This window comes from Pantoea sp. AS142 (assembly GCF_037152305.1).
Classification (GTDB): Bacteria; Pseudomonadota; Gammaproteobacteria; order Enterobacterales; family Enterobacteriaceae; genus Pantoea.
On the sequence record NZ_JBBCMO010000012.1, the window covers coordinates 1 to 57,671 of the forward strand.

The 57,671-nt window shown below is 49.4% G+C and carries 48 protein-coding genes and 1 pseudogene (1 of these 49 running past the window's edge); 26 read left to right on the forward strand and 23 right to left on the reverse strand.

Annotated elements, in window-relative coordinates:
• The 8 genes from WFO64_RS19055 to WFO64_RS19090 form a co-directional block, all read right to left on the reverse strand.
• Positions 1-430, reverse strand: a 430-nt coding sequence (locus WFO64_RS19055; RefSeq protein ID WP_337013610.1) for a TolC family protein, incomplete at its 3' end; no start/stop codon positions are given.
• A 33-nt stretch (positions 431-463) separates the two neighbouring features.
• Positions 464-1,126: a response regulator transcription factor gene (locus tag WFO64_RS19060; protein ID WP_337013611.1), complete on the reverse strand. Its 663-nt coding sequence runs from the start codon at positions 1,124-1,126 to the stop codon at positions 464-466.
• A gap of 56 nt (positions 1,127-1,182) precedes the next feature.
• Positions 1,183-2,244, reverse strand: a complete 1,062-nt coding sequence (locus tag WFO64_RS19065; RefSeq protein ID WP_337013612.1) for a fimbrial protein — start codon at positions 2,242-2,244, stop codon at positions 1,183-1,185.
• A 12-nt stretch (positions 2,245-2,256) separates the two neighbouring features.
• Positions 2,257-4,842: a fimbria/pilus outer membrane usher protein gene (locus WFO64_RS19070; RefSeq protein WP_337013613.1), complete on the reverse strand. Its 2,586-nt coding sequence runs from the start codon at positions 4,840-4,842 to the stop codon at positions 2,257-2,259.
• A 26-nt stretch (positions 4,843-4,868) separates the two neighbouring features.
• Positions 4,869-5,648 (reverse strand): fimbrial biogenesis chaperone, encoded by a 780-nt coding sequence (locus WFO64_RS19075; RefSeq protein ID WP_337013614.1) that lies wholly within the window; start codon positions 5,646-5,648, stop codon positions 4,869-4,871.
• Between the two features lie 18 nt (positions 5,649-5,666).
• Complete coding sequence (locus tag WFO64_RS19080) at positions 5,667-6,197, reverse strand: fimbrial protein (protein ID WP_337013615.1); 531 nt, start codon at positions 6,195-6,197, stop codon at positions 5,667-5,669.
• A gap of 105 nt (positions 6,198-6,302) precedes the next feature.
• Positions 6,303-6,524 (reverse strand): hypothetical protein, encoded by a 222-nt coding sequence (locus WFO64_RS19085; RefSeq protein ID WP_337013616.1) that lies wholly within the window; start codon positions 6,522-6,524, stop codon positions 6,303-6,305.
• 9 nt (positions 6,525-6,533) lie between these two features.
• The gene (locus WFO64_RS19090) at positions 6,534-6,851 is read right to left on the reverse strand and encodes a hypothetical protein (RefSeq protein WP_337013617.1); all 318 of its coding nucleotides are present in this window, start codon (positions 6,849-6,851) and stop codon (positions 6,534-6,536) included.
• 1,031 nt (positions 6,852-7,882) lie between these two features.
• Between WFO64_RS19090 and WFO64_RS19095 the strand changes: the two genes are divergently transcribed.
• Positions 7,883-8,473, forward strand: a complete 591-nt coding sequence (locus WFO64_RS19095) for a transcriptional regulator (RefSeq protein ID WP_337013618.1) — start codon at positions 7,883-7,885, stop codon at positions 8,471-8,473.
• 40 nt (positions 8,474-8,513) lie between these two features.
• Positions 8,514-9,149, forward strand: a complete 636-nt coding sequence (locus WFO64_RS19100; protein ID WP_337013619.1) for a helix-turn-helix transcriptional regulator — start codon at positions 8,514-8,516, stop codon at positions 9,147-9,149.
• Positions 9,150-9,715: 566 nt separating this feature from the next.
• Here WFO64_RS19100 and WFO64_RS19105 read toward each other — a convergent pair.
• On the reverse strand, positions 9,716-9,931 hold the full coding sequence (locus WFO64_RS19105) for a NirD/YgiW/YdeI family stress tolerance protein (RefSeq protein ID WP_337013620.1): 216 nt from the start codon (positions 9,929-9,931) through the stop codon (positions 9,716-9,718).
• A 127-nt stretch (positions 9,932-10,058) separates the two neighbouring features.
• On the reverse strand, positions 10,059-12,851 hold the full coding sequence (locus WFO64_RS19110; protein ID WP_337013621.1) for an autotransporter outer membrane beta-barrel domain-containing protein: 2,793 nt from the start codon (positions 12,849-12,851) through the stop codon (positions 10,059-10,061).
• A gap of 682 nt (positions 12,852-13,533) precedes the next feature.
• Here WFO64_RS19110 and WFO64_RS19115 point away from each other — a divergent pair.
• The gene (locus WFO64_RS19115) at positions 13,534-13,782 is read left to right on the forward strand and encodes a putative hemolysin (protein ID WP_337013622.1); all 249 of its coding nucleotides are present in this window, start codon (positions 13,534-13,536) and stop codon (positions 13,780-13,782) included.
• 693 nt (positions 13,783-14,475) lie between these two features.
• Positions 14,476-18,330 carry a S6 family peptidase gene (locus WFO64_RS19120; protein WP_442956164.1) on the forward strand — a complete coding sequence of 1,285 codons (3,855 nt, stop codon included), beginning with the start codon at positions 14,476-14,478 and terminating at the stop codon, positions 18,328-18,330.
• A gap of 168 nt (positions 18,331-18,498) precedes the next feature.
• Here the strand turns inward: WFO64_RS19120 and WFO64_RS19125 are convergent, their stop codons facing one another.
• Both WFO64_RS19125 and WFO64_RS19130 read right to left on the reverse strand, forming a co-directional pair.
• Positions 18,499-18,702, reverse strand: a complete 204-nt coding sequence (locus WFO64_RS19125; protein WP_031593862.1) for an Hha/YmoA family nucleoid-associated regulatory protein — start codon at positions 18,700-18,702, stop codon at positions 18,499-18,501.
• 430 nt (positions 18,703-19,132) lie between these two features.
• Positions 19,133-19,375: a chlorhexidine efflux transporter gene (locus WFO64_RS19130; protein WP_337013624.1), complete on the reverse strand. Its 243-nt coding sequence runs from the start codon at positions 19,373-19,375 to the stop codon at positions 19,133-19,135.
• Positions 19,376-19,978: 603 nt separating this feature from the next.
• Between WFO64_RS19130 and WFO64_RS19135 the strand changes: the two genes are divergently transcribed.
• The 9 genes from WFO64_RS19135 (at position 19,979) to WFO64_RS19175 (ending at position 30,212) form a co-directional block, all read left to right on the forward strand.
• Entirely contained in the window at positions 19,979-20,203 is a 225-nt protein-coding gene (locus WFO64_RS19135) for a hypothetical protein (protein ID WP_337013715.1), read from the forward strand.
• Between the two features lie 979 nt (positions 20,204-21,182).
• Positions 21,183-22,319 carry a UDP-4-amino-4-deoxy-L-arabinose aminotransferase gene (gene arnB / locus WFO64_RS19140; RefSeq protein WP_337013625.1) on the forward strand — a complete coding sequence of 379 codons (1,137 nt, stop codon included), beginning with the start codon at positions 21,183-21,185 and terminating at the stop codon, positions 22,317-22,319.
• Between the two features lies 1 nt (position 22,320).
• Complete coding sequence (arnC, locus tag WFO64_RS19145) at positions 22,321-23,304, forward strand: undecaprenyl-phosphate 4-deoxy-4-formamido-L-arabinose transferase (protein WP_337013626.1); 984 nt, start codon at positions 22,321-22,323, stop codon at positions 23,302-23,304.
• Positions 23,301-25,280 carry a bifunctional UDP-4-amino-4-deoxy-L-arabinose formyltransferase/UDP-glucuronic acid oxidase ArnA gene (gene arnA / locus WFO64_RS19150; protein ID WP_337013627.1) on the forward strand — a complete coding sequence of 660 codons (1,980 nt, stop codon included), beginning with the start codon at positions 23,301-23,303 and terminating at the stop codon, positions 25,278-25,280. Before arnC ends, arnA begins: the two co-directional genes overlap by 4 nt.
• Complete coding sequence (arnD, locus tag WFO64_RS19155) at positions 25,280-26,182, forward strand: 4-deoxy-4-formamido-L-arabinose-phosphoundecaprenol deformylase (RefSeq protein ID WP_337013628.1); 903 nt, start codon at positions 25,280-25,282, stop codon at positions 26,180-26,182. Before arnA ends, arnD begins: the two co-directional genes overlap by 1 nt.
• Positions 26,182-27,849: a lipid IV(A) 4-amino-4-deoxy-L-arabinosyltransferase gene (arnT, locus tag WFO64_RS19160; protein WP_337013629.1), complete on the forward strand. Its 1,668-nt coding sequence runs from the start codon at positions 26,182-26,184 to the stop codon at positions 27,847-27,849. Before arnD ends, arnT begins: the two co-directional genes overlap by 1 nt.
• Entirely contained in the window at positions 27,849-28,172 is a 324-nt protein-coding gene (gene arnE / locus WFO64_RS19165; protein WP_337013630.1) for a 4-amino-4-deoxy-L-arabinose-phosphoundecaprenol flippase subunit ArnE, read from the forward strand. The genes arnT and arnE overlap by 1 nt, the downstream gene beginning before the upstream one ends.
• Positions 28,169-28,528, forward strand: coding sequence for a 4-amino-4-deoxy-L-arabinose-phosphoundecaprenol flippase subunit ArnF (gene arnF, locus WFO64_RS19170; protein WP_337013631.1), 360 nt, complete (start codon positions 28,169-28,171; stop codon positions 28,526-28,528). Before arnE ends, arnF begins: the two co-directional genes overlap by 4 nt.
• A gap of 154 nt (positions 28,529-28,682) precedes the next feature.
• Complete coding sequence (locus WFO64_RS19175) at positions 28,683-30,212, forward strand: Fic family protein (RefSeq protein WP_337013632.1); 1,530 nt, start codon at positions 28,683-28,685, stop codon at positions 30,210-30,212.
• A 45-nt stretch (positions 30,213-30,257) separates the two neighbouring features.
• On the opposite strand, the gene WFO64_RS19180 is transcribed toward WFO64_RS19175, so the two are convergent.
• A complete protein-coding gene (locus WFO64_RS19180) occupies positions 30,258-30,953 on the reverse strand; it encodes a haloacid dehalogenase type II (protein WP_337013633.1) in 696 nt (231 codons plus the stop codon).
• 497 nt (positions 30,954-31,450) lie between these two features.
• Between WFO64_RS19180 and WFO64_RS19185 the strand changes: the two genes are divergently transcribed.
• The 3 genes from WFO64_RS19185 to WFO64_RS19195 all read left to right on the forward strand — a co-directional run bounded on the left by WFO64_RS19185 (position 31,451) and on the right by WFO64_RS19195 (position 33,437).
• Positions 31,451-32,365, forward strand: a complete 915-nt coding sequence (locus WFO64_RS19185) for a LysR family transcriptional regulator (protein WP_337013634.1) — start codon at positions 31,451-31,453, stop codon at positions 32,363-32,365.
• Positions 32,366-32,500: 135 nt separating this feature from the next.
• The gene (locus WFO64_RS19190) at positions 32,501-33,007 is read left to right on the forward strand and encodes an SRPBCC domain-containing protein (protein WP_337013635.1); all 507 of its coding nucleotides are present in this window, start codon (positions 32,501-32,503) and stop codon (positions 33,005-33,007) included.
• A gap of 142 nt (positions 33,008-33,149) precedes the next feature.
• Positions 33,150-33,437, forward strand: coding sequence for a hypothetical protein (locus tag WFO64_RS19195; RefSeq protein ID WP_442956165.1), 288 nt, complete (start codon positions 33,150-33,152; stop codon positions 33,435-33,437).
• A 338-nt stretch (positions 33,438-33,775) separates the two neighbouring features.
• Here the strand turns inward: WFO64_RS19195 and WFO64_RS19205 are convergent, their stop codons facing one another.
• Both WFO64_RS19205 and WFO64_RS19210 read right to left on the reverse strand, forming a co-directional pair.
• Positions 33,776-34,411: a DUF421 domain-containing protein gene (locus WFO64_RS19205; RefSeq protein ID WP_337013636.1), complete on the reverse strand. Its 636-nt coding sequence runs from the start codon at positions 34,409-34,411 to the stop codon at positions 33,776-33,778.
• Between the two features lies 1 nt (position 34,412).
• Positions 34,413-34,865 carry a DUF3290 domain-containing protein gene (locus tag WFO64_RS19210; RefSeq protein ID WP_337013637.1) on the reverse strand — a complete coding sequence of 151 codons (453 nt, stop codon included), beginning with the start codon at positions 34,863-34,865 and terminating at the stop codon, positions 34,413-34,415.
• A gap of 545 nt (positions 34,866-35,410) precedes the next feature.
• Between WFO64_RS19210 and WFO64_RS19215 the strand changes: the two genes are divergently transcribed.
• A complete protein-coding gene (locus WFO64_RS19215) occupies positions 35,411-37,072 on the forward strand; it encodes a methyl-accepting chemotaxis protein (protein WP_337013716.1) in 1,662 nt (553 codons plus the stop codon).
• Between the two features lie 402 nt (positions 37,073-37,474).
• Here WFO64_RS19215 and WFO64_RS19220 read toward each other — a convergent pair whose 3' ends face one another.
• Positions 37,475-38,425 (reverse strand): sulfonate ABC transporter substrate-binding protein, encoded by a 951-nt coding sequence (locus tag WFO64_RS19220; protein ID WP_337013638.1) that lies wholly within the window; start codon positions 38,423-38,425, stop codon positions 37,475-37,477.
• A 95-nt stretch (positions 38,426-38,520) separates the two neighbouring features.
• Positions 38,521-40,410 carry a sigma-54-dependent Fis family transcriptional regulator gene (locus WFO64_RS19225; RefSeq protein WP_337013639.1) on the reverse strand — a complete coding sequence of 630 codons (1,890 nt, stop codon included), beginning with the start codon at positions 40,408-40,410 and terminating at the stop codon, positions 38,521-38,523.
• A 274-nt stretch (positions 40,411-40,684) separates the two neighbouring features.
• On the opposite strand from WFO64_RS19225, the gene ssuD reads away from it, so the two are divergent.
• The 6 genes from ssuD to WFO64_RS19255 all read left to right on the forward strand — a co-directional run bounded on the left by ssuD (position 40,685) and on the right by WFO64_RS19255 (position 50,527).
• The gene (gene ssuD / locus WFO64_RS19230) at positions 40,685-41,857 is read left to right on the forward strand and encodes an FMNH2-dependent alkanesulfonate monooxygenase (RefSeq protein WP_337013640.1); all 1,173 of its coding nucleotides are present in this window, start codon (positions 40,685-40,687) and stop codon (positions 41,855-41,857) included.
• Between the two features lie 16 nt (positions 41,858-41,873).
• Positions 41,874-43,286: an FAD/NAD(P)-binding protein gene (locus tag WFO64_RS19235; protein WP_337013641.1), complete on the forward strand. Its 1,413-nt coding sequence runs from the start codon at positions 41,874-41,876 to the stop codon at positions 43,284-43,286.
• 67 nt (positions 43,287-43,353) lie between these two features.
• A complete protein-coding gene (locus WFO64_RS19240; protein ID WP_337013642.1) occupies positions 43,354-44,766 on the forward strand; it encodes an LLM class flavin-dependent oxidoreductase in 1,413 nt (470 codons plus the stop codon).
• 265 nt (positions 44,767-45,031) lie between these two features.
• On the forward strand, positions 45,032-46,492 hold the full coding sequence (locus WFO64_RS19245) for an MFS transporter (protein ID WP_337013643.1): 1,461 nt from the start codon (positions 45,032-45,034) through the stop codon (positions 46,490-46,492).
• Positions 46,485-47,696: a monooxygenase gene (locus tag WFO64_RS19250; protein WP_337013644.1), complete on the forward strand. Its 1,212-nt coding sequence runs from the start codon at positions 46,485-46,487 to the stop codon at positions 47,694-47,696. Before WFO64_RS19245 ends, WFO64_RS19250 begins: the two co-directional genes overlap by 8 nt.
• A 1,793-nt stretch (positions 47,697-49,489) precedes the next feature.
• On the forward strand, positions 49,490-50,527 hold the full coding sequence (locus tag WFO64_RS19255) for a tyrosine-type recombinase/integrase (protein ID WP_337013645.1): 1,038 nt from the start codon (positions 49,490-49,492) through the stop codon (positions 50,525-50,527).
• Between the two features lie 473 nt (positions 50,528-51,000).
• On the opposite strand, the gene feoB is transcribed toward WFO64_RS19255, so the two are convergent.
• The 3 genes from feoB to WFO64_RS19270 all read right to left on the reverse strand — a co-directional run bounded on the left by feoB (position 51,001) and on the right by WFO64_RS19270 (position 53,863).
• Positions 51,001-53,328 carry a Fe(2+) transporter permease subunit FeoB gene (gene feoB / locus WFO64_RS19260; protein ID WP_337013646.1) on the reverse strand — a complete coding sequence of 776 codons (2,328 nt, stop codon included), beginning with the start codon at positions 53,326-53,328 and terminating at the stop codon, positions 51,001-51,003.
• The gene (locus tag WFO64_RS19265) at positions 53,328-53,552 is read right to left on the reverse strand and encodes a FeoA domain-containing protein (protein WP_337013647.1); all 225 of its coding nucleotides are present in this window, start codon (positions 53,550-53,552) and stop codon (positions 53,328-53,330) included. The genes feoB and WFO64_RS19265 overlap by 1 nt, the downstream gene beginning before the upstream one ends.
• Before the next feature lie 188 nt (positions 53,553-53,740).
• Entirely contained in the window at positions 53,741-53,863 is a 123-nt protein-coding gene (locus tag WFO64_RS19270) for a hypothetical protein (RefSeq protein WP_337013648.1), read from the reverse strand.
• Positions 53,864-54,161: 298 nt separating this feature from the next.
• Here WFO64_RS19270 and WFO64_RS19275 point away from each other — a divergent pair.
• Positions 54,162-54,553 (forward strand): annotated as a pseudogene (locus WFO64_RS19275) (hypothetical protein); the annotation flags it as partial.
• Positions 54,554-54,585: 32 nt separating this feature from the next.
• Here WFO64_RS19275 and nudI read toward each other — a convergent pair.
• From nudI to WFO64_RS19290, 3 genes are read right to left on the reverse strand one after another with little or no spacing between them, the layout of a single operon-like run.
• A complete protein-coding gene (nudI, locus tag WFO64_RS19280; protein ID WP_337013649.1) occupies positions 54,586-55,011 on the reverse strand; it encodes a nucleoside triphosphatase NudI in 426 nt (141 codons plus the stop codon).
• 1 nt (position 55,012) lies between these two features.
• Positions 55,013-55,720 (reverse strand): deoxynucleoside kinase, encoded by a 708-nt coding sequence (locus tag WFO64_RS19285; RefSeq protein ID WP_337013650.1) that lies wholly within the window; start codon positions 55,718-55,720, stop codon positions 55,013-55,015.
• Positions 55,717-56,583: a radical SAM protein gene (locus WFO64_RS19290; protein WP_337013651.1), complete on the reverse strand. Its 867-nt coding sequence runs from the start codon at positions 56,581-56,583 to the stop codon at positions 55,717-55,719. Before WFO64_RS19290 ends, WFO64_RS19285 begins: the two co-directional genes overlap by 4 nt.
• A 773-nt stretch (positions 56,584-57,356) precedes the next feature.
• On the opposite strand from WFO64_RS19290, the gene WFO64_RS19295 reads away from it, so the two are divergent.
• Both WFO64_RS19295 and WFO64_RS19300 read left to right on the forward strand, forming a co-directional pair.
• Complete coding sequence (locus WFO64_RS19295) at positions 57,357-57,593, forward strand: YgdI/YgdR family lipoprotein (RefSeq protein ID WP_337013652.1); 237 nt, start codon at positions 57,357-57,359, stop codon at positions 57,591-57,593.
• Between the two features lie 63 nt (positions 57,594-57,656).
• Positions 57,657-57,671, forward strand: partial view of a YfaZ family outer membrane protein gene (locus WFO64_RS19300; protein WP_337013653.1) — the beginning only. It continues 528 nt past the right edge of the window; only the first 15 of its 543 coding nucleotides appear in the window; the start codon lies at positions 57,657-57,659; its stop codon lies beyond the right edge, outside the window.

Below are 57,671 nucleotides of genomic sequence, written 5' to 3' on the forward strand. Positions count from 1 at the left end.
CTTCCTGCTGGTAAAGCACGGTAAAATAGGCGTTGCTGAGGGCGTTTAATAATTTTTCTTCAGCCTGTTTTGCCTGCGCCTCAGCAGTATTGGCAATAGCAACACCTTTACGCCATCCGGCATATTTACTCATATCAAACAGTGGTTGCCTGACACTGAAATCATAACTATGGTTCGTTACGCCACTTTGGTATTTTTTATCAGGTTGTTCCTGGCGATCCCAGTTTCCTTCAAGTGTTAATGCTGGCAGCATTCCGGCCATGCCCTGCCAGTATTTCTGTTTATCAGCTGCACTGGTCATCAGACTGGATTGTAATGCTGAGTCATACGTTAATGCGGCTTGAGCAGCTTGCTCCAGACTGGTTGCAGATGTGAAGAATGGCACACAGAAGAGTGCAAGTAATGCAATATTTAGGTTATGGGATTTCATGATTTTCGCTGTTTAAAAATCTGTATCAGGGAATTAAACGAGTTCCTGTGCAAAAACATATTTAATTAAATCTGTATTGGATTGCAGTTGAAGCTTACGCATAGCGTTATATTTTTGTGTTGCAACGGTGCTTATACTGCGTTTGCGTGTTCTGGCTATCTCCATTAAGCTATATCCAATGGCGAATAGACGGATAACTTCTGTTTCTGAGGGTGATAAAAGTGTTTGTGCCGGATCTGCTGGTACAGAGAACGCTAAGTTTTTCATCTTTTCTGAATAGTATATGCCTGGATTGGATGAGCAAACCCAGTTGAATGCCTTGACCAAATCATGAATGTCATCGCGTTTATGCACGATAGCATTAACCGGTACCTGTAATATCCCCCTCAAAATAGCCTGGCTTTTTTGTGTGGTAAAGATAATTATTTTTAAATCTGTGTTTTGCTTATGTATCTGTTCGAGTTTCTTCACCCCATTTAAATCGTTACGTTCAAAGGTAAAATAAAAATCTGTAATCAATATATCTGGCATATCTCCCTTGAGTGTTGAAAGTAAATTTTCAGCCTCAACTGGATAATCAATGATGTTCAGATTGGAAACCTCTTTTATAAGTATGTTTCGAATGGAGTAAAGAATAAAAGGGCTTTCATCAGATAGACCAACCCTAAGCGTCCTCTTTCCCTGGGGTATATTCACAGATAATCCTTTTCTGTAGATAAAATCTTAAAATGGGCCCCGCAGAGCCCTGCTGTTTACTGGTAACTAAGCGTGTACGTTGCTACTGCATTGGCCGTGCCGGGATCAATTTTGGCCGCTGTCTGATAATAACGTGCATAGAGTGGCACCGTTATTAAGGCCGATGAGAGCGGATAAGTTGCAATGTTAAAGGGGGTGGCGAGTGCAATGGGCTGCTGATTTTCATTCAGGATTTGTACGCCGACACCCCTGGCCGTGGAGGTGGTATTAAGGGCTACCACACCCACATCGGAGAGCCCACTGGATGCATCACCATCGAGTTGCATCATCACGTCAAATTTACCTGAAAGGAGCGCCTCACAATTCAGCTGTATGTTAAACGCTGTTGTAGCACTGGTCTGACCTATTCCTGCTCCTAAACCGCTGCTCGTGTTGGTAGTGTAACTGCCTAACGGTACAGGCAGGTTGGCATCACCCGCAACAGAACAGGTTTGATCTTTAACCGTGATACCTGTTTTGATATTAGTAAAGTTAAATGTTTCATCACGCCCTGATACTAAAGAACCAACATCAAAGGGGTTTACGTAACTTTTAAGTGATGTGGACGGTGACATAGAATTGGATGTCCGAACGATCTGATAAGGCACACTCAGAGAGACATCTGTATAGGTGCCCACGGTTCCGCCGCTGGTTAACGCATAGGTACTGATCTTTATACCTGTCGCAATGCTTGCCACTTCGGTCCCCATCTCACCGCCATAGCCGGTATAGAGAGTTAGTCCATAACCTAAGAGATCTTCTGCAATTGCCTTACGTTTGAAATAGACTTCGCCGATTAATCCATCTGCGTACTGCTGCAAATTATCCATCGCACATTTAAAGTTTGCGATGGCCGTGCCGCTATAAACCACCGTACCCACTGGTACGGCTGCTGAAATATTAATGCCTAACGACTTCATATCGACCAGTGTTCGATTGGTCGTCATTTTACACGTTAACGTCACATCGGTTGATGAACTCACTGCATTAACGTTGAAAGTAGCCATCAGCGTCAGACTTAATATTAATAAAGCAGATCTAATGAAACGGATTATTTTATTTACTGAAATAAAAAGCATGATCTTACCTCGTTAACCCTGATTATCTTTATTTTCGGTGTAAGAAGCGAAACGAACTGGTTGCATTTGATCATTGCTGCATGTTGTCGTCAGTCTCGCCAGTGTCTGATTCTCACTAGAGTGAACTGCACCGGACTCAAGGTTAACCCTACAATTATCATTTACTGTTTTTCCCCATGTAACATGCAGGCGGCTGATATCTTTACTCAGCCTTACATATATCTGGCCGCCCTGTGAAACGGTAGTCACAAGATTGCCATTTTCGTCATTAACTGACGCACCAAAAGGTAAGGCATCGCCATTAGGCTGCTTGGCTCTTATTAAAAGTGGTTTCCCTTTACTGGTTTTATAATCCAGTCTGACCACGGCCCCTTCAACAGGTATAACGCGTTGTTGGGTTGATTCCAGTTCAACATCAAGTGGGATGCCTTTTGGATCGATCGCCAACTCATTTATCCTGTATGGATTAAGATTAGGTACGACTGCTCTGCCGCTTCCGTTTAACACTATATTTGGATAACCAAACACCCGGGCACCTTCGGCATCAGCGGCTGTGACCACAGCATAGGTTGTCGACTGATAGGCGCTAAAGTTAATGCTATCGGGCAGGGCAACAACCGTTCCGCTTGCGCCTCCCGAGGTAGAATAATAGTTCTCACCCTTGGTATATGACGCTGTCAGCATGCTGTAAGGCGAACGATATTGCCCACTGACTGAACCTGATTTTTTATTATCAATATCACGTGCAGCACCCACGTTATAACTATATTGGTCATTCTCACCCAGAATGCCATTAACTGCAGTTTGCGCGGTCACACCATCTTTATTATGTATAGCACTTCCGCTTACATAATTTTTACTTTCGCTGCCAAGTGGTATCGAGAAGTCGAGTGATAGTTGCGTATCATGTCCACCGGTTGAATATAATAATCGGTTTGCTGACAATGTATAGGATACGCGACCGATTCTATTATTATAACCTAACTGAAATTGGGTATTTGTACCGGTGTTGTTCCAGTAATTTTGAACGAAACCAGTAAGATATATATTCCCATTTGACTCTCCAAAATTTTGGCTGGCAGTCAGTGAAAAGCGTTGTTTGGGCCGAGAAAGATAATTTGTCCCGTTATTTTTATTCTTTTTAAAGTAGTTATTAATTTGCAATGCGTTGTCATAGCTGTAATAGCCTGATGATGAAAATCGGTAAGCTGCGAGGGTGAAATTTGTGTCAGTCTGAGCAACTTTTTTACTGTAGGTTGCGCGATAGCTCACACCCTGCTTTTTCTCATCGCCATATTTTGTCTGAGCACCGGTAATATCCAGAGAGATAGCGCCAATAGGTAATCCAAATGCACTCCCCAACAACGCTGAGATGTAGTTGTCTGAACCCAGGATACCCGTATAGCCGGTCAGGCTATTCGTAAAGCCATGCTGAATGGTGTCCTGATAAACAGAAGGCGTGTAGACCATATTGTCTTTACGCGATACACCACCCGTCATAGAGTAGTACGTCATACCGGGACGCTTCAGTCTGGTCATGGCTGCGTAAGGCACTGAAAACCGTGTTTCACTGCCGTCAGCTTCTTTTACAGTAATATCCAGATCACCACCGTAGCCTGTAGGATAGAGATCGGCAATGTTAAAGGGACCTGGCGATACCGTCGTCTCATAAATTTTACTGCCGTTTTGCGATACAGTTACCTGGGCACTGGTACGGGCAATACCACGAATTTCAGGTGCGTAACCGCGTTGTGAATCAGGCCACATTTGATCGACAGTGGATATCTGTGCACCGCGGAATGAAAGGGTATCGAAGAGTTCGCCACTGGTGTTCCCTTCACCCAACAGCAAGCGAGACTTTAGTTGTGGAATATCGCGCTGAACATAGGTGTTAATAGCATTGTAATGATGAGACTCATCACCTTGCTGGCGTCGCCAGCTCAGTGAGCCGTCATGGCGAAACATCCAGCCGCTAAGGTTAAAACCTGCCAGGGCTCGTCCATAAAAAGAGTCATATTCACGTCCGTCATTAACAGAACGGTAATAATTAGTGTCATAGTTAAGTGTGAATGCCGTTTCGCCTTTATCCCAGAATTCGGGTGGGACATAGCCACGCGCTGAACGCAGCAGATAAATTTGTGGAATTGAGATATCCATCTGCATATCAGCAGAGTTGATCGCGGCATGGCTCTCTTTAATCACATCTTCGAGAGCGATACACTGCTTGCCCAAACGTAACTCTTCAGCTTGTTCAGAACTGAAAACGGTATCTTTAATTGAGAGACTTTTTACCAGATCATAGGAAAGACAGACCTTAGTGCCGGCTGCCTCACGTACAACCTGAACATTTTCACGACTAAGTTGGCGACCATTTAAAAAGATATCCAGCGTATAAACGCCGGGATCAATGGGGTTGCCTGTTGCATAGCGGGAAACATCAACTTTTACACCTGGCAAGTTTTTTACAAAAGATTCATCAAAATCATAGGTTTTTTCAGCAATCGCGGTTTGGGTTGTTGCGGTCAGAAACAGCGACATAAAAGCGCGATAAATAATCCTGCCAGTTGGTTTATTTAAAGAGACTATCCTTGCCATCATAATTTCCCCTGGTTAATTACTAAAAACTATTCATTTAGTTTACTTTCAACCTTACGTGCTGCACCAAAATCATCCAGATACAGATAGTTAAAAGTCTTTTTTATTTTATTTGTACTCATGCCTTTCATCGGGAATTCTTTAGTTTCGCCTGGTGCGAGCATCTCTCCTTTTTCACTGGTTAATTTGCGACCCGCGTTGTCTTCTGCATTAATCTGTGAAACGTTAATGTAAAAAGGCGAATTATTAGTTGCAGACAGAGAGATAGACTTTGCACCATGGTGCCATACAAGACCTGACGCAGCGTTGTTGGCTTGCGCTTGATCGAACTGCGCCGGACGATAAAAAAGCTTGATACGATTGCGGATCGCCATTTGCAGCTGATTCTGATTGACCAGACTTTTTTCTCGAGGGGGAATATCCAGAACATTGAGCCAGAAAATAGACTCTTTTTCGGTGGGTAGATTAGCGCCAGTAAAAACTATACGTAATGTTTGCCCTTTATTCGCCTCCATACGAAAAACCGGAGGTAATATAACGAAGGGAACATTTATTTTATCTACGGCTTCATTAGGATTACCGTTATCAATCCATGCCTGAACAAGTGCGGGCTGATCGCCCCGGTTATCCAGCCGAACCGTAACCTCTTTTTCTGAAGCGGAATAGATTACCCGGGTGCCAATGATAGTTACGCTGGCAAATGCAGACGACATCATTGCACACGCAACCAGAATGGAGATGAGACAGTTTAAGCTTTTTTTTTTCATAATGTTAACAGAAATGATGAAGAGGAAGAGTGGTGAGGGCATTGCCCTCACCATAAACAATTACAGGTAATTGATTGAATAATTGACTGTTGACGCAACGGTACCCGCTTTTGCAGCGGCGGTTGCATAGTACTGAGCAGAGTAAGACAGATTACCCGCACCCTCTGTCAGAGCGACGGTTGCAGGAGCGGTAGACTGCTCGGTGCTGCCCGCATTGATAGCTTTGTTAGCGCTGTCCAGCAGCTGCAGATCAACCCCTGTAGCGGTACCAGTATTGGTCAGACGTCCGTTAGCATTTACCCCCGCGCCCTGCTCGAAGTAAGCATAGACATCACCGGTTTTTGCAGAACAATCGCTCAGCGCCAGAGTGAAGCGGGTATTGCCAGCAACAGCGCCAGCCGCATTTAGCAGACTTGCAGCAACTTTTGGCAGGGTTACAGTTGCTGTGCTGCTTCCGCCGTTAACGCTGACAGTACAGGTCTGAGATGCAATGGTGCCGGTGAAGTTAATTGTGCCATCTGAAGCTTCAGCTGCACTAACCTGAGCTGCTGCTAATAGCAAAACCATAGCAACCATAGATATCTTTTTCATATACTTTCCTTTGTATAAAATAATTAACGACAAGTAATTATGAGCGGTTGCACATTATGGCAATGGCTCATTCCTGCCTGGAAAAGTTATTCTTATCCTGGCAAATCAAAACAACAGCAGGCCGAAAACCACGGCTGCAGCGATGCCGACAATACCCATGCCAAATGCAGAACCACTTATTGGGTTTGCAGCAGGTACTGAGTCAGGGCGAACCCACTCAGTTTTTTCACTTGAGTCTTTGCCTAGCTGGTTAAAGAAGTTTAAAATTACCGAAGTTAATGAACCTCCACTAACTTCTTGAATTTCATTGTTATTCAATTCGCGCATGATATTTCCTTATGCTGTAATTACTGGTGCAGTGGCATCAAACTGGTTTTCAACAATCTGATTAAACCAACCCACAGTGGAGTCCCAGCCATTTATTGCACCATAAAGTGCACCATCAATCAGACCTACAATCGCACCAACAATAAGACCGGCAGCGCCAGAGATAATCCCTGCACCCACTACACCACCGGCGCTACCGCCGCTCATAGCCCATTTCAGACCGAAAGCAGTGAGACCGGTAACGCAACCTACAACTACAGAACCGATAAAATCAAAAAAACCTGCGCCTGAAACGTTTCGCATTTCAATAGAGGTTAACTCTCTCATTTATATCTCCAACATTAATCAATTATTAATTTGTTCAGTGTTAATTTTTTAAAATGCCGCTTCAAGCGAACGGCGCTATTAGATTCGGAGACCATAAAAATTAAAATAGTAAAATATCCATAATTAATATTCACGGCGGCCGCCACTAATGCCTGGAGATGCTGGTAATTTACAATGTGTTTACATTCATCGCAATTTAGAGTGTGGAGTGAATCTGTTAGTGTCGGGATATTTATTTCTGGCCGCTATTGATGTGTTCTTTTACATTCCAGCTTTACCACATTTTGAAAATATGAGAATGGTGCACATTCCTGAGATAAAAAAGCTTTGGGGTTAATGAGTGCAGTCTATTTAGAAGTCCCTGGAAGGAGGGGTGTTCTTCATATGCAACCTTAGGTAAAAGCGGTATGAATAGAGCAAACAGTGGTTATGGTTTTTAGTCTAATTTTTCTATAAATTATAGAATATAAAACTATATGTTGATGATTTTGCGATTTAAGTGTCTGTTATGGGAATGCTGTGGTTTAATTCATGCCATCAAATGCTTTTATGTTTTTCTGATTTTACGGAGGAATTAACAATGATTCCATTATGATTAACCGCTTATCAATCATGACATATATTGAAAGTCCCACTGCATTCATATGTGCTTAATTTAGCGAGGTGGTAACATGAATGTTCAAATGGCCATGATTCATTCCTTTGTTGGGAAAAAAGTTATAACACTATCAGTAAGACTCCACTTGTTAGTTTTATCTACTGATTAATAGGCTTTTTAGCGGTAAAATATCTGGTTTTTATGCCACTAAGTGGTTTAATAATCTTCCTTTTTGCATGTTTATGGTGTTGAATTTTAGCGTGATGGTTTTACTATAGTGAAACCAATAACGCCCTATTCTATGGCTCATATTTGGGGGGGAGGGCCAGAGATCATCAATACACCAGGCAAAAAAAGAGACTATAACAAACGGATTTTTACTAAGTTTTCTACTAATCACTAACCCTGTGTTAGTTAGATTGAGTTAATTATTATGTATAGAGTGACTGAAAATCATGAACGGATCATCAATGCGCTAGCCGGGTATACTCAGGTTGCTAATCCAGATGAGATTTCGCGCGGCAAGCGTCGTTATCATCTAACGAAAGATAATGTACGCCGGGTTATGTTCATTCTTGATGGTGATTTCTTACTCAAATTAAAGAGCGAAAATAAGGTATTGAATATCTTATCAGCTCCCTTTGTTGTTGGGGTTACTCCAGCACTCGATGAACCCCCCGTCTATCTGGAAAGAATTGATTATGGAAAGGTCAGCTTCATAGATTACGATGTGTTCTGGCGGTTGGTATTTGAGAAAGAACTTTTCAATGATGCAATGTCCATTCTATCTGGCCAGTACTCTGACCTGATGAACTACATTCAGCTGCCTAAAAGTAACTCTCATGATGAGGTGATTTCTTTAATTGGCCGTTGGGAAAAGTTGCCACCGCACCTAAAGAAGCGATTTTCAGCACTTTACCTGATTGAAAATAGTTCGCATCTTTCTAAAAGCTCCATTTGCAGAGTACTGAAAGAGTTAAAGGAAAAAGGTGAACTGACCCTGGTTAATGGAAAATTTATCTGATTAGTTTTTTATTACAACTTTTGAGATGCTTAAGGCAAAAATGGATTTTAAAGTCGTTTGTACAAATGAAAACTACTTCTTTCGGCTGGGCATCTCAAAAATTATTGAGGAAGCACTGTTATCTGATGCCTCTGTAGAGTTCTTATCAGCTTATAATACGCAAAGCTTACGCCAGGCGGACATCATTCTGATTAGTGTTGCTCAGTGGCGTCTCTATATGTGTCAACCTGCCTATCGGGATCGGAAGCCCGGTAGCATTATAATGGTGTTTGTTGAGGATGTAAGCGACATCATTACGGAGCAACTGCCTGTATGCTATCGTTCTTTAATTATTATCTCACGCAGCGATTCTGTCTCTGATATTTCCGAAAAAATCATCCGATTCTGGCTGGAGAGTCAGGATAGCATAAAAGGTTTTTTACCTTCCGATTGCTCACATTGTGATTTTGCGCGTATTACTGTAGTCCAGTTGCAGGTGCTGAGTTTTTTAAAGAAAGGGTATAGTGTGGGTCAAACAGCTAAACGTCTCAATCTTTCAGCTAAGACGATCTATGCTCATAAGTACAATGTAATGAAAAAGTTTTCGCTGAGTGGTGATATGGAATTTAATGCTTTCATCAATGATTTGTCGTTGCTTGAGCTTTACAAAGGCATTATTGACTCAGATAAGGCTTAACCATCAATTCGGCCACTTTTTATAGTAATTTTGCGGAGTAAATAGTCATTTATGACAATCGGTTGCCCTGTGACGTGATACATGATGGCCTTCATAAGTTGTCTTCTATGGCCTGGGTGCTATGAAGTTTTCATGAAAGAAACTCGTATATAAAGATAAATCTCTGTCTGTTCCCTAAAAAATGGTTACAGCAATCATGTCAGGGATGATTATGTTACTCCCTATCTATATGTACAGTAACTAAGTCCTGGCAGCACCCAACCTTCATCTTCCCGACACGTTCCACTCAGGTGTAGATAGTAATAAATGCTCTCAGCCTGTGCTGATACTCAACTATTCGTAAGAAAACGCAGGAATTATCTAGACACAATCGGGAATGATCTACCGGGTACTCTCCTTCATCTGGAATCGCCAGTATTAAGGACCACTCACTGCATCCGTCATCGCCTGGACTGCTGTGTACCATTATGTGTCATTTATACTCACCTGAGCCAGGTAGCGTGAAGCTTCTAATAGGTAGATCAAATTAAAAACCAGCGTCAATGCTGGCTTCTGTTTTTTCAGGATTATTTCAGGATAAAAACACGATCTACATTAATTTCACTGTATCCATCATCGCGATCGACCTCACCGATAATCCGTACTCCTTTCTCAATCAGATAATGGTCATCGTCATCTATATCAACACGAATACGGCCGGTCGAATCTTTTAACCAGTAGTGGCCATTATCGTCGCGGCCACTGATCGTCCCTGTGACCGTTACCTGGTTATCATCACGCATCCTTTTCGCCTCAGCAACGGGTGACTTCCTGGCGGGCATACGCCGAGCCTGAGCTGATCAAGGCCGGTATTATCCATAATATTTTCTTCATTCACTCCTCCTGTAGCACGCATCTTTTACCGTTTTTTTAGAAACTAAAACGGTAGCCAGCGTTGATCTGGCGCTGGTTGAAGCGATTTCCATCTACCCAATCGGCTTCGACGAAAAGGGTATGGTTACTGATTTGCGCACTGACACCGACAGCGTTATTCCAGCCATTACCCTTAAACGAGAGACGTTCATCTGAGCCATTCAGAGCATAAGCGGCATCACCGTCAAACTCGCGTAAAACGCCTGTTTTGACATAAGCATTCAGTTTGTAATTGTTCTGATTGACTTCATAACCTGCCAGCATGCTGGTTCTTCCCATCAATGATGTATAACCTGAGAGATTGATGTTGAGACCATTTGAGGCCTGTAAAGAGGATCCATCCTGATGACCCACCGTCAATTGCAACTGGGGCTCCAGGTAAAACCCGGCGAGTTTTTCAGAGAAGCTGAATTTTTTCCCTGCTTCGAGTGACCCACTCAGGCCTGATGATACGCCATTGCCGGATATGCGATTATTCTGTGTATCGCTGACATCAAACTGATTCCTCAGGCGGTTAAATTTCATCACGCCGTCCAGATAGAAACCGGTGTCATTCAGCCATGTGGCGTAGAAACCAACGTGTTCAGATTTGGTGGTGCCATCACCAGCGCGATAATGAGGTGAACCCTGAGTTACTCCCATGAACAAGCCCAGATACACCGGCAACTCATCTGACAGACGTTTATCTACCCCAAACTGATAGCCTGTGTAGGTCATGCTGAAGTGACTCAGCTTACCATTGGCAAAACCGCTGAAGCGGCCATCCATGCCGCGCAGCCACACATTACCGGCGGTTTTACCCTGGCGCACATCCCCCATACGCTGCATCAGGGTCTGCATTTCGGCATAATTCATCAGATAGCCGATGTTGAGAAAGTTAGCGCTGGCATTCGCCGTGCTGGTGATGGTTGAACTATTATTTTGCCCTGCTGGCGTCGTGGGTATCCCGGCATCCTCAGCGAAAGCGGGCGGGACAGTGGCATTATCTTCCGATGTTACGGTCTGTTCATCTGACGAAGGTATTTCGGGTGCTTTTGGCGAAGAGAGCACCCAGTTAGTACCCTGTTTGTTGACCGAATAGATATAGCCGCCCAATTCAACGTTGGCATTGCCCCTGAAAGACGCGACGCCATCGATAGTTTCAACAACGGTCAGTATTTCATTGCCTGTGGTGACGGCACTGCCTCGGTTGAGAATGTTGAGGCCGTATACACCTGCACTGCTACCCGTCACCACAATTTTGTCGCCACTGTTGTTTACACCTTCATCATCCCCTGCCAGATGGGTTCGTAAGGAAAAGTTACCGCTACCGCTGAGGTTGGCGATGGTCAGAGTGGAGTAGGTTGCATCGTCCGTTGCAGCTGAAAGGTCGACCAGCGAGTTGCTTAATATCAGGTTATCGAGATTAGAGCTTTGACTAACGTTCCAGGTGCTATTGGTTAGATTGACGTTTAAATGGCCGCCATTCATCTTATCGCTGGCGGCGCTACCTGACCAGAGTGAACCCGACTCTAAGTCAAGATCGATCAGTCCGGCCAGCGACACAATACTGCCGGTGATCTCCGCTTTGCCTTGGGAAGCGATAACACCTGGCTCAAACCCTTCGCTGTATAGTGTGGCTATCGCTACTCCTTCCGGGGAGGCCATATTGATAGAGAGATCTCCTGTCAGGTTGGTCTGTCCACCATTCCAGGCAACCACACCTATTGCTGTCTCTGGGCCGGTTACGGTGATGTTTTCTCCATTAATTACCCCCCCCTGCAGAGACCAGAGACCTCTGCCAACCCTATCTGAGTTTTTAAGGACAACATCCGTGTTTGCCAGGTTAATGACAGCACCTGTCGACTGGGCTGATACACCATAGCCACCGGACTGAATGGTGTTGCGTTCCTTTTCAGAGCCTGAAAAGTTGACCGTGACGTTATTATCCATCGCAACAAGACCACCCGTCTGCGTTGAAGATATCACGCTACCTGCGCCGATATTTATCAGGCTATTTTCTCTGGCTGAAATGCCGGGTGAGGTTGTGCCAGAGGTACTGATTGTCAAATGATCGGCAGTCAGTTCGCCAAGGCTCCAGATGCCTGTAGAGATGTTACCGGTGGTGATAATGGTTGAGTTGCTGCCCAGATCAACCGAGCCATTATCCTGAATGTTGACACCCTGAGAGGCATTGCCGAGGGTATTGATGGTCAGTGCTTCTGCTTTCAGCGTTGCTGCGCCGTTAAGTGCATCACCACTCAGCGTATCTACCTGCACAGCATGACTGTTCGTACCGTTGGTCTGTATATTACTGCCATTACCCAAATTAACATTCGAGCCGTAACCGCTGACGCGCAGGGCAATACCGTTGGTGCCCTGAGTCGTCATTTGCAGTGCATTGGCCTGTAATGAGGACTGATTGCTCACGACCACGCCCTCTGCGTAAGCCACACCTGACCCGATCGAGGTGACTGAACTGCCCGATCCTAAACTGGCAAAAACCTCTTTCCCGCTCAATTCAAGAGCAACGGCGGATATGCCTGATGCATTAATAATCAATTTATCAGCAGTGAAGTGACTCTCTGCAGCCTGGATAAAAATACCTTTAGCGTAGTGATCGGGATCTTTCACCGTAACCGTGCTGCCCGTACCGGCAGTCACTTCAGCGGCGGTTGCGCCTGTTACCAGAATGCCATAGTAACCATCGCCAGTTGACCGATCGGCAATTAATATGGTGCCATCTGTCAGCGTAACATCTCCGCCTCTCAGACTTCCGACTACAGCAGCAGAACTGACCAGGGGTAACATACTTATTCCTCCGGCTAGCACCATCGCTTTTACGCGATTCTTTGAGTCAGGATTGTTATTCATATCTGTAACTCTTCCTTAAGTTTTTATTAAAAGGCTAAGGGTTTCGGAAGTTAGTGGAATAAGTTTTCTATTCTATGCTTCTTAATCTGACTTAGACTGACACGAATTAGGTGTGTTATTTATTTAATCCATTAATAACAGGGTTTTATTAAGGGCGGCAGGATTATGCAGTGTGGAATTGAATTATGCAAAGGGAGTGAAAATATGTATCTTCTGACGATAAGTTAAAAGGTAAAAAGTATCATCACGGAATTTCTATTAAAAATTAAGATGATGTGTTAGCTGTGACTCGTGAAACATTGTTATTTTTTATTACTGTCGTTCTCTTTTGGGAGTTATTTGTTGTCATTCGTGTGTGGGGGATATCATTGCTAGCAGCAATACAGCTTGTTAAGAGAGAGTTTAGTGACGGGGTGCTATCATTATTACAGGTCTCGATACACCTCCGCGTTTCAGAAGTCAGTTGACTAAAAAGGGGGCTTTAGCTTTTCCTTCTGAAAGCGGGTGTTATAGAACCAGTTAATAAAGACGCTGAACGTTATTGCGTCTTGAATCGTAGCCAGGTGAGCATCAGAAACGCAGTCTCGCCGGCCTGAAGTGAATGTTGAGAGAGGGTTAAATGAAAATCGTAAACAGAATAACAATCTCTACCCTGTTGCTGGCCACTCTGCAGATGAGTGCCTGCACACCCCACAATGCTGAATCACCGCGCCTGACAATGCGTAATCCCGCGAGCGAATGGTGCGTTCAGCGCGGCGGACAGCAGGTGCAAGAAGCATCATCCAACGGCAGCACACTCTATTGCCTGTTACCATCAGGAGAAAAGATTGAGCAGTGGGCATTGTTTCATCGCGATCATCCGCAATAATCATTTTCTCAATCGCCTCCCGGCTGACAGGCTCAGATCAAAAACATTAGAATAAAAACATGATTTTTAATCATCCCTGGCTGATTTCTCACCCCTGTCTAAGAATTGATAAGAACCTCGTCCTTTCATAACTGTCCTTTTTCTGGAATGCCAGTGCTCATGCTCTGGCTTCATCCCTGCTCAAGAATATGAGCACTGGTTTCGCCATTTTTTGCGGCAGACACTCAATTAGTTAATATTATGAATGGCATTGAGTGTTATTTGATCAGATCAATTGAAGAGATGTTCAATTATTGATGTGTAAAGGGGTTTTTAATCTGAACTAATAAGTTATTTCTTATCAATATGTGTTTTTGCGCTTTTATTGTCATCTCTTTTGGGGATTGCTTTGTATTTTTTTGAATATTCATTAAAAAAACAAATCTCCAATCCTCTTTGGTAATGATTTTTTATTACCTTGCAATACAATGCGTTATCTTGACTTTTACGCCATCCTGCCTCGTTTTCTTGATATGAATCAATATGTATAAATAACTCCGATTCTATTAACGGTTGTCATAATGATACTATTTAATAAATTAATAAGTTTTTCTTAAATAATAACAACCTCATGAGGGTGATCTATTGAAATATTTCGGAAGCGCTGCGCTATGTTGTACCTTCTTTATCTGCAGCAAATCTTATGCGGGCATTATGCTTAATAATATCGATGTTCAGGATTACCGTGATTTTGCTGAGAATCTGGGGGATTATAATGTAGGACGAGTGAATGCCCCTGTTTACAGAAAAGATGGCTCACTCTTTGATTATCTTGATTTTCCCGTGCCTGATTTTGGCGGCGTATCCTCTCTGGGCTACGCTACACTTATCTCACCTTCGTATATTGTCAGTGTAAAACATAACTCGACTTATAAAACGGTAACATTTGGCAATGGCGCCCAATATGCTACAACCTACAATCTTATCAATCGTAACGAACTCAGCACAGAGGATTTCCATACACCGCGGCTCAACAAGGTGGTTACTGAGGCTGCTCCTTATAGCTATGTAACTAAGTCAGACTTTATTGCTAATTATAAGTCACGCTATTCCTGGTATACCCGAGTGGGTACCGGAACGCAGGAGCAAATCAATGACGACCAGACGGAGCGTGTCCGTCTGTCGAGTGCTTATAACTGGAAGTCAGGCGGTACAATCAGTGCCGCTAACGTCCGCAATATATCTTACAAATCTTATCTGCGTTATTTCAATTTGGGACCTGATGATGCTAATACCACGCCTCTTTCAATTGGCGCTAATGGTGGAGATAGCGGCAGTCCGGTATTTGCCTGGGATGACATTAATCAGCAATGGAAACTCGTCGCTGTCCATGTTGGCTATGATCTGGATAGCGGCCTTTACAAAAAACGTGCAATTGCAGGCTATATCCCGGGAGATTTCATTGCTTCGGTGCAGGCCGTCAATACCTCACCTGACGTCGTTGATACAGCAGGCAACGGGATGATTTTCTGGGACAATACCGAGATATCGCAATACGACTCCTCCTGGTCATGGGCGGGTCTTGGGGCGGGCTATGCGTCTGCGGCTCCCGCTACCGCCACCAATGAAGAACTCGATGCCACCAAAGATCTTCGCTTCAACGGCGCTGGCGGACTGATCACGCTGAATACACCACTCAATATGGGTGCAGGCAAACTTCAGTTTTCCAGCGACTACACTGTCGCGTCTGCCGAAGGCGTCAATGCGACCTGGGCGGGCGGCGGCATTGAGGTTGATGCGGATAAAGACGTCCTGTGGCAGCTTAATGGACTGGCCAACGATGCTCTGCATAAAATCGGCGAGGGAACACTGCATATCAATGCAATTGGCAAAAACCTGGGTTCGCTGAATGTGGGAGAGGGCACAGTCATCCTCGATCAGCAAGCTGATAGCTCAGGCAATAAACAGGCTTTCTCTTCGGTCACTCTGGTAAGCGGTCGGCCCACCGTGGTGCTGAATGATGAAAGTCAGATTACTACCGACCAGATTTTCTTTGGCTATCGCGGCGGTCGTTTAGATTTAAATGGCAATGTACTCAGCTTTAAAAAGATACATCATACTGACAGTGGCGCTAGAGTTGTCAATCATAGTCAGAGTGCGGCAACGTTGAATATTACAGGTTATTCCGCAGCCGATATCACCATTAACAAACTTGATAATAATAATCGAGTAGGAACACCCGGTTCTATCTATATCTATAAGAAAACAGGCAAGCCAGCAGAATATTTTCAACTTAAAACCAGCAGCTATGTCTATTACCCCACATCCAGGACCTCGACAAAATACTGGACATTCCTGGGCACTGATGTAAATGAAGCCATTAATCATCGTCTGACCCAGCTCAACGTGCAGGTATTCCGCGGTTTCCTGGGTGAAACGCTGGAGAATACGCTGAATGGCGTCATGAACGTTAATATTTTGCCGAGCAACGCCACAGCCATTACCGCGCTGACCGGTGGTATGAATCTCAATGGCAACCTGGATGTGGCCAGCGGTACTGTGATCCTATCCGGGCAGCCAGTTCCACATGCGGGTGGCGTTATCGTTGATGACGACTGGCAAACGTCACTGTTTAAAGCCGATCAGATCAATGTTGGCACTGGTGCGCATTTCCAGGTGGGAGAATACGCTGGCGTCAAAGCCAATATTATTGCTGCTGATTCGGCAACGCTCTCGTTTGGCTATAACGATAGTAAGCTTGCAGGGGAGAAGAGCTGGCGTTGCTATTCTGTGATCTATTCTGATGATGTTTCCTGTAGTCAACCGGTACGCAGTAACGATGCACTGGCGCTGCTTCTCGCGAGTGAAGTGGAAGGGGATGTTCAGCTTGCGAATAACACCTCGCTTCATCTTGGTAAAGTTAACTATCAGGGGGCGGTGACATCAACGGGCAGTAGTGTTATGACGCTGGATCCTAATGCTACCTGGACGATGACCGGCAACAGCAACGTCACTTCGCTACTGTCCAAACGTGGAGCAACGCTTTCAATGGTGCCTGCAGGCAGCTGGCGTGCTAAAACGCTGAACGTCGATACGCTGGATGCAACCGGGCTGAATTTGATGTTAGGCGTTAAACCCTCAACGCTGGAAAGCGACAAATTGATTGTTAAAAACTCGGTCAGGGGTGGCGATAACCTGCTGGACGTGAGTCTGCTAGTGGGCAGTGAAGAGCCGTTCGCGCTGACTCAGGATCTGGTGATGGTCGATGCACCAGCCGGCACGCCGCACAGCTATTTCTCTTTTGCCGACAGCTACAGAGGATTCAGCGTTTACACCCCAAATTATCAGGTGAAAGACGATAGCGACCGTGTTTTATGGGTACTCGGAAGTAATAAGTCGGCTGAATCAGAACCAACGCCAGCGCCGGAAGTAACCCCTGAACCAGCGTCGGAAGTCACGCCGCAACCAGAGCCGACGCCAGTACCGGCAGTGACCCCTGAGCCAGAGCAGACCCCAGCGCCAGAAGCGACACCTGTACCCGAAATACCGGCTGCAAACCCAGTAGATGATGATGCGGCTCAGGCTGCTACAGAGAATGCAAAAACTCAAGCAGAAGCAAAAGAGGAAGAGGAAGCCAAAAAGCCAGCCTTCAATCCGGATGACTGGTTCTCTGTTTCCGACAACCTGCCACTGATCCAGCGGACGCGTGCCTTAATCGCCTCGCGTCAGTACATTTTCAGTGAAGCGGTCAGCCAGTTGCATAACCGCACTGACAGCCTGCGCGCCTCGCCAGAAAGGAATGGATCCTGGGCAATCGTTGAGCAGAGAAAAGGGCGTTTTCTGGGGCTGAATACTAACCAGCAGACGCTGTATGCCGGCTGGGACACCCGCAGCGATATGCAAACAGCCGGTATCAGCGCCAGTTACACTCAGGGAGAAGTGAAAGGTGGGGGACATGAAAAGCATCGGCTGGCTACGATGGGGATCTATTACTCCTGGCTGTCAGATGCTGGATGGTTTGTTGATGCAGCCAGCCGCTACCTGTACCTGAACCAGGAGATAACGCTGGATCCTGCTCTGCATATCAACGGCGTAAAAAAGGATAGCCAGATGCTGGCTGGGGGGCTGCGTTCGGGCTATCAGTTCGGGCTGGCTGACGACACGCTCCTCATCTCACCATACGTCGGTATTAGCGGTGGCATCATGTCAGGTTATACGCTGAAAGGAGCGGATGCAGAAGTGGCCCTCAGCTCAGCGACGCCTTACTTCACGACTACCGGCATTATGGCGCAGAAACGCGGAATGGGCGGCGGATTGCCAAACGTGAACCTGAGTGCGAGCATCGAGTACCAGTATTCGCCGGGTAAAAACGGTTCAACCGCCACACTTTCAGACCGTCAGTCGAAACGCCAATACAACGGCTGGTCTGATAACCGTTATCGCAGCAGTGTGGGCCTGCAGGGGGGCATTACGCCTGACCTCTCACTCATTGCGAAAGTCGACACCACTTTTGGCGGTGAGTTTAAAACGGATTATAGCGGTCAAATCGGTTTTGCCTGGCGTTTCTGATATCGTTCAATAACAGAGCATCACGGCCGTGCAGCGTGATGCTCTGTTTATTATCGAGCAGTGTCATTCATCAGTAATATATTATCTGACTGATTTATTCATGACCCACGGGAACGTTAAACCTTAAAAATGATGTTACGTTCTTGATTAAGATACCGGTTCACCGGTTTAGCATACCAGTCTCCACACTTCAGCAGGCACTTCGCTGTAGGTCTCATTCATTATCAGCTCGGCTTTGCGATGATCGTATGCACCTTCAAAAGAAGAGAGATCGTCAGACGGGAGTTTTTTCCGCATATAGCTTGTCACGATATCCAGAATATCGGTTGACGGACAGTTCCTTAACTTATTCAGATAATAGATTTTGTTCATGATGTTTTGCTGAATTTAACCTGTAAAATGAGCTCATGCGCGGTCTTAACTTTATCTAAGCTGACTCGCTGTGATATCGGTGCCTGGAAAATAACGCTACCCCTGACAACAGATATACGTGTGTCCTTACGCACTAAATGTATCTCAGATGCGCAGTATCGCATCTGACGCTTAACAGCCCCGGCTAAGCGGAAGGTTAATAAATCAGTCTTGCCACTTTAACGTATTCATGATTTATTTAAATATTATTTTTACGCGTTGCTCTGCCGTAATTCCAGAGCAGATTGAACAGATAAGCCCAGACCAGAAAAAAACACCAGCCCACATTCCAGTTCCATCGCCGCAAGCAGCGTAATTTTCAATCACTATGCTGCAAAGGGTATCAGTATTAATAACAGACCCGCTTCAAGCATAACGGCATGGCGGCATCTCATTCTCCAGTCTTTTTAAATCCTGTACGTTGCTGAACGTTGTCGAATATCCGGTTGGAAAGATAACTCCATCCCCTGGCCAGTGTTGATGATACTACCGTTAACAGTGCCGATGGCGCACGCGCTGCGGAAGCCGGGATTACCCGGATAATAAAGACCAGTATATTGACAGTGACTTCGAAAATAACCACGTGCAGTACTCTCTCTGCGGCAGTACGCACCGGGGATAAATAGTCTTCCATACCAGGCTCTCATTCATCAGTCAGTCATCTGTGCAGGTGCAGAAAAATTCAGGATAACCTTCTCGTCAGTACGTTTAAATAAAAAAGCGCTGCAGGTACCCCGTTTTGAACCGATGAGAATTTAGCATCGCACCGTCACAAAGTGAAAACGTAACGGGACTCTCCCAATTAAAAACCCGGCCAGGCTTGATATTTATCAAATCTTATACAAAACGTGCTTTATCAGATACTCGTCTTAGCGTATCAGCACCCGTATTGCTTTTTCTGCTCAGCGTTCCGAGCCCACGGTTGCCAGGCAGATAAGCTTTCCCGCTGCAAAGCGGCACCAGACTGTCCGATTCGAGATGATGATAGCAACTCTGGATTAGAGTGGAGCATTAAAATGACAAATCATTCCGATATAGATTTATATTCTAATATTTATAGTTTTTTAGTTTTTAATCTTGTGCTGTGGCGGTATTTATCTGCCGATCTCTTCTGAGGTAAAGATCTCAAAATACCATGCCATCAGTATAAAACGCAGCGTTATCCGGCAGATGCAGCTTTCTGCCGGACGATTAATTGAAGTAAACGCAACGTATTGCCCTGCTGGAGTGTGGCTTTATTGGCGAAGTTCATGTCGCGAATCTTTCGTCACATCCTTCGGTTGAACAGGTATGGGGCGCAAATGCGGACTTCGCGCGCGCCGTTGTGTTTGCGACACGCTTCGCCGTCCGTGCCGCTTCCCTCAGTGAGATGATACACGATGCGAAGATTAACAGAGTGCTGATTGCCAGCGCGATGCCGATCCATGCTGATTTGCTCGAAGCCGCCGCCCGTGCCGGTTAAGCAATTTACGCTAAAAGCAGGTTGATCTCTCTCGCAAGCGGGTTCGCACGGTCATTCCTTATAACGTGCCGATCACGGTGGGGTTTAATCGCCGTTTTGATGTCAGCCGACAGCAGCTGAATCAACAACTCCGCCATGAGCAGAATGGTCCGGCGTAACGGATTCAGCTGGTCTGCCGCTCTTCGGCTATGCCACCGCTGGCCTGATTACTGGCGTGGCGTAATAAAGTACCGGACTAAGCAGGGCGAATAGCGTGCATAAACAGGCAGTCCCTATCATCACTATTTTCTCTTTCTTAGGCAGACCAAACGTTAACGCCTGAAACCGCGATCTTGTTCACTTTTTCCAGTACTATTTTTACCTTACGCACACAGATAATCTGACAGATATTAATAACTGACCTTCACCTCAGATTCACCAAAAGGTAATGATTATTGTAAGGGAAGGACATTAATAATGAACAATATTAAGAGTACATTAAGAGAGTTTTATTAATCTGTAATTTTTTGAGAACAGCGGGCGCTATTTATTACGGGCATGAAACAGGGATAAACCGGATGAACTTAGCTTAGATAAATCAGCGATTTAACCATCCCATTCAGACTTCACCTCTTCCATATACGCTGATGTCTGGTCGGGTGACAGGCAAATCCTGATTTTTTTAAACAAAAGATCAATAAATTAAAAAGAGTTGTGGCCAGAACGGTTGTCAGGCGTTTTAGAGTGAACTTTTTTATAAGCCGTCAACGCATGCTCCCCTGGTTTTAGAGTCATTCACGCTATTCATTTAATGTTCAGTTAACTTTCATGCGTTAGTTTGTATTAGCAGGCCGGTAACTTTAATTCCAGAACGGGAGAGTGTGGTGTTGATCACGCCATTGCCGGGTGTCGATAAATCACTATTTCAATTCTTTTTCCGACGTTGTGCCTGATTAACAACGCGCGACAGCCTATGAGTTTGATCTGCAGGAGTTTTAGCATGGATTTTTTGCCATTTTCCCGCCCTTCATTCGGTGATGAGGAGCTGGCTGCTGTTAAAGCGGTATTTGACTCAGGCTGGATAACCACCGGGGCAAAATGCGCCGAACTGGAACAGGCTTTTGTTCAGCTGACCGGCAACCAGCATGCCATCGCCGTGAGCTCTGCCACGGCAGGAATGCATGTCACGCTGATGGCGATGGGGATCGGGCCGGGTGATGAGGTGATCACGCCGTCCATGACCTGGGTCTCTACCCTGAACCTGATCACGTTGCTGGGCGCGACGCCGGTGATGATTGATGTTGATCCCGACAACCTGATGGTGACGCCGGAACAGGTAGCGCAGGCGATTACCTCACGTACCCGCGCTATTATTCCCGTGCATTACGCCGGTGCGCCTGCCAATCTTGCGCCAATCTATCAGCTGGCCGAGCCGCATGGGATCGCTATCATTGAAGATGCAGCTCACGCGGTGGGCACCACGTATTATGATAAACCGGTCGGGCAGCGTGGCACGGCGATTTTCTCTTTCCACGCCATAAAGAATATCACCTGCGCTGAAGGGGGCCTGGTGGTGACCGATGACGCTGCACTTGCCGATCGTATTCGCAGCCTGAAGTTTCATGGTCTGGCGGTGGATGCGTTCGATCGGCAGACCCAGGGCCGTCTGCCACAGGCGGAAGTGATGATGCCGGGCTTCAAATACAATCTGCCCGATATCAGCGCAGCGATTGCGCTGGTGCAGTTACAGAAACTGCCGGGCTTTATTGCCCGCCGCCGTGAAATTGCCGAACGCTATCTTGAGGCGCTGCGCGTTCTGCCTTTCACCCCGCTGTCACTGCCCGCCTGGTCACATCAGCATGCGTGGCATCTGTTTATTGTTCGTATTGATGAACAGCGCTGCGGTCTGTCGCGCGATGCCTTTATGCAGGCACTGAAAACGCGGAACATCGGCAGCGGTCTGCATTTCCGTGCAGCGCATACCCACAAATATTATCGCGAGCGCTATCCCGATTTACGTCTGCCCGTCAGTGAACTTAATAGCCAGCAAATGTGTTCGATTCCGCTGTTTCCGTCAATGACGGATCGGGATATCGAACGCGTGATTCAGGCCTTACATGAGATTGCCGGAGCCTGAGATGCGCGATATCAAACCAATCAATATGCTTTCCGTGGTCATCCCGGTCTATAACGAGCAGGAGAGCCTGCCGGAGCTGCTTCAGCGCACCTGCGCCGCCTGTAACTCAACCAGGCTTGAGTATGAAATTCTACTGGTGGATGACGGCAGCAGTGACCGTTCAGCCGAATTGATTGAACAGGCCGCCACCGCTCCAGGCAGCTGCATAAAGGGTGTGCTGCTGAACCGCAACTACGGTCAGCACTCCGCCATCATGGCCGGATTTAGCCAGGTTCGTGGTGATCTGATTATTACGCTGGATGCCGATCTGCAGAACCCGCCGGAAGAGATCCCGCGGCTGGTAAAAGCCGCGGGTCAGGGTTATGACGTGGTGGGCACAATCCGGCAGCAGCGACAGGATAGCTGGTTCCGCCGCAGGGCCTCGCGCACGCTCAACCGGCTTATTCGGCGTGTCACCGGCAAAGCGATGGGGGATTACGGCTGCATGCTGCGCGCCTATCGTCGGCACATCGTCGAAGCGATGCTCAACTGCCATGAACGCAGCACTTTTATTCCGATTCTGGCCAACACTTTTGCCCGTCACACTATTGAGTTGCCGGTGATCCATGCCGAACGGGCGTTTGGCGATTCAAAATATAACGTTATGCGTTTGATCAACCTGATGTACGACCTGGTGACCTGCCTGACCACCACACCGCTGCGATTGCTCAGCGTGGTTGGCAGCCTGATTGCACTCTCCGGCTTCGCTTTCTCGCTGGTGCTGATCGTATTGCGACTCTTTTTTGGTGCAGCCTGGGCGGGTGATGGCGTCTTCGTATTGTTCGCCGTGCTGTTCATGTTTATCGGTGCCCAGTTTGTGGGTATGGGACTGCTCGGGGAGTACATCGGGCGCATTTATAACGATGTTCGCGCGCGTCCGCGCTATTTCGTTCAACGCATTGTTCAGGCTCCTGAAGAGCCTTCAGTACAGGATACTCAATCATGAAGACCCTCGTTTTCGCCTATCACGACATGGGCTGTGTCGGCATCAATGCGCTGCTGAAGGCAGGCTATGAGATTACCGCCATTTTTACCCACAACGATGTGGCGACCGAAAATCCTTTTTTCGGATCCGTTGCCCGTCTGGCGGCAGAACACGGCATTCCGGTCTATGCGCCGGACGAGGCAAATCACCCGATCTGGCTTGACCGTATCCGCACCATGGCACCAGAGATGATTTTCTCCTTCTACTATCGCCATCTGCTGAGCGATGAGATCCTGCAATGCGCCGAAAAGGGCGCCTTTAACCTGCATGGTTCGTTGCTGCCAAAATACCGTGGCCGGGCACCGCTGAACTGGGCGTTGATTAATGGCGAAGGTGAAACGGGCGTCACGCTGCATCGTATGGTGAAGCGGGCCGATGCCGGTAATATTCTGGCACAGCAGGCGGTGGCCATTGAGGAGCAGGACAATGCACTGACGCTGCACCGCAAACTGACCCAAACGGCAGAACAGTTGCTGAGCGACGTGTTACCCCGTCTGCGTCAGGGTGAGGTCAGTGAGTGGCCACAGGATGAGAGTCAGGCGACCCGAGTGGGCCGTCGCACGGCCGAAGATGGCCGCATTGACTGGCATCAGCCTGCTCAGACGATTCACAATCTGGTCAGAGCGGTCACGGATCCCTGGCCGGGCGCTTTTGCCTTTGCCGGTTCAGTCAGATTTACCGTCTGGAAGAGCCGGGTTCATCTGCACCAGCATCAGGCGAAACCGGGCACGGTACTCTCTAAGCAACCTTTCCTGATCGCCTGTGGCGAGGGCGCGCTTGAAATCCAGACTGGACAGTCTGAGCATGGCGTCTACATGAACGGCAGCCAGCTGGCACAAAGTTTAGGGATGGTGCCTGGCGCACTGCTCTACTCACAGCCGCAGTCGGCGCTGCAACGCCGCAGCCGCGTACTGATCCTCGGCGTTAACGGCTTTATTGGCAACCATCTCACCGAGCGGCTGTTACAGGATGAGCATTTCGAGGTCTATGGCCTTGATATCAGTTCAGACGCCATCAGCCGCTTCCTGGACCATCCCCGCTTCCATTTTGTTGAAGGGGATATCGCTATCCATTCCGAATGGATTGAGTATCACATCAAAAAATGTGACGTGATCCTGCCGCTGGTGGCGATCGCCACGCCGATTGAGTACACACGCAATCCACTGCGCGTGTTTGAACTCGATTTCGAAGAGAACCTGAAAATCATCCGTGACTGCGTGAAATATCAGAAGCGCATCATTTTCCCGTCGACATCTGAGGTTTACGGCATGTGTACCGATGCCAGCTTCGATGAGGATTGCTCTAACCTGGTGGTCGGGCCAATTAACAAACAACGCTGGATCTACTCGGTATCCAAACAGCTGCTGGACCGTGTGATCTGGGCGTACGGCGAAAAAGAGGGGCTGCGTTTTACCCTGTTCCGTCCTTTCAACTGGATGGGACCGCGTCTGGACAACCTTAATGCAGCGCGCATTGGCAGTTCCCGCGCGATAACTCAGCTCATCCTCAACCTGGTAGAAGGCTCGCCCATTAAACTGATCGACGGCGGCAAACAGAAGCGCTGCTTTACCGATATTCAGGATGGTGTTGAGGCGCTATTCCGCATTATCGAAAACAAACAGCAGAATTGTGATGGTCAGATCATCAATATCGGCAATCCGGACAACGAAGCCAGTATCAAAGAGCTGGCCGAACAGCTGCTGGCCAGCTTCGAACGTCACCCGCTGCGCAGCCAGTTCCCGCCGTTTGCCGGCTTCCGGGATGTGGAGAGCAGCAGTTATTATGGCAAAGGCTATCAGGATGTGGAGCACCGCAAACCGGCTATCCGCAATGCGCGTCGTTTACTCGACTGGACGCCAGCTGTGACGATGGATGTCACTATCGACAACACGCTCGACTTCTTCCTGCGCACCATTGAGCCACAGGCTGATAAGTGATGAAGAAGATCGGCCTGCGGATTGACGTAGATACCTGGCGCGGCACGAAGCAGGGCGTGCCGGCGCTGCTTGAGCTGTTCCAGCATCATGCGGTGCGGGCCAGCTTTTTCTTCAGCGTGGGACCGGACAACATGGGCCGCCATCTCTGGCGGCTGGTGAAACCAGCGTTTCTCATGAAGATGCTGCGCTCCCGCGCCGCGTCGCTCTATGGCTGGGACATTTTGCTCGCCGGAACGGCCTGGCCGGGAAAGTTGATGGGACGTGGTCTGCGGCACATTATGCAGGACGCCACCCGCCAGCATGAGGTCGGCTTGCATGCCTGGGACCACTTTGCCTGGCAGACATGGGCGGGCGTCTGGCCGCAGGATAAGCTGGTTGAGCAGATAGCCCGTGGCACCGAAATGCTGAGAGAGATCCTTGGTCAGCCTGTCAGTTGCTCGGCCGCCGCAGGCTGGCGTGCCGATGGCAGGGTCATCGCCGCAAAACAGGATTTTGGCTTTCACTACAACAGCGACTGTCGCGGGCGCGGGCCGTTCCGGCCCATGCTGCCGGATGGGCAGATCGGCACCGTACAGATTCCGGTGACCTTGCCGACCTGGGATGAAGTGGTTGGCCGCGAGGTCAGTGCCGAGGACTATAACGACTACATTCTGGCAAAAATGCTCGCTTCTGATGATGGGGCGGTTTACACGGTGCATGCCGAAGTCGAGGGGATTATCGGTTACCCGGACTTTGATCGGCTACTGGCTTCTGCAGCCCGTAACGGCATTCAGTTCTGCCAGTTAAGCGAGTTACTGCCCGACGATCTGAGCACCTTACCGGTGGGCAGGGTGGTCAGAGGCGAAATCGCTGGACGGGAAGGGTGGCTGGGTTGCCAGAAACTGATTGACGAGGCGAACTAGTGCGGATACGTAACAACACGAAATGGCTGCTTTTTTTCAGCTTTTTTGTTCTCTACTACCTGATTCCGCCGATGTTCCGCGATCTCTGGCAGCCGGATGAAACCCGTTATGCGGAGATCAGCCGGGAGATGCTGGCAACCGGTAACTGGGTCACGCCACATTTCTTCGGACTGCGCTATTTTGAAAAGCCAGTGGCGGCTTACTGGGTCAACGCGCTGGGTCAGTGGCTGTTTGGCCACAACAATTTTGGCGTACGGGCGGGATCGATATTCTCAACGGCGATAACTGCCACGCTAATCTTCTGGTTCGGCAGGCGGCTGTTTGGTTCGGCGCGCACCGCCGCTGTTGGCAGCCTGATTTTCCTCAGTTCGTTGCTGGTGTATGGCGTTGGCACCTATGCGGTGCTTGATCCGATGCTGATGCTCTGGCTGGCGGCCGCGATGTGCAGCTTCTGGCTGGCAACGGACGCCAGCGGACGCGCCACGCGCGCGGGGGGCTATCTGCTGCTGGGTTTCGCCTGCGGCATGGGATTCATGACCAAAGGCTTTCTGGCGCTGGCAGTGCCGGTAATGGCGATTTTGCCGTGGATAATCTGGCGGCAGCGGCTGCGTGAACTGCTCTGCTTCGGGCCGCTGGCGCTACTCTCAGCCGCCGCGATCAGCGCACCCTGGGCGCTGGCGATTTATCATCAGGCACCCGATTTCTGGCACTACTTCTTCTGGGTCGAGCATATTCAGCGCTTTGCGGAAGACAATGCGCAGCACAAAGCGCCGTTCTGGTATTACCTGCCGGTGCTGCTGCTGGGCACGCTGCCGTGGCTTGGGCTGTTACCCGGTGCATTGATCAGCGGCTGGCGCGAACGTCAACAGCATCCCGGCGCGCTCTATCTGCTGAGCTGGACGGTGATGCCGCTGCTGTTTTTCAGCCTGGCAAAAGGCAAACTGCCGACCTATATCTTGCCCTGTTTTGTTCCGCTGTCGCTGCTGATGGCGCACTATGGCCTGAACGCCGCACAGCGGGCAGGACGCGCATTAACCCTTAATGGCTGGCTTAACCTGATTTTCGGCACCATTATACTGGCAGCGGAATTGTTGGTGCTGGCCCCCTGGAGCCTGACACAGCATCCGCTGTTTGCCACGCATGAGATGCTGAAACTGGTGCTGGCAGCACTTGCGTTTCTCGGCTGGGGCCTGGTCGGCGCATACAGCTGCCGGACTGCACAGCACCGCTGGCTGGCGGCAGCGCTTTGCCCGCTGGGCGTCGTGCTGATTATGGGTAATGCGATCCCGGATAAGATCCGCGACGCCAAACAGCCGCAGCGCTTTGTTGCGGTCATCGGCGAGCGGCTGGCGTCCAGCCGCTTTATCCTGGCGGACAATCCCGGCGTGGCGTCTGCTGCGGCCTGGCATCTGCAACGCAGCGATATCGGTTTCTATGACGCCAAAGGTGAGCTGGAATATGGGCTTCACTACCCGGATGCGCAATCCCGCTTTGTTTCTGAAGCGGACTTCGGCGGCTGGCTTGCCGTCCATCGCCGTATGGGAAGCGTGTCACTGCTGCTACTGGTCGACTCGGTACACAGTGATATCGGTGAGGATGTCCCGGTGCCGGACGCCGTCTATCGTCAGGGCAGGCTGGTCTGCCTCTATTACCGTCAGATGAAGTGATGCCACTGCTGCTGATTGTGCTGGTCAGTCTGCTCAGTTGCAGTGCGCAGTTGTGCCAGAAACAGGCTACCCACACGGCATCGCGCCGGATCCGCTTAAGCTGGATTGCTGTGAGTGTGCTGCTATTAGGCATCGCGATGATCCTCTGGCTGCTGGTGCTGCAGCGGGTGCCTGTCAGTCAGGCCTATCCGATGCTGAGCCTAAACTTTATTTTTGTTGCGCTGGCCGGACGCATTCTTTGGCACGAGCGGCTAACGCTGCGCCAGCTTGCCGGCACGCTGCTGGTGGTCGCGGGTGTGGCGCTGATGGCGAGACAGCTATGAAAGGGTATCAATGGGTGACGTGCAGCGTGCTGCTGGTCTCAGCAGCACAGTTGATGATGCGCTGGGCGATGCCGCGACTGCCTGATGTCAGCAACTTAATATCGCTGCCTGCGGTTGCTTTATCCCCTGCCTTGCTGCTGCTGGCCGGGCTGGGCGCTTATGGCGTCTCTATGCTGTGCTGGATTCGGGCGCTGCACTATTTTCCGCTGAACCGGGTCTATCCGCTTCTCAGCCTGAGTTACGTGCTGGTGTGGCTGGTGGCTGTCTGTTTACCGGGGTTTCATGAAGCTTTCAGTTGGCACAGCCTGGCGGGCGTAGTGATTATCGTGTTCGGACTGCTTTGCATTGTAATATAAGCCTGCCTGGGCCTTTTTTAGCGTTTTCGCACCATAATTCCTGATTTTTATCGTTTTTGAGCAGGGGTTAACGTTCCCGGCATAGCGAAATTATCATTTTCGTGATAAAAACCCTTTTTATTATCGTTTTAATTCGATTAATAAAGGATTCAACATGCGGGTCGGCTTTAGCGCGCTGCGCGAACGTTATGCTCTTGAACTGGCGCAGCCACTGCGCGTGAAGTCTTCCATCGGAACTGTACGCTCTCATCATGAGAGTCAGGGACGGGTAGAAAATTACTACCCACCAGGCTATCAACCCGAAAATGATTTTTCCGGTCACTTCGCCTTTGGTCTCAAGTACGAAGAGATCCATCTGGAATTTTTTGCCCGCCTGTTTACGAGGGTCGGTCCTGAACCTCTGGAGCACTGGTGCCGTCAGGAGCCGTTCGGACAATATGCGCGCCGGGCTGGTTTTCTCTATGAATGGCTGACCGGTAACACCCTGCAGGTGCCGGATGTCACCAACGGAGGCTATGTTGATGCGATTTCATCCAAAGCGTATCTGACCCGCACCAATGTGAAGCGCAACAGGCGCTGGCGCATTAACGATAACCTGCCGGGCTCGGCCGATTTCTGCCCGCTGGTGCGCCGCACGGCTGCCCTTGAACAAGCGCTCGCGTTCGATCTCAACGGTGCCTTTACGGAGCTGGATAACGCCTTTGGCGCGGATATTCTGTTGCGCACCGCCAGCTGGCTCACGTTTAAAGAGTCGCGCGCCAGTTTCCTGATTGAGAAAGAGTCGGATCAGGGCGATCGCATTCAGCGTTTTGCCCACGTAATCGCGCAGTATTGCGGCCAGCTTGATGATCCGCTCAGTGATGCCAGCCTGCATACCATACAGCAGGGCATTCTGGGACAGGATGCCCTGGGACTGGGTCTGCGACGTTCGCCGGTGTTTGTCGGGCAGTCGACGATGCGCGAAGATATCGTCCACTACATTGCGCCAGCGTATGATGATGTTCCGCGCTTTATGCAGGGCCTGAAAGCCTTTGAAGAGGCGACCCGGGGGGCCGAACCACTGGCTCGTGCAGGGGGGATCGCGTTTGGCTTCGTCTACATCCACCCGATGCGCGATGGCAACGGCCGCATCCATCGTTTTTTAATCAATGACACACTGATTCGTGATGGGGCGATACCGGATGGGGTGATCCTGCCGGTCTCAGCCACCATTACCAGTTCGATGGATTTCCGGGTCGGTTACGAACGCACGCTGGACGTGTTTTCTAAACGGTTGATGCAGCGCTATGCAGGCTATTATCGGTTTGGTGAGTTGAAAACCTATGAAGATGGTACGCTGAGCAACTTTGTTTTCAGCGAATATGAGGATGCCCGTTTTGCCTGGCGCTATCCCGATTTAACCGAGCATGTGCTTTACACGGGAAGGGTCATAGAACACACAGTGCGAACAGAGATGGCTGATGAAGCGCGCGTGTTGGTGATATTTCAGCGCGCGCAGCAGCGGCTGAAGGAGGTCGTGGAGATGCCCGATCAGGACGCCAGTCGCATTATTCGTTCGCTGAAGGAGAATGGCTGGCAGGTTTCCGGCAAGCTTAAAAAAACGTTCCCGCTGCTTGACGATATAACCAAAGCACGACAGATCGTGGACGCGGTCAGGTCAGCGTTTGAGGCGCAGGAGCACTGACTGGCCAGCCACCTCTGGAGTGTTCGCTCATGAGCGGTTATCCGGTCAGCAGAACGGTTTTATTTCTACGGCCAACGCACCGATATCGCTGACGACCAGATCGGGTGCAGGGGCCAGCGGGTAGAGTGCCTGACCTTTGCGGGTAACAAATGCCGTTTTCATGCCTGCACGTTTTGCTCCGCCAACATCCCAGCCATGCGCCGCCACCATCATGCATTCTGAGACGGGCTTGCCCATCTCTTTCATCGCCCATGGGTAAACGGTCATATCCGGTTTATAAACCTGCAACTGTTCTACGCTGAGGATACGAGTGAACAGCTGTATCAGCCCGGATGACCTGAGCTGCTTTTCAGCCAGCGCAGAAGAAGAGTTGGTCAGCGCAACCAGCGTAAAACCCTGCTGCTGCAAGCCAGTCAGCCCATCAGTAACATCAGGATGGGCGGGCATGGCTGCGATGATTTCAGCCAATGGTGCCACGTTTGTAGGCAAAGTAATGCCGTACCGCGCGGCGGTCATCTCCAGTACCGCTTCGGCGATATCACCAAAGGTGTGCCAGCTGTCGGTCACCGACTCCACCAGTGAATAGTGCAACAGTGAGGTAAACCAGGCCTCGGCGCGTTCTGGTCTGTCGCCGAGTCGCTGCGCAACAACCTGGTTCAGTTCGGCAGTGTCCAGCAGGGTTTCATTGACATCAAAAAACAGCGTGCCGCTGTATGGTGCGGGGTGTTGGCTGTTGGTCATCTGGCCTCCGGTTGGCTTGACGGGTGTGAAGGTGAAGCTTGATGGATGCTGATTGAAGGTAGAACACCGGAGAGGATTGCTCAATATCGGCGCTGCGCTATCATCTGAAATTAAGTGAAAAACGTGGCACTGCTAAAGCCCGCTATTAATGCGCATAATATTGATTATGTTAAATATAAAGCAGATGTAAGACAATGCATCATTATTTGACCGTACTAAATAGGTTAATTCTCTGCAACGTTTTGTGAGGTCTATTTAATAGGCATGCCCCAGACAAAATATAAACACTTTAAGAAAGCAAAAGCGTCTTTCACTAAAACAACTTTCTGAAATATCAGCTCTTTCAGCGAGACAGGTATCATGCATAGAAACAAGTTACAGCGGGTCTGTACCAGAAACGGAAGTTTATAAAAAATAAAAACAAATACTTTCTGGACAACTTTTTTCTGAGCATTTAGCCTAAATTAAAATTCTTATATTTTTCAGGCAGCCTCATCATGAAAAATGATATCAGATCACTCGATCTTAACCTTCTAAAGGCCCTGGATGCGTTACTGGATGAACGCAGTGTGACCCGGGCTTCAGAACGTCTCTCACTGACGCAGCCTGCCGTTAGTGGCATGCTCGCCCGCCTGCGTGACTATTTTGGCGATCCTCTATTTGTCCGTACCAGCCACGGTATGGTTCCCACGCTAAGGGCCAACGAACTTTCTGTTCCGGTAAAAAAAATCCTCACTGAGATCGCCATTCTACTGAAACCAACACATTTTGAACCCGTAACGGCGGAGCTGACTTATACCATTGCCGCAACAGACTATGCACTTAAGGCTGTTATCGTTCCGTTGATGGCAGCGCTGAAACAGTATGCGCCGCTTGTAAGAGTCGCCGTGAGGCCCGTTGACAATGAACGTATGTATCACCAACTGTCCCGGGGGGAAGTTGACCTGGCTCTGGTTACACCAGAAACCACTCCCGATGACCTGCACGGACGAGCACTTTATGAAGAAAAATATGTGTGCATAGCCAGGGGGCACCATCCTCTGGCCGCTGCTTCGAAAATGACGGTCGAACAATTCTGCGAACAGGAACACATTCTGGTCTCTACAGAAGGCCGCTTTACAGGCGTAACGGATGAGGTTCTGGCTGAGTTAAACCTCAAGCGGCGCGTGGGTATGTCAGTTAACAGTTTTTTGGTGATACCAGATATTTTGCGGTTAACCGACATGATCGCTGTTGTACCCAACCGGATGATACCCCTTGAAAGCGACCTTGCCATTATCCCCTTACCACTTAACATTCCGGGATTCACCAAGAGCATGGCGTGGCATGAACGTACCCATCGTGACCCTGCTCATCAATGGATTCGGGCTTCATGTGTTGAAGTAAGCCAGCATTCTTCTGCTGTGATATAACTTTTTTTATCCATATCATAAATAATAGCGATTAGCCTTATAACTCAATGACACCAATAATCATTACTACCACGTTGGGTGTTGCTGCTTTAACAAGATACCTAATGCAATTAATTATCGCTGCTGGAGAATTTTATGAATGCGATCAACTGGCCAGAAGGGTTTGTGCCGGGTTTTACCGATAACTTTGTTTCTAATGAAATGATCATTTCAGGTCTGAATATTAATGATGTTTGGCCGTTGCTGAGTCAGCCCTTCCTGTGGCCGGACTATTATAAAAACGCTGCCGATGTGCGTTTTTATGACAACAAAGGACCGGAACTGGAAGATGGGGTGCGATTCTACTTCACTACCTTTGGTTTTCCTGTGGAAGCTCAGGTCGTGGAATTTGTTCCACCTGCGGAAGGTCAACCTGCTCGTCTGGCATGGCACGGATGGTCCGGTGAAGAAAACACTGCTCAACGTCTCGACGTTCATCATGCATGGCTACTGGAAGATTTGTCCGGTAATAGAGTCAGAATCCTGACGCAGGAAACTCAGAGCGGAAGCCCGGCGAAAGAGCTGGCTAATACCCGCCCCAATCCAATGCTGAACGGCCATCAGGAATGGCTTGATGGCTTGATCGAAGCTGCGGCGAAATAGTTGACGACCTCATACCGGTGGATCATCGGGGTTGACTGATTTTCAGCCTCGATTGACCTGCTCCCCGTTAACTAATACATCGTGATGTTAGCAATGTCTTCATCAGCAACATGAGGACATCCCCATGTGGACGGGTTTTCCGATGAACAAGATCATCAGTATCTTCCACAAAGCTAAGTCGGGGGCTACCAGGGCGCTTTGGCGCAAGTACGCTATCTATGATGCTACTTTCTACATCCTGCACAGTAAGCCTGGTGGCATGAAAGTACCTGAAGAGAAGCGACTCAAGGCACTTGAAGAAGAGAACGTCCACCTCAGGACGTTGCTCAGGGAAGCTATGTTGGATAAGAAGGTATTTCAAATGGCGCTGACCAGAAAGCAGCGACGACAGATCCGCCCCCGCTTCTGCGCCCGAATGTGCCGAACCTGACCTGGTCGATGAATTCTGCTATGGCGTCTCTCGCCAGTGCACGACATATGGCCCGAACGCCACGGCGATTCTGCCGTGGCGGCTGGCATCCTACTGGTGACGAAGCGTACGCGGGAGTTTGTGCGGGTTCCGGGCCGGGTGCTGCAAGACTGGATCAGCTGATGTAGCGCCGGAAATAAAATGTCCGCTTTATGCCTGAAGTGGGCGTTAATGTGAGTATCCCTAGACAAAGTACATTGTAATGACACACTCAAAATTAAGGCCTCAGGTAATCAGGTGCTTTGGAAAAAAATACTATCAACACCATACAAGCAGTAAGGCAGAATCAACTTTTGACGTTATTTTTCGTATCCGTATAGATTGATCCTACCGGACAAATATTCACCCAAATACACTTCACTGATCTTATTGAAACCTTGCTTCATGACTTGATCTTCTAACCACTCGCTATCTTTGTTAATAATTTCAAGCAGGTCATCGTTGGCCAGGCCATCCACTATGATGGGATAACGAATGTTTTCATCACCACTCTGAATAATAGTAAGCTGGCCATTCTGTTCGAGGACTACGCGTTTTAACTGTTCCACTTCATAAATACCATTTGCTCTTAATTTAAACATTAAGTCATTTGCGGAAACACCATTCCTTAAACACTCTTTAACATTAACGCTGCCATTATGTACCAGGGTAATGGGTCTGCCATCAAGAATACGTTTAACGAAGCGATTATTCTCTTTCAAAAACTTAAGAACAAAAACAAGCAATGTCCAAATAATTAGCACTAGAACAAACTGAAGTACCGTTATCGATTCATTGTAAATTACGCCACCAATAATCCCACCTAAAACATAGTTCTGGACCTGATCCATTGCGGATGAGGGGGCCAGATTTCCTTTTCCCATGAGATTTATTTGCACAATCAAGCACAATATCCCCAGCCCTAATTTAATGATAATAGGTGTGTAGATAATCATTCTATTCCTCAGTTTTAATGATCGCTGTTTGGGCATTTACTAGCCAGACTTCAACTAAACTGTAAGTGTTTTGATCCACACTTAAGTTAACACGGTAATAGCTGTCATTGATTTTAACTATGACACCATCCGACAGTTGTACTGAGCTGGCGAAGATAGAATTTACGCCTACTTTTTTTTCTTTTGATAACAACCTTACAAAATTAACCATTTGCGATGATTGTGAATGTATATTCTGGCTATTTGTATAGTCTGAATATTGAACGCCAGAAATAAAGAGTAAAAATAACAAGGCGATAATTGTTAAGTCCCGGTATTTAGTCTGTAGGCGATGGCGCATGTACAGGCTGAATACGACTATCAATACAGACAGAGTGCTGAAAATAACAATGTATTTTAGGTAGTCATTGATGTTGGACTGAGTTTGCAAATATGTTATACCATAAAAATTCATAGAGACATTACACCTGAATATTTAAGATCTTCATCTTTATTATAGTGGTTTGGTGCCACTTTTCACCCAGATATTGAGCAATAATTTTTTCTTCCGGGTTTTGTCGTTGGACGTTTTTGCTGAAGCCGAGATAAAAAGTATAAATGTCGAAGGATTAGGCCGCCAGTGCAGGCTATTTTTTGTTCGATAAGCTCCCTGGTTTCTATAACCAACTGAATCAAGGTACACGTGCGCTTAACACTAATAGACTTAATAATCATGAATAACGTCTGTGTTTCACTCAACAGCTGGCATGCTGTAAGCGACTACTTTGTGCCATAAGCGCATATACAAGTATCTGAGCATGTTCGCTAATATGCAGCACGCAATGCAATACATACGCCGGATTACACGCTGAGGCGAAAAATAGAGAAATCTTCGTTCCCGCTCTCATCACAGCCAAAACAACTAACTATTTTCTGCCTGATGCCGATAAACACATTCGTTGCCGCACAGTTCGTATTCGCGGCCCTTTGAGTCTTTCAACAAATCAGGTGGAAACAAATATGACGATTACACAGCGGCTATTCACGGTCTTTTCTTTACTTGCCGCCTCACTTATCACTCTGGTAATCGTGGCCGTGCTGGTGCTGACGGGCTTTCAGTCACGTTTCCAGTACATACAGAGCAATGCCACTCCCTCCATTATCGACCTGGGGAAACTGGTGGACGGCAGCAACCAGCTGATTATCTGGATGTACCGCCATCAGAGTGCAACTGACCCGGTCAGGCAGGCCGACGTTGAGAAACGCCTCAGCGAGAAAGTCGAGCAATTGGAGTCACTCAATCATTATTATCTGGAACATGACATTTCCAGCGAAGAAGACAGGGAGATGACGGAGGCAGCATTTAATACTATTAATGACTTTCGAAGCAGGCTTCCGGCTTTCCTTCAGGCCTCACGGTCACAGAATGACAAAGCATCGCTTGTAGAAATCCAGGGCAGCGCAGGCAGTGGTTCAGCCGCCCGCGCCCTGATTGCCGGCTATCAGAAACAGCTGCAACTGAACGTGGATATCGGTGAGTCGCTCAATAACCAGAACACCCGAATCTATCAGATTTCTTTATGGAGCATGATATGTGGCTCCGCAGTCGTTATTCTAATCCTGACCTTTTTTGCTCTAAGAACGATAACCGGCATCAAAAGAAATCTTTATGCCATGCGCACGACCATGCAGCAGGCCAGTTCACGCCTTGATATGACCCTCCGTGTGGACGACTCGCGCCAGGATGAAATTGGCCTGACGGCCAGGGCGTTTAATGAGCTGGCGGAAAATGTTGCCGCTTCGCTGCTGTCGGTGAGCGCATCATCCCAGTCGGTTAGCACGGCCTCTGCGCAGATATCGGCGGGCAATGAGGATCTGTCAGCCAGGACCGAGGAGCAAGCGGCGTCTCTGGAGCAGACGGCAGCCAGCATGTCTGAACTGAGTGAAACGGTCCGTCAGACCGCAGAGAACACCGGCACCGCAAGCCAGCTTTCGCAAAGCGCCCGCACTCTTTCAGAAGACAGTGCGCAGAAGGTTACTACGATGCTGCGGACCATGTCCGATATCAGAGGCAGCTCTGCGAAAATCACCGATATTATTTCCGTCATCGAGGGTATTGCCTTTCAGACCAATATTCTGGCACTCAATGCAGCGGTTGAAGCTGCACGGGCAGGAGAACAAGGACGCGGATTTGCTGTGGTGGCGGGTGAGGTTCGCAATCTTGCTCAGCGTTCATCATCTTCAGCACGCGAAATAAAAGTGCTCATAGAGTCATCAATGCATTTCGTGGAAGCGGGCGCACAACAGGCGGAAGAGGTCGGAAATAACATGGGAAGCCTGAAGGACGCCATCGGGCAGGTTGCAGACCTCGTCAATGAAATTGCGGCCGCCGCTCATGAGCAGATGCTGGGCATCGGTCAGGTGCACCAGGCGGTGAATCAGATGGACGACGTGACACAGCAAAATGCGGCACTCGTGGAAGAAGCGTCAGCAGCCTCAAACTCGCTGATGGAGCAGGCCACCGTCCTGAACCAGCTGGTAGCGGCCTTTGTCGTCGGTGCCCCCAAGGCAACGGAATTTCCCGCTTCGGCAGGAATTGCAGCCTTAAAGCCATCTTTATCGACCGGGCGCAGCATAAAGAAAAACACAGAAGCGATGGAAGGCGACTGGCAAAGCTTCTGATGCCATTAAAACCGGTATTTACAGTGCCGATGAGACGTGCAGGCATCCGCCTTCCAGGCGGATGAATGTACCTGAATCTGCTGAAGCCAGCCGCCACCTGACATCGGGTACAGGTGGCGGTTAACCAAATTATCTCCGTGCACAGTCGGCTGTTACAGTGAAGGAATGGAGCTGCGTCATCTGCGTCCTGTCTGCTTTATTCCGGCATGAATTCACACTGCGCCCCAGTAGATCGTGCCTGGCAACGGCTATTTCCGTGTCGATGAACTTGTCTGTAAACTGTCCAGCTGACCGCTGTTCTTCTGGTACCCGATAACCCGTCTCTGGGAGTGGATCGTGGTTGATTATCCAATCCTCAATCGGGCGAAGATTTTGATCATAAACGCCCCGCCCGACTCTCTTCTACTTCTTATCCAGCGACCAGGTCGCGCTGCGAATATCGACTTTTACCGGCAATAGCCCTATCTGCGTAAACTTATCCGCCAGCGCCTGCTGCTCAGCGAAGACGTCAGGCGTCATCCGCTCTGCGCCATAGGGCATTCGGGCCAGCGTCCGTTGCCAGATAGGCTGAGGCAGACCGGTTGAGATGGACATCATTTTTGCCGCCTCTCCCGGGTGCTGATTCGCCCAGATACTGAGCGAACCCAGTTCATCTACCACCTGGGTGGCAATGTGCGGATAGGTTTCCGCAAACTTTCGGCTGGCAAGATAGAAGGTATAATGCGGCACCAGGCCTTCGGCATTTTTAATCAGCCGCGCATGGGCGTTGGTTTCAACTTCTGCGTAGTAGGGATCCCAGATCACCCAGGCATCCACCGCGCCGCGCTGGAATGCAGCACGCGCATCGGCGGGGGGCAGATAGACCGGGGTAATATCTTTATAACTCAGCCCCGCCTGCTCCAGCGCCATGACCAGCAGATAGTTTACGTCAGAGCCTTTATTCAGCGCCACGCGTTTGCCTTTGAGATCCGCCACCTTTTTAATGGGGGAGTCGGCGGGCACCACAATCGCCTCGGTTTTGGGGTTGGCGGGCGAGTGTGCCAGATAAACCAAATCGGCCTGTGCAGCCTGAGCAAACGTCGGTGGCGCGTCGCCGGTGGCGGCCAGATCGATACTGCCAATGTTTAAGCCTTCCAGCATCTGCGGCCCGGCCGGGAACTCAATCCAGTGAACTGCCATCCCCTGCTTCTTAAACGCCTGATCCAGCGTGCCGCGATATTTCAACAGTGCGAAGATGTTGGCTTTCTGAAAACCGATATTCACCGTATCGGGCTTTTCTGCTGCAGCCTGGGTGTTGAACGCAAAGCCTGCCTGGACGGCAAAAATTAATGCGCTGAGTAAAACTCTTTTCATCTCTCATTCCTGAGTCTGGTTGTTGTCAGCGCAACATAACAAACGTGGATTGAAGCGCTTAGCGATGAAATGTTCGATGCTTAGCGAAAAAAACGCTAAGGATGCCAGACCGACTCGCGAACCCGAATGGCACGGTTAAATAACCCCAGTGCATAGAAACGGTCAGCGATGGTCTGCTGTTCCCGGATAATGGCAAGGTTCATGCGCTGTGTCTGATGGCTGCGCCGCGCTAAGGCGTGCATCAGTGAGGTAGTGGAGATACCGAGCTCGGTAGAGAGCAACGCGGCAGCTTCAGCCCGGTGTGCATCGATGTAGCGGCCAGTCTGCTCCAGCGCGGTGAGCAGGATCTGCAGCAGATCGCCCGACTGCGCCGCTAAACCACGTTCGGCAAGATAAAACTGATGGTTATTGACCCTGCCAGTGCCATCCGCGATCACTCTAAACTGTCCGCTGCTCTCTGCATCGCTGAGTAGCGGGTCCCACATCATCCAGGCATCCACTGCGTTGAGATCGCTGGGCGTTAGCGGATATTTTGGCGGTGCATAGAGGATGCGCACATCATCCTGCGATAAACCTGCCTCATCCAGAATTTGCAATAACAGATAGTGAACGTTGGATCCGCGATTCACGGCGATTCGTTTGCCTCTGAGATCGCCGATATGCTGAACCGGGCTGCTGCGCGGTACCAGCAGCGCCACGCTCTGCGGCGCGGCCGGTTCCCAGGCAACATAAACCATCGGGCTGTTGCTGGCCTGCGCAAACAAGGGTGGAACTTCACCGGTGGTCCCGAAATCGATCTCCTGATGGCTCAGTGCATGCAGAAGCTGCGGACCAGCAGGAAACTCACTCCACAGCACGCTGACGCCCCGGTCGGCCAGCTGATGTTCCAGCGACTGGCGCGCTTTCAGGATGCCGAGGTTGCCAAATTTCTGATAGCCGATACGCAGTTCCCGCTCCCGTTCAGGCTGCTGATTAAGAGAAGCGTCGCGCTGACGCAGTGAGGTACGGCGTGGTTTAATCACCCCCAGATGGCCCAGTTGGGTGCGCAGCGTATGACGACTGATGCCAAGCAGCGCCGCAGCCTGAAGCTGATTACCCTGAGTGAGTTCCAGCGCATTCTTCACCAGCGCGGCAATCACGCGAGGATAGAGCGGCGCGTCGCTCTGCTGTATTTGCTGGCGTAAAAACTGATCCAGTGCCTCCTCTCCCGGTGGCAATTCGCTACCCGTAATGTTAATCAGGCGGAGCTGCTGTGGCGTGACCAGCGAGGTTTTGCTGAGGAGCACGGCGTTATGCAGCGTGTTCTCCAGTTCACGGATGTTACCCGGCCAGCTGTGGTCCATCAGAGTGGCGACGGCCTCCTCGCTAAGACGTAACTGAGGACGGCCAAGGCGCCGCGCATAGAGCTGCAGGAAATGAGTGGCCAGCACCGGAATATCTTCACTGCGTTCCCGCAGCGGCGGCAACGTTACGCTGGCCACATTCAGGCGGTAGTAGAGGTCTTCCCGGAACCGCCGTTCACGAATCGCCACAGCCAGGTCCCGATTGGTGGCCGCAATGACCCGCACATTGACCTTTATAGCTTTGGACGAACCCACGCGGGTGATCTCACGCTCCTGCAGCACGCGCAACAGCTTCACCTGCAGTGACGGACTCAGCTCACCGACCTCATCCAGCAGCAGCGTGCCGCCCTCGGCCGCTTCAAACCAGCCACGATGGCGATCCTGTGCGCCGGTAAATGCCCCTTTCTCATGACCAAACAGCTCTGACTCCGCCAGACTCTCGGTGAGCGCGCCGCAGTTAACCGCCAGAAAAGGCTGTTGGCTGCGCGCGCTGTGATGATGCAGATAGCGCGCCATCACCTCTTTGCCCGTGCCGGTTTCACCAATGATTAATACGGTCGCATCGGTAGGGGCGAGCTGATCCAGCACGTTTTTAAAGGCGCGCGATGCGGGGTCAATCAACTCAGGACTGGGAATTTGCATCTCATTTACCGGGTTAGCAGGAAAGCTATGACCATACCGCGCGGCAGACGTGGAAACGAGAGGCGAAACGCACTGGATTGTTGCCAATGCAGCAGGCCGCAACCGAAGCTGTTGCCTATGCGGCAATGTAAACCTGACCTATTTTTTTGTATCTCATTGAATATAATATATAAATAGTTAGCAAAACTCTGGCACGCATTCTGCTAATAGCTATATAACCAAAGAGATTATCCCTATGTATTAAATCCAAATATCGTTATAAAGGAATCTGCTAATGAGCCATGCGACACAGGAAACCCTCAACCTTTTCTGGTTTCTGCCCACCCATGGTGATGGGCGCTATCTGGGCACCACCGAAGGCGGCAGAGCGGTCGATTTAGCCTACTTACAACAGGTTGCGCTGGCGGCAGATAATCTGGGCTATTACGGTGTGTTAATCCCGACCGGTAAAAGCTGCGAGGATTCATGGCTGATCGCCTCCGCACTGGCGCCGATCACTAAAACGCTGCGCTATTTAGTGGCGGTACGTCCGGGCCTGCAGCCGCCGAGTCTGGCGGCGCGTATGGCGGCTACGCTGGATCGGCTCTCTGGCGGACGATTACTGATTAATGTGGTTACGGGGGGGGATCCGGTAGAGAACAAAGGTGATGGCATCTTCTTAAGTCACGAAGAGCGTTATCAGGTGACCAGAGAGTTCCTGGAGGTCTACTCCCGCCTGATGAAAGGCGAGAAGGTCGATTTCGCGGGCGAGCATATCCGCGTAGAAGGCGCTGAGATCCTCTTCCCACCAGTGCAGGAAAAGGGTCCGCCACTCTATTTTGGGGGGTCCTCGGACGCAGCCATCGACGTTGCGGCGAATCAGATTGATACGTATCTGACATGGGGAGAGCCGGTCGAACAGGTGGCGGAAAAACTCGCGGTGGTTCGTCAGCGGGCGCAGGAGAATGGCCGTACCCTCTCCTTTGGCATCCGGTTGCATGTCATTGTCCGGGAAACCGAAGAGGAAGCCTGGGCGGCGGCCGATCGGCTGATTTCTCATCTGGATGAAGAAACCATCATTGCCGCGCAGAAGATTTTTGCCCGCATGGACTCAGCCGGACAGGCGCGGATGAGTGCGCTGCATCAGGGCTCTCGTGAGAGCCTGCGCATTGGACCTAACCTCTGGGCAGGCGTCGGCCTGGTGCGTGGCGGTGCAGGCACTGCGCTGGTGGGGAGTCCGCAGCAGGTTGCCGATCGCATCCGGGAGTATCAGGCGCTGGGAATCGACAACTTTATTTTCTCCGGCTATCCGCACCTTGAAGAGGCGCACCGTTTTGCTGAACTGGTGATGCCACTGTTACCACTGGCTTCCAGTGCCGAAAAGAAACAGCGCAGCGTAAATACCGGCCCTTTCGGTGAAACCATTGGCGGCGACCGTCGTCCGAATAAACAGGCCAGCGCCAGTTAACAGAAAAGGCTCGCTTATGTCACAACAGCAGATTGTCATTATCGGCGGGGGATTCACCGGCACCGCCGTAGCTATCCATCTGGCCCGGCTGGGCCAGGAAGGATTACACGTGACGGTGATTGAACCACGGGCGCAGCTTGCGCAGGGTGTGGCATACGGCACCACCGATCCGGCTCACCGCATCAATGTACCTGCCGCCAGAATGCAGCTTGCGGGTGATGAAGAGGGCATATTTGACCGTGACTATCGTGCATCGTCTGCCTTTCAGGCCGACCCGGACGCGTTGTGGCGTGACGGCAATGTCTACCCGCAGCGCAGTGAGTTTGGGCGCTGGGTCAATGCGCAGTTCGTGCATCATCATCAGCACTCGCCGGTGAAACTCAGCCATCTGTGTGACAGCGCGGTTGCACTGCAGGATGGCGTGGTCACCACGGCTTCGGGGCAGCAGATCAGGGCCGATCAGGTGGTGCTGGCGATCAGCCATCCACCGCCGGAACTGCCTGCGTTGCTGAAGCCGTTACAGGAGCATCCGGGGTTAATTGCCAATCCGTGGCAGCGCGACGCGCTGACACAGGTCGCTCCTGACGATCGGGTGGCGATTATCGGTTCAGGGCTGACCATGTCCGATGTGGTGGCGTCACTGCATCGCCAGCAGCATTGCGGAGAAATTACCGTCTTCTCCCGTCGCGGACAGTTGCCACGTGCAAACCTGAGTGGCAGCGATGAGACCTACACCCTGGATTATAGTCAGCCGCAGCCCGCCAGCGCGCGCGGCTGGTTACATCGGGTACGTCAGGAGGTAAAACAGGCAGCGGCGATGAATCTTCCGTGGCAACTGGTGCTGGATGACCTCCGCCGCAACGGTCAGCGCATCTGGCAGAGCCTCTCTTTGCACGAGCAGCAGCGCTTTCTTCATCATCTTCGTCCCTGGTGGGATGTTCACCGCTACCGGATTGCACCGCAGGTCAGCCAGGTTATCCGCCAGCAGCAGATCAGCGGTCAGCTGTCGCTGCTGGCGGCGCGAATGAGCGCCGTTGAATCGGGTGGTGAAACTCTCCGGCTGACGCTGCACCTGCGAGGCGCGCAATCGCAAATGCTGGAGGTGGATAAAGTGGTCGTCACCACCGGCCCGGCGCACAACACCCTGCTTAACAGTAACGCGCTACTGCGTCAGCTCCACGGTGATGGCGTGATTCAGCCCGACCCGCTGGCACTGGGCATTCATGTTAACGCGCTGTCACAGACGCTGAATGCGCAGGGTGAAGTCAATCCTTATCTCTGCGTGGCCGGGCCTGCCGCGCGGGGTCGCTTTGGCGAACTCATGGGACTACCGCAGGTTGCAGAACATGCTGAGTCCGTAGCTCGGCAGCTACTCACTGCCCCGTCGCTGCCCCTCACCGAGCGATGTCCCGGCTCACTCACGTACTGAATCGTTCTTCCTAAAAATCATTAAAAAGTGGACGGCAAGAGATTGCCGCATCCGCTCAGGAGTCTCTATGTCATCGCAACGTGAAATTCGTCTGAATGCTTTCGATATGAACTGCGTCGGTCATCAGTCACCCGGTTTGTGGGCGCATCCCCGGGACCGTTCCTGGCAATACAAAGACCTGGAGTATTGGACCGACTTAGCGCGTCTGCTTGAGCGCGGCAAGTTTGATGGGCTGTTTATTGCTGACGTGCTGGGGGTCTACGACGTGCTCAACGGTAATAACCAGGCGGCGATTCGTCACGCCACGCAGGTGCCGGTGAATGATCCGCTGGCCCTGATTACGCCAATGGCGCTGGTGACCGAACATCTGGGTTTTGGCCTGACTGCCTCACTGTCGTTTGAACACCCCTACCCGTTTGCGCGGCGGATCTCGACCCTTGATCATCTGACCAAAGGACGAATTGGCTGGAATATTGTTACCTCCTATCTGGAAAGCGGCGCACGCAATATTGGTCAGCAAGCTCTGACCGATCACGACGCGCGCTATGACTATGCCGATGAGTATCTGCAGGTCATCTATAAGCTGCTGGAGGGAAGTTGGGAAGATGGTGCGGTTCTGCGTGACCGTGAGCGCCATATTTTCAGCGACCCGAACAAAATCCATCCGATTAATCATCAGGGGACATTTTTTCAGGTACCGGGCATTCATCTTTGCGAGCCGTCACCGCAGCGCACGCCGGTGCTTTACCAGGCGGGCGCGTCCAGCCGCGGTAAAGCATTTGCTGCGGAACACGCTGAATGCGTGTTTGTGGCGGCGCCGTCGAAAGTGCTGCTGAAGAAAACCGTGGCGGATATTCGCCAGAGGGCCGCTGAAGCGGGACGCAATCCGCGTTCCATACTGATCTTCAACCTGCAGACGGTGATTGTGGGTGAAACTGATCTGGCGGCTCAGGCTAAATGGCAGGAGTATAAACGCTTTGTCAGTTACGAAGGCGCGCTGGCTTTGATCTCGGGCTGGACCGGTATTGATTTTGGGCAGTATCAGCCGGAGCAGATACTGAAGCATCTGCATACCAATGCGATTCAGTCGGCGGTTGAAACCTTCTCCACGGCCGATCCTAACCGTCAATGGACAGTACAGGGCCTGGCAGACTGGGTGGGTATTGGCGGATTTGGTCCGCTGCTGGTGGGCAGTGCTGAAACCGTGGCCGATGAGCTGCAGCGCTGGGTGGAAGAGACGGACGTTGATGGGTTCAACCTTGCCTACGCCGTGACGCATGAAACGTTTACTGACGTGGTAGAACTGCTGGTGCCGGAACTGCAAAAACGCGGCGTTTACAAGCAGGCCTATCAGCCCGGTACGCTGCGTGAAAAATTATTTGGGCAAGGGCCGCGGCTGGCGTTGCCGCATCCGGGCGCCGGTTATCGCCGGAACACGGACGCGGAACAGCGAATAAACAGCGCTGAGTTTTCAGGATGAAAAATTGCCGCTCGATGCTGCAAGGGAGGGCTGAATTAGTTTCTCTTTACCGGGAATAGCGCGCCGGTTTCAGATGTTAAAAACTGAAAGGCTTTAATTCTTACCGGATGAGTCCAGCTATTCATCCGGCCTTGGGTATGGGCGGAGGGATTAATATTAACTTATTGAATTTATTATAATAGTTATCATTATTTGTTGGTTGTTTAACGTTCCGGAAATTCATATAAAACCCTCGTTACCTGCTGAATACAATAATGAGGATACAATGAGTACATTAAATATTGACGACACCTTAACCGCCCCGCCGCCACACTCCGCACCAGTGCGATCGGTGAGTGATGTCGCCCGGCTCATCAACAATCATACCGGGAAAAATAGCTATGCTCGCTGGATCGTTTTCCTGGCGCTAGGGGGGGTATTTCTTGATGCCTATGATCTCACCACGCTCTCTTACGGCATTGATGATGTGGTGAAGGAGTTTGGCTTAACGCCGGTGCTAACCGGACTAGTGACCTCCTCAATCATGATCGGCACCATCGTTGGTAATCTGGTCGGCGGCTGGCTGACTGATAAATATGGCCGCTACTCGGTGTTTATGGCGGACATGCTGTTCTTTGTGGTCTCTGCTATTGCTGCGGGACTGGCTCCCAATGTCTGGGTGTTGATTGGTGCGCGCTTTCTGATGGGAATCGGGGTGGGAATTGATCTGCCGGTTGCCATGGCTTATCTGGCGGAGTTCTCTAAATTCTCCGGTAAGGGCAACAAAGCGTCACGTCTTGCGGCCTGGTGCCCGATGTGGTACGCCGCTTCATCGGCCTGCTTCTTTATTATTTTTGCGCTCTATTTCCTGTTGCCAGCCGAACATATCGATTGGCTGTGGCGCGCCTCGCTGCTGTTTGGTGCCGTACCGGCGCTGCTGATTATCGCGGTGCGCAGTAAGTTTATGAATGAATCACCGCTGTGGGCGGCTAATCAGGGCGACCTGAGCGGCGCAGTGCGTATTCTGCGCGATTCATATGGGATTGTTGCGCATGAGGAGCAGCCCCCTAAAGCCGTTGCTGTGCAAGCGACGCCGAAAGTGCGTTTCCGCGTACTGTTTCAGAAACCCTATCTGGAGCGTACCGTCGTCAGCGCGGTAATGAACATCTGTATTTCGTTCGAATATACTGCCATCGCTTTCTTTCTGCCCTCCATTCTGGCGCAGTTCCTGGGCGCGGGTGTCTTTGAGACTATTTCTGCTTCGCTGGGTCTGAATGCGCTGTTTGCTTTTACCGGCGGTCTGCTGGGAATGCGACTGGCATGGAAGTTCCCCTCACGTCATGTGGCGATTGCTGGCTTTGCGCTGCAGTTTATCGCGCTGATCGCGCTGGCATTAATCGGTCATCCGCAGGCGACCAGCGGCGTGGTATTTGCGGTGCTGATGTTGGGACTCTGGCTGTTTGCAGAGGGTTTTGGGCCAGGCGCGCAGTTGATGATCTATCCGGCGCTATCCTACCCGACCCACATCCGTGCCACCGGTGTCGGCTTTAGTCGTTCACTCTCCGGCATCGGCAGTGCGCTGGCGTTGTTTATTTTGCCAATTTTGCAGGCCCGTTACGGCACCAACATGTTCTGGATTGTTTCTCTCGCCGCCCTTATTCCGATTATCTTCCTGTTAATCATTCGGTTTGAACCGACCCGACAGGATATTGATGAACAACCTGAATCAGGAGAAGATCATGTCTGAATTAAGTCACACCGAATTTGCTACATTGACCCAACATTTCAGACCGCTCTTTACCCGCATCGCGGAGGGGGCCGCAGCTCGTGAAGCCGATCGCACCCTGTTGCATGAGCCGATTCGCTGGCTGAAAGAGGCGCGATTCGGCACCCTGCGCATCCCCAAAGAGGAAGGCGGTTTCGGCGTTTCGCTGCCGCAGTTATTTTCCCTGCTGACCGGATTGGCCGAGGCAGATTCAAATTTGCCGCAGGCGCTGCGCGCGCACTTTGCATTTATTGAAGATCGTCTGAACCAGCCTGAGAGTGATGACCGACGTCGCTGGTTCCGGCGTTTTGTGGATGGCGAGCTGGTGGGCAGTGGCTGGAGTGAGATCGGTGCGGTTAAGCTGGGTGAAGTCAACACTCAGGTCTCACCGGTTGAGGGCGGATGGCGAATCAGCGGCGAAAAATTTTACAGCACGGGCACGCTCTATGCGGACTGGATTGATGTTTATGCAAAGCGCATTGACAACGGTCGTGACGTGATTGCTCTGGTGAACACCCATCAGAATGAGGTGGAACGTGATGATGACTGGGATGGCTTCGGGCAGCGGCTGACCGGCAGCGGCACGACGCGTTTTAAACAGGCGCAGGTGGAACAGTCGCATGTTTATGATTTCAGCGAGCGCTTCCGTTATCAGACTGCTTTTTATCAGCATGTATTATTGGCCACGCTGGCGGGCATCGGTCGTGCAGTGGTACGTGATGCCGCACAAGGTGTCGCGCAGCGTAAGCGGATTTACAGCCACGGCAATGCACCTCAGGTCAGACAGGATGTACAGGTGTTGCAGGTGGTCGGGCAGATCAGCAGCCTGGCATGGGCAGCAGAAGCCACAGTTGACCGCGCGACCCATTCATTGCAACGGGCGTTTGAGCTGCAACTGAATGATGCAGATGAGGCGCAGCTTCACGCAGCAAACGTACTGGCAGAGGTAGAGTCAGCCCGGGCGCAGGCCGTTGCTGTTGAGCTGGTGACGCGTGCTGCCACTGAATTCTTCAATGCACTTGGCGCTTCCGATACCCGCGTTAGCAAGGCGCTCGACCGGCACTGGCGCAACGCCAGGACGGTGTCATCGCATAATCCTGTAATCTACAAAATACGCAATGTTGGTGATTGGGAGGTAAATGGCAACGATCCGACCTTCATCTGGCAGATAGGTAATGGGGAGTAAGCCTATTGCCGGGCGACGTATCGGTAGCGCTGACCCGACGGATAACCCAGGCACAGACGACCATGGGCAGTTGTAGCTTAAATACGTAGATTATTAAGCGAACGGTCAGGCTGGCATTAGATCTGGTTGCATAAATGATTGCGTACTAAAAATTTTCATAAATTTGCCATTGATTTAATTGGCAAAAAATGGGGTTAATTAATTCCAAAGCAGAAATGATTTTTCCCAATAGATAATATTTTAATAGGGTAGGCGCAGTGCGCCCTGCTCCAGAGGGAATCAGGGGCTGATTTACAGTTTTCTTAGCTGATAAAGCCTGTCAGTCTGGAAAGTAATACACGCCGGCTTCGTGTCACGAGGCTGGCGCTTACTCTTCTTATTTTGCTGTTAAGGCTTGCTTACTGACTATGGCGTTGCTGAAGCATGATGTGGTGATATTTTCCAGTTCCTGCCCTTCCAGACGTATGTAAAGGTATAACGTGTATTTTATCTTTAAAGGTAAAAGTATACACGATGCTATCAATCGTTTTATTAAAGCCGATTCTGATAAGGCGGAGATCTATTTTACCGCTGGGGCCTTCTTTCAGGCGGTTTTTAGAATCATCTAAACGTTCCTGATCGGTCAGACTCACCTGGATTAAATAAGTAGGCTGTAACACTGCATCGCTGATATCTCACTCAGTGAGTTTCGTAGCATCCCCGGTTGCCAGAGAATTATCTTATTTATCAAACAGGCTGATGACATCCTGTTCAGTTGCGTTAACTCAGGTCTCTGGCGGTCTTGCCAATGTTATAGGTGGTGTGCAGGAAGAACCTAAAAGGCACAGCGATAATAAAGTTCTTTATATGAAAACATCCTTTTTTACTCAGAGTCAGGTCGGACTTGTGCAGTTTATCCCCGATGCCGTCATGAAATATTGATAACTCGTTAATACGTCATGGCCCTGTTGTCTTGCCAGAAATAGGCCTGTCAGGTAAGTTGATTATTAATAGAAATTCATTAAAAATCCTGAAAAAGATAATTTTAATGCTTCTGATATGCCTGTTTTAAGATAGGTGATGGTCGTCATTGTCGGGTGTTTAACTCTTCGATGAACCAGTCTTTAGGTTTTTATCCTGTATTTTAATGTTCAACTATTTTTGTGACGCTCAAATGAAAAGTTCCGCTTCAGGGCGATAAAATAGCGTCGGCAAGCTTTTTTTTGGTTTATTCTTAATAAAATTCGCTCAGGGTTGACCGCTGTAGAGGCGTGCTATAGGGCTATTTTTATGCGCCATCAATTAAACTGGTCGACTCCTCAATCTGGCATGAGGTCATTTTAATACTCTTTTTGATATCTGCGTTCTTTGGTGCGCTGACTAGATTCAGCGACAGGATGTGGTGATTTAATTAAGTCATTATTGGAGAGATAACCCCTCAGAATTTCATCGAATCCAGTGTTAATGACATTTTATTTTAGCATGGGACTTTTACCTGATATTCAGTCAGTGAATGCCGCACCGCAATCGGGAGCAATCAGTATGTTAATCATGATGTATCCATGCTTCATCCGATTGTGGTGACGACGGATCAAGTAAAAACAACGCTGGATACTGAATGTGAACCTGACTTCGTATAATTGTTCTTATACGAAGTCATGACACCGCGACGGCACCAGGTTAAGATGGCTAGCAGCAAAGTCCTCCCTGAAAAATGACAACGCTACGTAAATTCTGCCCGGTTATCCCCCTGCTGAGTTCTCAGAATTCGTGTAGCGCGATCGCAATTGTTTTTGGTTGATAAGTGAGCAAATATGAGTGAGTTAGTGCCCCTGCCGAATCTGGCCGTGAAGCGGAGCCGCGATATCACTGAACGGCTCAGGCAGTTTGTCCAGGATAAAGACGCTTTCTCACCTAACACCTGGCGACAACTGCTCAGCGTAATGCGGATCTGTAATCAATGGTCGGAAGATAATCAGCGCTCTTTCCTGCCGATGAGCGCAGATGATTTGCGCGACTATCTCTCTTTTCTGGCTGAAAGCGGCCGGGCCTCTTCGACCGTCACTTCACACGCAGCGTTGATTTCGATGTTACACCGTAACGCCGGGCTGCCGGTGCCCAACGTCTCTCCGCTGGTTTTTCGTACGATGAAGAAGATAAATCGCGTTGCGGTGATGAACGGTGAGCGGGCAGGCCAGGCCGTACCTTTCAGGCTGACTGACCTGCTGGCGCTTGATAAAAAATGGTCAGGTTCTGACAGCCTTCAGGCGCTTCGAGATTTGGCTTTTTTACATGTGGCCTATGCAACATTATTACGGATCAGTGAATTGTCGCGATTGCGGGTGCGTGATGTGATGCGCGCTGAAGACGAACGTATCATTCTGGATGTAGCGTGGACAAAAACCCTTGTTCAGACTGGCGGATTGATCAAGGCACTCAGCGCCCGTTCAACTCAGCGACTGGAAGAGTGGATTGAAGCATCCGGGCTATCCAGCCGGCCTGATGCCTATCTGTTTACTGCAATACACCGGTCTGGCCGGGCACAGATTGCCGAAAAGCCAATTAGCACTCGTGCACTGGAACAGATATTTACCCGTGCCTGGCAAACCGCTGGAAAAGGCGGCGCAGTGAAGGCCAACAAAAATCGCTATACCGGCTGGAGTGGCCACAGCGCCAGGGTTGGTGCAGCCCAGGATATGGCAGATAAAGGCTATCCGATTGCCCGAATCATGCAGGAAGGCACATGGAAAAAACCGGAAACCCTGATGCGCTATATCCGTCATGTGGATGCCCATAAAGGTGCCATGGTGGAGTTTATGGAACAACACACTGACCCCGACGTTCCTGGCTGAGGGGCGTATTGAAAGACAATTCAGGGCATGTTCATGCTGAAGTTATCCACAGAAAAAGTGGACAGCCTGTGTGTAAGCCGGTACGGAATTGAGATGCGTCGGGCATATGTCAGGTTCATCCCGCTGATTTAATTGATATCTTCTCACCGTTCTACAGCTTGATTCGTCCCTGTCTTGAAAACAGGAGCCGCAATCGACCATTAGAGCATCGCAGAAGCCAGCGCTGGTCCCTGTACTGACGATCAACGGCGTTCATCGGGAAGGCTAATGCTTGCTGACAGGGTTAATAAAAAGGCCGCCCTTAGGCAGCCTGTACCACTGTTTCTAAAATGATATTACATGAATAAACACTTCATTTTGGCTTCCGACATATCAGAGTGAGCAACCGGACAATCATTACCTATCCGCTTCGGTGCGCACAGGCGAGCCTCACAATGGAGAGAGTAAATAACAGCCGCGCTCAACCCTTACTATTACTGCGCGTAGCCTTTTTGTTTATCACAGCTGCCGTGACAACCGTGACAATGCCCCTTTTCCTCCCTGAGCATGACCGGTATCGCCTGCACCCGGCTTCCCACTTTTCGCAGGGCCAGCAGAATAATTCCGTTCAGCACCAGCACACTTATCAGGCAGGTCGCACTAAAAACAGGATGTTCAGCAAAAGTGACGGTCTGATAAAACAGCGTGGCCGTGGTGTATGCGATGTTAAGTCCCCAGAAGAATGAAAACATCATCCATTTCTTCCCCGCTTCGCGCGCAATAGCGCCCATAACTGAGACGCAGGGAACATAGAGCAGGACAAAAATTAAGTAGCTGTAAGCAGCATAGCCGCTGCCAAATTTGGCCGACATCACACCCATCGGGCCGGACGCCATCTCACCATCGCCTTTGCTGGCATCAATAGGGTGAGCCAGTGCATCAATTCTGAACGCTGCAGTTAACCCCGCCCAGGTCTCTGTCAGTGCCTCTTTCAGTTCACCCGGCAGGTTAAAGGTCTTCGGATCAAAGGGGCTGTTCTGAATAGCCTCTGTGGTGTAAAGGCTGTTCAGCGTGCCGACTACGACCTCTTTCGCCATGATGCCACTCACCAGGCCCACGGTTGCCTGCCAGTTATCCTGAGTGACGCCAATCGGCAACAGCACGGGTGTAATCACTTTACTGGTCGACGCCAACGCAGAATGGTTAATGTCATCAACCAGCTGGCCATTAAATGCAAAACTGCTCAGCACGCCAATCAGCATGCTGACCAGAATGATCACCTGTCCCGCCCTCACCACAAACATCTTCAGCCGCTGCCAGGTCTGTAATAGCAGGCTTTTGAGATGAGGCCGGTGGTAGACCGGCAATTCCATAATAAACGGCGAGGCTTCTCCGCTCAGCAGGGTATGCTTGAGCACCAGCCCGGTGGCGATCGCCACCACAATGCCGAGCAGATAGAGAGAGAAAACCAGGCCCGAACTGTGTGTGTTGAAGAATGCCGCCGCGAAAACCGCAAAGATCGCCAGCCGCGCGCCACACGACATAAAAGGTGCAATCAGCACTGTCAGCAGGCGCTCACGCGGTGTATCCAGCGTCCGTGTTCCCATGACCGACGGTACATTACAGCCAAAGCCGACAATTAACGGCACAAAGGATTTACCTGGCAGGCCCAGTGACTGCATCAGACGATCCATCACAAAGGCGGCGCGCGCCATATAGCCGGAATCCTCAAGGAAAGAGAGGAACAGGAACATCAGGCCAATCTGCGGAATGATCGGCAGTACAGTATTAATACCGGCACCAATCCCCTGCGCCAGAAAAACCGTCAGCCAGGCCGGAAACTGGCTGACATAGCCTAGCCATTGCGCGCCATGAATGAATATCGCCACTGAACTGCTGTCGAACAGGGGCTGGAGTGCCGCACCGATGTTAATTGAAAGTACGAACAACAGATACATCACCGCAAGGAATATCGGAATGCCCAGCCAGCGGTTCAGCACGATGTTATCGATTTTGCTGGTCAGACCGGCGGGCAGCGCCTGATGGATATTACTGACGGTTGCGCAAATCGCGTTGATGGCGCGATAGCGGTAATCGGCAATCTGTACGCCAGTCTCCCCGCCCGCTTGCTGCATAACTTCAGACAGTAGCGGAAGCAGGTCCGGGCAAAGTTTCTGACTGTTAATGTCCCCTTCAAGCAGTTGCAACGCCAGCCAGTAACGTTTTTGTGGGGCTATAACCGCAGGCATCTGCTGGCAAAGCAGCTCAATCGCTGTTTCAATCGCGGCCGGGTAACGCACCCGTTCAAGTGCACGGTAGATCTGGGGCTGGTCTATCATCGCCTTGAGCTGGGCGATGCCATCACCTTTGGTTGAGGTCAGTGAAACGACCGGGCATCCCAGACGAGCAGATAGCGCTCCGACATCAATAATGATGTTCTGGCTGGCGGCAATATCCTGCATATTCAGGGCGACGATGCAGGGCACGCCTAGCCCCAGCAGTTGAAAGGTCAGGAACAGGTTGCTTTCCAGACTGGAAGCATCAACGACATTAATTACCACATCAGCCTGCTCCTGATAGAGATACTGGCAGGCGATGCTCTCATCGATGGAGCTTTCAGCAGATAGCGTAGTCAGCGAACGAGTGCCAGGCAGATCGATAAGCCGGACATCAGACTGCGCGGTAAAAAATTGTCCTTCCTTGCGCTCAACCGTAACACCAGCCCAGTTGCCGACCCGCTGTCGGGCACCGGTGAGTTGATTGAACAGTGTGGTTTTGCCGGTGTTGGGGTTACCAATCAGCCCGATGGTTATCTTTTTCATCAGACAATTTCCTCAAGGATGATGTCGGCCAGGTCACGCTGTCGTACCGCCAAACTGACACGGCGCGTACGGATTTGCACCGGATCGCCCATAGGCGCAACACGAATAATCTCGATAACTGTACCTGGTAGCATTCCCATTGTTAGTAATTTCTGGCGCCAGGCGGAATTTACCGATTGCTGATAGCCAAGGATTCGGTAGGTGTTGCCCAAATTAATTGCCATACCACGTTCTGCCTCTGAGTAAGAAGCACTGATTCTATAAATGATAAGCGTTTCGGTTTTTGATCTGACATCGGGCAGACAGGGAAAAACCGCTGTTAGGGTCAACGGAAGGTCAACAGGGAGTTAACTCGCTATTCGCAGGTGTGAATGCAGAAGTAAAAGGCAGGTGCATGATAGGACTATATTATTTAATGGCGGATTTGTGCCTGCTCATCAGCCGTCAGACCGGTCATTCCCATCAGGGCATCACTGTTTGCCGGAATGCAGCAGCATTTGAGCAACCATAATGCGGTATCCCATGATTTGCTCATCGGGAATCATGGGCACATTAACCCGCAGGAAAACGCTGCTATTAAGGTTGCCTGCCCGCATCGGAATGTCAAACTCGGCCAGCGGGTGAAATAGAAATAACTTTTTATGGCCGTCTGAAGGTGACGTAGCATGAAACCAGGGGCAACATCAGGTTGAGTCAGAAATTACCGCAAAGTGGGGCTTGGGTAGACGTGTGTGCACCCTGCTTCTCTTCTGGCAAGCAGGTTTCTTGACTATTATATCAGCCGATATTAGTTACATCATACATTAATTTGAACTTATAACATGTTCCGCTGAGACACTCGTGAGATCAAGGATGCATTACAGGCCAGGGACATTAAGCTGCCACCAGTTGCCCGCCTCTGCGATCCGAAAGACCCGATAAGACCCGATAAGACCCGATAAGACCCGATAAGACAAAATATTCTTTCACGTGCTGGCGACATTTGTCGATTTTGAGTGTGACCTGATACGGCTGCGTATTCGGGAAGGCATCGCTATTGGACGGGCAAAAGGAAACTGCGAGGAAAGCAGCCCAAACTGTCTGAGAAACCACAGGAAGAGCTGTACCGGATACGTAAATCGGGAAGTACTCAATTAGCAACTTGTCTGAGTTATTTTCAGTCTCATGGCCAACAAGTTATCGGGCACTTTCCAGGGTAAAAAAGATTCATAGCTTCAATAATTAGAGGCTGTATCCCCTGAGATAGGAATTGCCCCATTAAATGAGCCCTTTTTGGATAAACGTAATCCGAGTGGCCTCATTTAAATCCATACTTTTCATTGCCTCTGGGTGTACCCAGATAATTTCCTGAAATTCTTCGTTAAATGTAATTTTTCGATTGGCACTAAAACAATCAAATATAAGATAGATCATGTAAATTTCTTCAGTAGAGCCATCTGGATATTTTTTAGTCCTGATATCATCACGAAAAGTCCATGGTTTAACATCAGTGATGAGCAGTTCCACTCCTAACTCTTCCATAATTTCGCGCCTTAGCGCAATTTCCATCGTTTCGCCGGGTTCCATTCCGCCACCAGGCAAAGCCCACTGTCCTGGGAAAACCCCACGATCGGAAGCCATTTTACAAAGCAGAAACTCACCGTCATTTTGTATAACAGGACACACGATTATTCTCTGGCGCATTCTATATCCTCAATAATATTGCTTTTTGAATTGCTGTATCAGAAAAATTGTCAATTTCATCGGGATGATTACAAATCATCACCCGCTGACGAAGATGCTTCGGAAGGTTATCTATAAAATGCTGGTATTCCTCATGCCATCCTTTTATCCATTTAACCTTCATGTCTTCATCAGGAAACTCCGCCGGTCGAACACCATGCATTTCGTCATGCTGAATATGAGCGAGTGAATACTCCACGGGATAATCAATGAAAGCGATAATATCAGGCTCAACTAGCAATTCATTGATTCTTGTCCAGAGAATGATGTAAGCGTCATACTGTATCTTGCTTATATATTTAGCCTTCAACATGAAATTGATAAATATGTGATCCTCAATATGGGAACGCTCCATCACCAGATTAAAGCCCCTATCCAGCCAGGATTTAATAATCAATGCACGTTCTATCATAAAGTTAAGTTGAATAAGATAACCATAGTTGCTTGTATCATCGAACAGATAAGGAAGGAGAGAATGGTGGATGCTTTTTTCGTCTATTGCGACTGTATCCGGATCTTCCTTGAATAAATGCGCAGACAGTTTCTTCAAAAGAGTACTTTTTCCAACCCCTGAATTTCCTGACAGACATATATAGAGAGGTGTTCTTTGCTTGTTGCACTCTTTTTTATCTGCAGACCAAGGGTCCATGTAAAGATAGTTATATCTCATGCGATGAACTCCCTTTCTTCCAACCAGAAACGATTATTCTTACATTTCTCCATGATTTCAGCGTTTCCAAATATGGCATTTTTGATTTTATCTGGTGAGTCTTTCAACATATTACCCAATAGAGTATAGCTCTCACCATCAGGAATAATAATGTCAAAATTTGGTTCCATAACAACATTGGCTTTGTCCCTGTCTTCAAATGTAGCCCAACTGATTGGCAGGTCTGGATGTTGTTTTTTTAGAATATCCATTTTGTATTTAAAAAAATCCGTATTAATTTCTAATTTATCTCTTTTTCCTTTCCCTACTCCCAATGGACAGAATTGGTAAAATCGCCAAGCCTGGATCTTACAGGGAAGTTCATCGACCCATTTTACAATATCGCCTAACTGATTGATATTTGACTGAGAAACCACAGTGGTAAGTTTTATATTGATGCGGTTATTATTATTCGGAAGCCACGTCAATATATTTTTAATTACTTTGTGTTGGTTACTCATCTTATCACTACGAATATCTGTATTTACACGCTTATCAATCCCGTCGATTGGCATTCCCACCCAGTCCAGAACGGGATTCAACCGTTCATGATCCATTATAAAGCGATGTCCAACGGTGGAGAGATAGGTCATAAAACCCATCTGTTTCGCATATTCAATCAAATTAATGAAGTCTGCTCTGGACGTCGGCTCACCACCAGTAAACCCGATACGGCGAAAACCCATCCGATACATGCGTTCAATGACATCAAGGGTGCTGGAGAGAGAAGAATCTTTAATATCGGGGTTGCGAAAACACAGATCACATCCGAGATTGCAGTGCGAGGTTATTCTAAAATCCAGAAGCAAGTTGCTAATGTCCATTACAAGTCCTCTGATTACTGAATTGAGCCAACATAGCCACATAAAAAAAATGGTTATACCACACAATACTCTTTGACTGGATAGATTTAAAGCCTAAATTCCGTACAGCGCGTGCTTGTTTATTCGCATTAGCCTTGCTTCATTAATGGCAAAATTATGCCAAATTGCGGCTGACTACTTAAAATGAATGAAATCACTGGGGTGATGCATTACGACTGGTATCGTTGCGATTAGGCTTCGAACCTTGTTGAAGGATCTAAACAATATTCGCAATGAATCGGGGATTCCGGGGATTCCGGTGATTTCGGCGTAAAAACTCATTTAAGAACAACTCTGTCTGGGTTGTCCCCAAAAGAGTTCAATTCGGCAGGATACTTCGCTTGGTGTAATAATCTCCTTTGAGTGTGTTGTAACTAAAAATAACCTATTCCGCTAACATGCTGAATAATCTTTTTCATTGCTGACTGAATAAATTAAAACGCATAGTTAACTCTTCATTGTGTCGTGGTTGTTAAATTTAGATATTGACCATTATTCATTAGCTCCCGAAAATACCATTTATTCAAAATGATGCTTACGTTCTCCAGATCACTTAACAACCCATTTTTTATATTCAACAGCATTCATTTGGTATTCTCCCGGCCGACTTACTGAGTTGATGCAGATCATTCTTTTCATGATTCAGTGCCCGACAGCAGGATTGTTATCATAGCGTTTAACAACCCGGGTTAATAATGCCTCATCTTCTTAAAGCGTAACGACAGGAAAGTAAAATGACATCTTTCAATTATGGCAAGAAAACTGCCTTCGCTATTGCGATGATCACTTCCGTTATGTCCCTCTCCGCCTGCTCAAGCAATTACGTCATCTCCACCAATGATGGACACATGATTACCACCCATGGCAAGCCCGCCAGAGACAAAGAAACAGGCTTGATCTCTTATAAAGACACAGACGGAAACATGCATCAATTGCAACAGCACGATGTTAAAGAGATTGTGCAAAAGTAAATCGCTATAAGCAACGATTGTGATTACCACCCTGAAAATCTCATCTTGTGGAAAAACTGGCCAATGAAAATTTCTGTA

What these genes read in the sequence shown, in the direction of transcription:
- WFO64_RS19065 (WP_337013612.1), bottom strand. Translation starts at nt 2,244, where the DNA reads ATGCTTTTTATTTCAGTAAATAAAATAATCCGTTTCATTAGATCTGCT.
- WFO64_RS19070 (WP_337013613.1), bottom strand. Translation starts at nt 4,842, where the DNA reads ATGATGGCAAGGATAGTCTCTTTAAATAAACCAACTGGCAGGATTATT.
- WFO64_RS19075 (WP_337013614.1), bottom strand. Translation starts at nt 5,648, where the DNA reads ATGCCCTCACCACTCTTCCTCTTCATCATTTCTGTTAACATTATGAAA.
- WFO64_RS19080 (WP_337013615.1), bottom strand. Translation starts at nt 6,197, where the DNA reads ATGAAAAAGATATCTATGGTTGCTATGGTTTTGCTATTAGCAGCAGCT.
- WFO64_RS19085 (WP_337013616.1), bottom strand. Translation starts at nt 6,524, where the DNA reads ATGCGCGAATTGAATAACAATGAAATTCAAGAAGTTAGTGGAGGTTCA.
- WFO64_RS19090 (WP_337013617.1), bottom strand. Translation starts at nt 6,851, where the DNA reads ATGAGAGAGTTAACCTCTATTGAAATGCGAAACGTTTCAGGCGCAGGT.
- WFO64_RS19095 (WP_337013618.1), top strand. Translation starts at nt 7,883, where the DNA reads ATGTATAGAGTGACTGAAAATCATGAACGGATCATCAATGCGCTAGCC.
- WFO64_RS19100 (WP_337013619.1), top strand. Translation starts at nt 8,514, where the DNA reads ATGGATTTTAAAGTCGTTTGTACAAATGAAAACTACTTCTTTCGGCTG.
- WFO64_RS19105 (WP_337013620.1), bottom strand. Translation starts at nt 9,931, where the DNA reads ATGCGTGATGATAACCAGGTAACGGTCACAGGGACGATCAGTGGCCGC.
- WFO64_RS19110 (WP_337013621.1), bottom strand. Translation starts at nt 12,851, where the DNA reads ATGTTACCCCTGGTCAGTTCTGCTGCTGTAGTCGGAAGTCTGAGAGGC.
- WFO64_RS19115 (WP_337013622.1), top strand. Translation starts at nt 13,534, where the DNA reads ATGAAAATCGTAAACAGAATAACAATCTCTACCCTGTTGCTGGCCACT.
- WFO64_RS19120 (WP_442956164.1), top strand. Translation starts at nt 14,476, where the DNA reads ATGCTTAATAATATCGATGTTCAGGATTACCGTGATTTTGCTGAGAAT.
- WFO64_RS19125 (WP_031593862.1), bottom strand. Translation starts at nt 18,702, where the DNA reads ATGAACAAAATCTATTATCTGAATAAGTTAAGGAACTGTCCGTCAACC.
- WFO64_RS19130 (WP_337013624.1), bottom strand. Translation starts at nt 19,375, where the DNA reads ATGGAAGACTATTTATCCCCGGTGCGTACTGCCGCAGAGAGAGTACTG.
- arnB (WP_337013625.1), top strand. Translation starts at nt 21,183, where the DNA reads ATGGATTTTTTGCCATTTTCCCGCCCTTCATTCGGTGATGAGGAGCTG.
- arnC (WP_337013626.1), top strand. Translation starts at nt 22,321, where the DNA reads ATGCGCGATATCAAACCAATCAATATGCTTTCCGTGGTCATCCCGGTC.
- arnA (WP_337013627.1), top strand. Translation starts at nt 23,301, where the DNA reads ATGAAGACCCTCGTTTTCGCCTATCACGACATGGGCTGTGTCGGCATC.
- arnD (WP_337013628.1), top strand. Translation starts at nt 25,280, where the DNA reads ATGAAGAAGATCGGCCTGCGGATTGACGTAGATACCTGGCGCGGCACG.
- arnE (WP_337013630.1), top strand. Translation starts at nt 27,849, where the DNA reads ATGCCACTGCTGCTGATTGTGCTGGTCAGTCTGCTCAGTTGCAGTGCG.
- arnF (WP_337013631.1), top strand. Translation starts at nt 28,169, where the DNA reads ATGAAAGGGTATCAATGGGTGACGTGCAGCGTGCTGCTGGTCTCAGCA.
- WFO64_RS19175 (WP_337013632.1), top strand. Translation starts at nt 28,683, where the DNA reads ATGCGGGTCGGCTTTAGCGCGCTGCGCGAACGTTATGCTCTTGAACTG.
- WFO64_RS19180 (WP_337013633.1), bottom strand. Translation starts at nt 30,953, where the DNA reads ATGACCAACAGCCAACACCCCGCACCATACAGCGGCACGCTGTTTTTT.
- WFO64_RS19185 (WP_337013634.1), top strand. Translation starts at nt 31,451, where the DNA reads ATGAAAAATGATATCAGATCACTCGATCTTAACCTTCTAAAGGCCCTG.
- WFO64_RS19190 (WP_337013635.1), top strand. Translation starts at nt 32,501, where the DNA reads ATGAATGCGATCAACTGGCCAGAAGGGTTTGTGCCGGGTTTTACCGAT.
- WFO64_RS19195 (WP_442956165.1), top strand. Translation starts at nt 33,150, where the DNA reads ATGAACAAGATCATCAGTATCTTCCACAAAGCTAAGTCGGGGGCTACC.
- WFO64_RS19205 (WP_337013636.1), bottom strand. Translation starts at nt 34,411, where the DNA reads ATGATTATCTACACACCTATTATCATTAAATTAGGGCTGGGGATATTG.
- WFO64_RS19210 (WP_337013637.1), bottom strand. Translation starts at nt 34,865, where the DNA reads ATGAATTTTTATGGTATAACATATTTGCAAACTCAGTCCAACATCAAT.
- WFO64_RS19215 (WP_337013716.1), top strand. Translation starts at nt 35,411, where the DNA reads ATGACGATTACACAGCGGCTATTCACGGTCTTTTCTTTACTTGCCGCC.
- WFO64_RS19220 (WP_337013638.1), bottom strand. Translation starts at nt 38,425, where the DNA reads ATGAAAAGAGTTTTACTCAGCGCATTAATTTTTGCCGTCCAGGCAGGC.
- WFO64_RS19225 (WP_337013639.1), bottom strand. Translation starts at nt 40,410, where the DNA reads ATGCAAATTCCCAGTCCTGAGTTGATTGACCCCGCATCGCGCGCCTTT.
- ssuD (WP_337013640.1), top strand. Translation starts at nt 40,685, where the DNA reads ATGAGCCATGCGACACAGGAAACCCTCAACCTTTTCTGGTTTCTGCCC.
- WFO64_RS19235 (WP_337013641.1), top strand. Translation starts at nt 41,874, where the DNA reads ATGTCACAACAGCAGATTGTCATTATCGGCGGGGGATTCACCGGCACC.
- WFO64_RS19240 (WP_337013642.1), top strand. Translation starts at nt 43,354, where the DNA reads ATGTCATCGCAACGTGAAATTCGTCTGAATGCTTTCGATATGAACTGC.
- WFO64_RS19245 (WP_337013643.1), top strand. Translation starts at nt 45,032, where the DNA reads ATGAGTACATTAAATATTGACGACACCTTAACCGCCCCGCCGCCACAC.
- WFO64_RS19250 (WP_337013644.1), top strand. Translation starts at nt 46,485, where the DNA reads ATGTCTGAATTAAGTCACACCGAATTTGCTACATTGACCCAACATTTC.
- WFO64_RS19255 (WP_337013645.1), top strand. Translation starts at nt 49,490, where the DNA reads ATGAGTGAGTTAGTGCCCCTGCCGAATCTGGCCGTGAAGCGGAGCCGC.
- feoB (WP_337013646.1), bottom strand. Translation starts at nt 53,328, where the DNA reads ATGAAAAAGATAACCATCGGGCTGATTGGTAACCCCAACACCGGCAAA.
- WFO64_RS19265 (WP_337013647.1), bottom strand. Translation starts at nt 53,552, where the DNA reads ATGGCAATTAATTTGGGCAACACCTACCGAATCCTTGGCTATCAGCAA.
- WFO64_RS19270 (WP_337013648.1), bottom strand. Translation starts at nt 53,863, where the DNA reads ATGAGCAAATCATGGGATACCGCATTATGGTTGCTCAAATGCTGCTGC.
- nudI (WP_337013649.1), bottom strand. Translation starts at nt 55,011, where the DNA reads ATGCGCCAGAGAATAATCGTGTGTCCTGTTATACAAAATGACGGTGAG.
- WFO64_RS19285 (WP_337013650.1), bottom strand. Translation starts at nt 55,720, where the DNA reads ATGAGATATAACTATCTTTACATGGACCCTTGGTCTGCAGATAAAAAA.
- WFO64_RS19290 (WP_337013651.1), bottom strand. Translation starts at nt 56,583, where the DNA reads ATGGACATTAGCAACTTGCTTCTGGATTTTAGAATAACCTCGCACTGC.
- WFO64_RS19295 (WP_337013652.1), top strand. Translation starts at nt 57,357, where the DNA reads ATGACATCTTTCAATTATGGCAAGAAAACTGCCTTCGCTATTGCGATG.